55 protein-coding genes (1 of these 55 only partly in view) are annotated in these 50001 nt (G+C 66.5%); 12 read left to right on the top strand and 43 right to left on the bottom strand.

Annotation, left to right across the window (positions count from 1 at the left end; translation table 11 throughout):
* Positions 1-343, top strand: a 343-nt coding sequence (locus METUNV1_RS02860) for an ANTAR domain-containing response regulator (RefSeq protein ID WP_043358857.1), incomplete at its 5' end; no start/stop codon positions are given.
* 63 nt (positions 344-406) lie between these two features.
* On the opposite strand, the gene METUNV1_RS02855 is transcribed toward METUNV1_RS02860, so the two are convergent.
* The 5 genes from METUNV1_RS02855 to METUNV1_RS02835 all read right to left on the bottom strand — a co-directional run bounded on the left by METUNV1_RS02855 (position 407) and on the right by METUNV1_RS02835 (position 8293).
* The gene (locus METUNV1_RS02855) at positions 407-2080 is read right to left on the bottom strand and encodes a formate--tetrahydrofolate ligase (RefSeq protein ID WP_008058645.1); all 1674 of its coding nucleotides are present in this window, start codon (positions 2078-2080) and stop codon (positions 407-409) included.
* Positions 2081-2240: 160 nt separating this feature from the next.
* Positions 2241-3218 carry an HpcH/HpaI aldolase/citrate lyase family protein gene (locus METUNV1_RS02850; RefSeq protein WP_008058643.1) on the bottom strand — a complete coding sequence of 326 codons (978 nt, stop codon included), beginning with the start codon at positions 3216-3218 and terminating at the stop codon, positions 2241-2243.
* A gap of 58 nt (positions 3219-3276) precedes the next feature.
* Entirely contained in the window at positions 3277-6018 is a 2742-nt protein-coding gene (locus METUNV1_RS02845) for a phosphoenolpyruvate carboxylase (protein WP_043358855.1), read from the bottom strand.
* 95 nt (positions 6019-6113) lie between these two features.
* Positions 6114-7001 (bottom strand): succinate--CoA ligase subunit alpha, encoded by an 888-nt coding sequence (sucD, locus tag METUNV1_RS02840; RefSeq protein ID WP_008058639.1) that lies wholly within the window; start codon positions 6999-7001, stop codon positions 6114-6116.
* A 116-nt stretch (positions 7002-7117) separates the two neighbouring features.
* Positions 7118-8293, bottom strand: coding sequence for a malate--CoA ligase subunit beta (locus METUNV1_RS02835; RefSeq protein ID WP_008058634.1), 1176 nt, complete (start codon positions 8291-8293; stop codon positions 7118-7120).
* A 261-nt stretch (positions 8294-8554) separates the two neighbouring features.
* On the opposite strand from METUNV1_RS02835, the gene glyA reads away from it, so the two are divergent.
* The 5 genes from glyA to fchA all read left to right on the top strand — a co-directional run bounded on the left by glyA (position 8555) and on the right by fchA (position 13666).
* Complete coding sequence (gene glyA / locus METUNV1_RS02830; RefSeq protein ID WP_008058633.1) at positions 8555-9808, top strand: serine hydroxymethyltransferase; 1254 nt, start codon at positions 8555-8557, stop codon at positions 9806-9808.
* 54 nt (positions 9809-9862) lie between these two features.
* The gene (locus tag METUNV1_RS02825) at positions 9863-11053 is read left to right on the top strand and encodes an aminotransferase class V-fold PLP-dependent enzyme (RefSeq protein ID WP_008058631.1); all 1191 of its coding nucleotides are present in this window, start codon (positions 9863-9865) and stop codon (positions 11051-11053) included.
* Between the two features lie 90 nt (positions 11054-11143).
* Positions 11144-12094 (top strand): D-2-hydroxyacid dehydrogenase, encoded by a 951-nt coding sequence (locus tag METUNV1_RS02820; RefSeq protein ID WP_008058629.1) that lies wholly within the window; start codon positions 11144-11146, stop codon positions 12092-12094.
* A gap of 78 nt (positions 12095-12172) precedes the next feature.
* Complete coding sequence (locus METUNV1_RS02815; protein ID WP_008058627.1) at positions 12173-13033, top strand: NADP-dependent methylenetetrahydromethanopterin/methylenetetrahydrofolate dehydrogenase; 861 nt, start codon at positions 12173-12175, stop codon at positions 13031-13033.
* A gap of 3 nt (positions 13034-13036) precedes the next feature.
* Positions 13037-13666, top strand: coding sequence for a methenyltetrahydrofolate cyclohydrolase (fchA, locus tag METUNV1_RS02810; protein WP_008058626.1), 630 nt, complete (start codon positions 13037-13039; stop codon positions 13664-13666).
* 67 nt (positions 13667-13733) lie between these two features.
* On the opposite strand, the gene METUNV1_RS02805 is transcribed toward fchA, so the two are convergent.
* Entirely contained in the window at positions 13734-14003 is a 270-nt protein-coding gene (locus METUNV1_RS02805; RefSeq protein ID WP_008058624.1) for a hypothetical protein, read from the bottom strand.
* 132 nt (positions 14004-14135) lie between these two features.
* Here METUNV1_RS02805 and METUNV1_RS02800 point away from each other — a divergent pair, with 132 nt between their 5' ends.
* From METUNV1_RS02800 to METUNV1_RS02785, 4 genes are all read left to right on the top strand, one after another.
* Complete coding sequence (locus METUNV1_RS02800; protein ID WP_008058622.1) at positions 14136-14666, top strand: gamma carbonic anhydrase family protein; 531 nt, start codon at positions 14136-14138, stop codon at positions 14664-14666.
* A gap of 94 nt (positions 14667-14760) precedes the next feature.
* Positions 14761-14970, top strand: coding sequence for a hypothetical protein (locus METUNV1_RS02795; RefSeq protein ID WP_008058620.1), 210 nt, complete (start codon positions 14761-14763; stop codon positions 14968-14970).
* A gap of 99 nt (positions 14971-15069) precedes the next feature.
* Positions 15070-15771, top strand: a complete 702-nt coding sequence (locus METUNV1_RS02790) for an SIMPL domain-containing protein (RefSeq protein ID WP_008058618.1) — start codon at positions 15070-15072, stop codon at positions 15769-15771.
* A complete protein-coding gene (locus tag METUNV1_RS02785; RefSeq protein WP_043358853.1) occupies positions 15758-16336 on the top strand; it encodes a C40 family peptidase in 579 nt (192 codons plus the stop codon). The genes METUNV1_RS02790 and METUNV1_RS02785 overlap by 14 nt, the downstream gene beginning before the upstream one ends.
* A gap of 93 nt (positions 16337-16429) precedes the next feature.
* On the opposite strand, the gene ftsB is transcribed toward METUNV1_RS02785, so the two are convergent.
* From ftsB to METUNV1_RS02710, 15 genes are all read right to left on the bottom strand, one after another.
* Positions 16430-16717, bottom strand: coding sequence for a cell division protein FtsB (gene ftsB / locus METUNV1_RS02780; RefSeq protein WP_008058614.1), 288 nt, complete (start codon positions 16715-16717; stop codon positions 16430-16432).
* 18 nt (positions 16718-16735) lie between these two features.
* Positions 16736-18022 carry a phosphopyruvate hydratase gene (gene eno, locus METUNV1_RS02775; RefSeq protein WP_008058612.1) on the bottom strand — a complete coding sequence of 429 codons (1287 nt, stop codon included), beginning with the start codon at positions 18020-18022 and terminating at the stop codon, positions 16736-16738.
* 59 nt (positions 18023-18081) lie between these two features.
* Positions 18082-18924, bottom strand: coding sequence for a 3-deoxy-8-phosphooctulonate synthase (gene kdsA, locus METUNV1_RS02770; protein ID WP_008058610.1), 843 nt, complete (start codon positions 18922-18924; stop codon positions 18082-18084).
* An 11-nt stretch (positions 18925-18935) separates the two neighbouring features.
* Positions 18936-20615 (bottom strand): CTP synthase, encoded by a 1680-nt coding sequence (locus tag METUNV1_RS02765; protein ID WP_008058608.1) that lies wholly within the window; start codon positions 20613-20615, stop codon positions 18936-18938.
* A gap of 76 nt (positions 20616-20691) precedes the next feature.
* The gene (iscX, locus tag METUNV1_RS02760) at positions 20692-20886 is read right to left on the bottom strand and encodes a Fe-S cluster assembly protein IscX (RefSeq protein ID WP_008058606.1); all 195 of its coding nucleotides are present in this window, start codon (positions 20884-20886) and stop codon (positions 20692-20694) included.
* Between the two features lie 11 nt (positions 20887-20897).
* Complete coding sequence (gene fdx / locus METUNV1_RS02755) at positions 20898-21245, bottom strand: ISC system 2Fe-2S type ferredoxin (protein WP_008058605.1); 348 nt, start codon at positions 21243-21245, stop codon at positions 20898-20900.
* A 24-nt stretch (positions 21246-21269) separates the two neighbouring features.
* Entirely contained in the window at positions 21270-23132 is a 1863-nt protein-coding gene (gene hscA / locus METUNV1_RS02750; RefSeq protein WP_008058603.1) for a Fe-S protein assembly chaperone HscA, read from the bottom strand.
* A complete protein-coding gene (gene hscB / locus METUNV1_RS02745; protein ID WP_008058602.1) occupies positions 23132-23692 on the bottom strand; it encodes a Fe-S protein assembly co-chaperone HscB in 561 nt (186 codons plus the stop codon). The genes hscA and hscB overlap by 1 nt, the downstream gene beginning before the upstream one ends.
* Positions 23685-24008 carry an iron-sulfur cluster assembly protein IscA gene (iscA, locus tag METUNV1_RS02740; RefSeq protein ID WP_008058600.1) on the bottom strand — a complete coding sequence of 108 codons (324 nt, stop codon included), beginning with the start codon at positions 24006-24008 and terminating at the stop codon, positions 23685-23687. Before iscA ends, hscB begins: the two co-directional genes overlap by 8 nt.
* Before the next feature lie 90 nt (positions 24009-24098).
* Positions 24099-24503: a Fe-S cluster assembly scaffold IscU gene (gene iscU / locus METUNV1_RS02735; RefSeq protein WP_008058599.1), complete on the bottom strand. Its 405-nt coding sequence runs from the start codon at positions 24501-24503 to the stop codon at positions 24099-24101.
* A gap of 72 nt (positions 24504-24575) precedes the next feature.
* Entirely contained in the window at positions 24576-25787 is a 1212-nt protein-coding gene (locus tag METUNV1_RS02730; RefSeq protein ID WP_008058598.1) for an IscS subfamily cysteine desulfurase, read from the bottom strand.
* A 33-nt stretch (positions 25788-25820) separates the two neighbouring features.
* Entirely contained in the window at positions 25821-26960 is a 1140-nt protein-coding gene (locus tag METUNV1_RS02725; protein WP_008058595.1) for a cysteine desulfurase family protein, read from the bottom strand.
* A 5-nt stretch (positions 26961-26965) separates the two neighbouring features.
* Complete coding sequence (gene iscR / locus METUNV1_RS02720; RefSeq protein WP_008058593.1) at positions 26966-27451, bottom strand: Fe-S cluster assembly transcriptional regulator IscR; 486 nt, start codon at positions 27449-27451, stop codon at positions 26966-26968.
* Positions 27452-27551: 100 nt separating this feature from the next.
* Positions 27552-28325, bottom strand: a complete 774-nt coding sequence (gene cysE / locus METUNV1_RS02715; protein WP_008058591.1) for a serine O-acetyltransferase — start codon at positions 28323-28325, stop codon at positions 27552-27554.
* 100 nt (positions 28326-28425) lie between these two features.
* A complete protein-coding gene (locus METUNV1_RS02710; protein WP_008058589.1) occupies positions 28426-29172 on the bottom strand; it encodes an RNA methyltransferase in 747 nt (248 codons plus the stop codon).
* 165 nt (positions 29173-29337) lie between these two features.
* Between METUNV1_RS02710 and METUNV1_RS02705 the strand changes: the two genes are divergently transcribed.
* Entirely contained in the window at positions 29338-30138 is an 801-nt protein-coding gene (locus tag METUNV1_RS02705) for an inositol monophosphatase family protein (RefSeq protein ID WP_008058587.1), read from the top strand.
* Between the two features lie 212 nt (positions 30139-30350).
* Complete coding sequence (locus METUNV1_RS02700; protein WP_008058585.1) at positions 30351-30638, top strand: hypothetical protein; 288 nt, start codon at positions 30351-30353, stop codon at positions 30636-30638.
* A 300-nt stretch (positions 30639-30938) separates the two neighbouring features.
* On the opposite strand, the gene METUNV1_RS02695 is transcribed toward METUNV1_RS02700, so the two are convergent.
* The 22 genes from METUNV1_RS02695 to METUNV1_RS02590 form a co-directional block, all read right to left on the bottom strand.
* Entirely contained in the window at positions 30939-31367 is a 429-nt protein-coding gene (locus METUNV1_RS02695) for a hypothetical protein (protein ID WP_008058583.1), read from the bottom strand.
* A complete protein-coding gene (locus tag METUNV1_RS02690) occupies positions 31364-31840 on the bottom strand; it encodes a D-Ala-D-Ala carboxypeptidase family metallohydrolase (protein WP_008058582.1) in 477 nt (158 codons plus the stop codon). The genes METUNV1_RS02695 and METUNV1_RS02690 overlap by 4 nt, the downstream gene beginning before the upstream one ends.
* Complete coding sequence (locus METUNV1_RS02685; RefSeq protein WP_232416275.1) at positions 31837-32187, bottom strand: phage holin family protein; 351 nt, start codon at positions 32185-32187, stop codon at positions 31837-31839. Before METUNV1_RS02685 ends, METUNV1_RS02690 begins: the two co-directional genes overlap by 4 nt.
* On the bottom strand, positions 32184-32426 hold the full coding sequence (locus METUNV1_RS02680; RefSeq protein WP_008058578.1) for a hypothetical protein: 243 nt from the start codon (positions 32424-32426) through the stop codon (positions 32184-32186). Before METUNV1_RS02680 ends, METUNV1_RS02685 begins: the two co-directional genes overlap by 4 nt.
* Entirely contained in the window at positions 32423-35128 is a 2706-nt protein-coding gene (locus tag METUNV1_RS02675; protein WP_008058577.1) for a phage tail protein, read from the bottom strand. The genes METUNV1_RS02680 and METUNV1_RS02675 overlap by 4 nt, the downstream gene beginning before the upstream one ends.
* Positions 35121-35564, bottom strand: a complete 444-nt coding sequence (locus tag METUNV1_RS02670; RefSeq protein ID WP_008058575.1) for a DUF6950 family protein — start codon at positions 35562-35564, stop codon at positions 35121-35123. Before METUNV1_RS02670 ends, METUNV1_RS02675 begins: the two co-directional genes overlap by 8 nt.
* Positions 35561-36121 (bottom strand): hypothetical protein, encoded by a 561-nt coding sequence (locus METUNV1_RS02665; RefSeq protein WP_008058573.1) that lies wholly within the window; start codon positions 36119-36121, stop codon positions 35561-35563. Before METUNV1_RS02665 ends, METUNV1_RS02670 begins: the two co-directional genes overlap by 4 nt.
* Positions 36118-36735 carry a hypothetical protein gene (locus tag METUNV1_RS02660; protein ID WP_139026267.1) on the bottom strand — a complete coding sequence of 206 codons (618 nt, stop codon included), beginning with the start codon at positions 36733-36735 and terminating at the stop codon, positions 36118-36120. The genes METUNV1_RS02665 and METUNV1_RS02660 overlap by 4 nt, the downstream gene beginning before the upstream one ends.
* 7 nt (positions 36736-36742) lie before the next feature.
* Positions 36743-39307, bottom strand: a complete 2565-nt coding sequence (locus tag METUNV1_RS02655; RefSeq protein WP_008058570.1) for a tape measure protein — start codon at positions 39305-39307, stop codon at positions 36743-36745.
* Between the two features lies 1 nt (position 39308).
* Positions 39309-39953, bottom strand: coding sequence for a DUF6441 family protein (locus METUNV1_RS02650; protein WP_008058569.1), 645 nt, complete (start codon positions 39951-39953; stop codon positions 39309-39311).
* Positions 39950-40213, bottom strand: a complete 264-nt coding sequence (locus METUNV1_RS02645; protein WP_008058568.1) for a DUF1799 domain-containing protein — start codon at positions 40211-40213, stop codon at positions 39950-39952. The genes METUNV1_RS02650 and METUNV1_RS02645 overlap by 4 nt, the downstream gene beginning before the upstream one ends.
* 80 nt (positions 40214-40293) lie before the next feature.
* On the bottom strand, positions 40294-40623 hold the full coding sequence (locus tag METUNV1_RS02640; protein ID WP_081471310.1) for a phage tail assembly chaperone: 330 nt from the start codon (positions 40621-40623) through the stop codon (positions 40294-40296).
* 5 nt (positions 40624-40628) lie between these two features.
* Entirely contained in the window at positions 40629-41270 is a 642-nt protein-coding gene (locus METUNV1_RS02635; RefSeq protein ID WP_008058566.1) for a phage tail tube protein, read from the bottom strand.
* A gap of 11 nt (positions 41271-41281) precedes the next feature.
* The gene (locus METUNV1_RS02630; protein ID WP_008058565.1) at positions 41282-41695 is read right to left on the bottom strand and encodes a hypothetical protein; all 414 of its coding nucleotides are present in this window, start codon (positions 41693-41695) and stop codon (positions 41282-41284) included.
* The gene (locus METUNV1_RS02625) at positions 41692-41961 is read right to left on the bottom strand and encodes a head-tail joining protein (protein WP_008058564.1); all 270 of its coding nucleotides are present in this window, start codon (positions 41959-41961) and stop codon (positions 41692-41694) included. Before METUNV1_RS02625 ends, METUNV1_RS02630 begins: the two co-directional genes overlap by 4 nt.
* Before the next feature lie 4 nt (positions 41962-41965).
* Positions 41966-42226 carry a hypothetical protein gene (locus tag METUNV1_RS02620; protein ID WP_008058563.1) on the bottom strand — a complete coding sequence of 87 codons (261 nt, stop codon included), beginning with the start codon at positions 42224-42226 and terminating at the stop codon, positions 41966-41968.
* 59 nt (positions 42227-42285) lie between these two features.
* Positions 42286-44454, bottom strand: a complete 2169-nt coding sequence (locus tag METUNV1_RS02615) for a phage major capsid protein (protein ID WP_008058562.1) — start codon at positions 44452-44454, stop codon at positions 42286-42288.
* A 116-nt stretch (positions 44455-44570) separates the two neighbouring features.
* Positions 44571-46112 (bottom strand): SGNH/GDSL hydrolase family protein, encoded by a 1542-nt coding sequence (locus METUNV1_RS02610; RefSeq protein ID WP_043358849.1) that lies wholly within the window; start codon positions 46110-46112, stop codon positions 44571-44573.
* A gap of 2 nt (positions 46113-46114) precedes the next feature.
* Positions 46115-47692: a phage portal protein gene (locus METUNV1_RS02605; RefSeq protein ID WP_157257865.1), complete on the bottom strand. Its 1578-nt coding sequence runs from the start codon at positions 47690-47692 to the stop codon at positions 46115-46117.
* A gap of 79 nt (positions 47693-47771) precedes the next feature.
* A complete protein-coding gene (locus METUNV1_RS02600; protein ID WP_008058556.1) occupies positions 47772-48332 on the bottom strand; it encodes a hypothetical protein in 561 nt (186 codons plus the stop codon).
* Between the two features lie 362 nt (positions 48333-48694).
* Positions 48695-48946, bottom strand: a complete 252-nt coding sequence (locus METUNV1_RS02595; RefSeq protein ID WP_008058554.1) for a hypothetical protein — start codon at positions 48944-48946, stop codon at positions 48695-48697.
* Positions 48943-50001, bottom strand: partial view of a phage terminase large subunit family protein gene (locus tag METUNV1_RS02590; RefSeq protein WP_139026266.1) — the end only. It continues 1179 nt past the right edge of the window; 1059 of the gene's 2238 nt are visible here — the last part of the coding sequence; its start codon lies off the right edge, out of view; the stop codon is at positions 48943-48945. The genes METUNV1_RS02595 and METUNV1_RS02590 overlap by 4 nt, the downstream gene beginning before the upstream one ends.

Raw genomic sequence — 50001 nt, 5'->3', positions numbered from 1 at the left:
CGGCTACGAGAACCCGACCATTTTCGAAGTCATGCTGCGCATGGGCGCGACCGGTGTGCTGAGCGCGCCGCTGCGCTCGACCGGCGTACTCGCCTCACTGGTGCTCACCGTCGGCCTGACGCAGGAAATGCGCGGCTACAAGAAAAGGGTGCAGCGGCTGGAGCAGAAGCTGCTCAGCGTGAACCAGATCAACGACGCCAAGGCCATCCTGATGCGCACCCGTGGGGTCAGCGACGCCGAGGCCTACAAGATCATCCGCGAACAGGCGATGAGCAAGCGCATCCCGACCGAGGAGATCGCGCGGGCCATCATCCATGCGGACGAAATCCTGTCCGGACGATGACTGAAGCATTGCAATGACAAAGGCCGCCCGGAGGCGGCCTTTGTCATTGCAGCGAAAGAACGGTCAGAACAGACCCGACACCTTGCCGTGCTCGTCGATGTCGATCTTTTCCGACGCCGGCACCTTGGGCAGGCCCGGCATGGTCATCATGTCGCCGCAGATGGCGACCACGAAACCGGCGCCGTTGGCCAGGCGCACTTCACGGACGTTGAGCTTGTGGCCGCTCGGTGCGCCCTTGGCGTTCGGGTCGGCCGAGAAGGACATCTGGGTCTTCGCCATGCAGACCGGGAAGCGGCCGTAGTCGGCGTTCCAGCTTTCGAGCTGCTTGCGGGCGGCGTCGGAGAAGGTGACCTCACCGGCGCCGTAGATTTTGGTGGCGATGGCGGTGATCTTGTCCTGCAGCGGGGCGTTCTCGTCGTACACGAACTTGTGCTGACCCGGCGCGTTGTCGCAGATGTCGGCCACCATGCGCGCCAGTTCCTCGGCACCGGCGCCGCCGTTCGCCCAGTGGCGGGCGATCACGAACTTGCCGCCCAGCGCTTCGATGCGGCCCTTCAGCAGCGCGATTTCAGCGTCCGTGTCGAAGGTGAAGTGGTTCACCGACACGACGCAGGGCAGACCGTAATGCTCGGTGATGTTCTTCAGGTGACGCTCGATGTTGACGATGCCCTTGGACAGCGCGTCGAGGTTCTCCTGGTTCAGGTCTTCCTTCTTCACGCCGCCGTGGAACTTCAGCGCGCGGATGGTGGCGACCAGCACCACGGCGGAGGGCTTCAGCCCCGCCATGCGGCACTTGATGTCGATGAACTTCTCGGCACCGAGGTCGGCGCCGAAGCCGGCTTCGGTCACCACGTAGTCGGCCATCTTCAGGCCGGCCCTGGTGGCCGATACCGAGTTGCAGCCGTGCGCGATGTTGGCGAACGGACCGCCGTGGATGATGGCCGGGTTGTTTTCCAGCGTCTGCACGATGTTCGGCTTGATCGCGTCCTTCAGCAGCGTCGCCATGGCGCCCTGCGCCTTCAGGTCGCTCGCGTACACCGGCTTCTTGTCGCCCAGCGTGTAGCCGATGATGATGCGGCCGAGGCGTTCCTTCAGGTCGGTCATCGAATTGGCCAGACACAGGATGGCCATCACTTCGGACGCGACCACGATGTCGTAGCCGTCCTCACGCACGAAGCCGTTGGCGGTGCCGCCGAGACCGATGGTGATCTTGCGCAGCGCGCGGTCATTCATGTCGACCACGCGCTTCCACTGGATCAGCCGCGGATCGATGCGCAGTTCGTTGCCGTGGTTGATGTGGTTGTCGATCAGCGCCGACAGCAGGTTGTGCGCGGCACCGATGGCGTGAAAATCGCCGGTGAAGTGCAGGTTGATGTCTTCCATCGGCACGATCTGGGCGTAGCCGCCGCCGGCCGCGCCGCCCTTCACGCCGAACACCGGTCCGAGCGAGGGCTCGCGCAGACAGATCATGGTCTTCTTGCCGATACGGTTCAGCGCATCGCCCAGACCCACCGTGGTCGTGGTCTTGCCCTCGCCGGCCGGGGTAGGGCTGATCGCGGTGACCAGGATGAGCTTGCCGTCCGGACGGTCCTTCAGGCTGTTCAGGTATTCGAGGGACACCTTGGCCTTGTAGTGGCCATAGGGTTCGATCGCGTCTTCCGGGATGCCCAGCTTGGACACCACCTGGCTGATGCGCTGCATTTTCGCCTGCTGGGCGATTTCGATATCGGATGCCATATTGGTTTTTTCCGTTTAGTCGTAAATCGGTTGTGGAGCGGCGGGCCTCACTACCCGCCGTTGCTGCGTGTGTTGTGCTGTCGGGTTCCTCTTCGTTCTGTACCTGTAGCTCCCATGGCCGGGCACCTCCCCGGCCATGCCTTCATGCCGACCCCGGAGGTCAGCGTGCTGCAGCGATCGTGTCGGCCTTCGCGATCAGTGCTTCGGCCATGCGGATGCTGGCGATGTCGATCAGGCGACCGTCGAGCGAAACGGCACCGCGGCCTTCCTTCGCGGCCTGGGCCATCGCTTCGAGAATGCGGCGTGCCTTGGTCACTTCAGCGTCCGACGGCGTGTAGACCTTGTTGGCCAGTTCGATCTGCGACGGATGGATCGCCCACTTGCCTTCGTAACCCAGCACGGCGGCGCGATTCGCCGCTGCAATATAGCCCTCGGGATCATTGAAGTCACCAAACGGGCCGTCGATCGGACGCAGGCCGTAGGCGCGGCAGGCCACCATCATGCGGGTCTGCGCGGCGTGCCACGGATCGGTCCAGAAGGACTGGCGGTTGCCCTGCTCGTCCTTGTCGGTCAGCACCACGCTGTCCTTGTTCACGCCACCGATCACGGTGGTGCGGGCACGGGTCGAGGCGGCGTAGTCGGCGACGCCGAAGCTCATCGCTTCCAGGCGCTTCGACGACTGCGCGATCGCTTCGACGTTGGCCATGCCGAGCGCGGTCTCGATCAGCACTTCGAAGCCGATGCGCTTGGTGCGCTTCTTGGCCGCCTCGATCTGGGTGACCATCATGTCGACCGCATACACGTCTGCGGCGGTACCGGCCTTCGGAATCAGGATCATGTCGAGGCGCGGGCAGGCTTCGACGATGTCGACCACGTCGCGGTACATGTAGTGGGTGTCCAGACCGTTGATGCGCACCATCATGGTCTTGTTGCCCCAGTCGATGTCGTTCAGGCCTTCGATGATGTTCTTGCGGGCCTGCTCCTTGTCATCCGGCGCGACCGCGTCCTCGCAGTCCAGGAAGATGATGTCGGCAGCGGACTTGGCCGCCTTTTCGAACATGGCCGGGTTGGAACCCGGAACGGCCAGTTCGGAACGGTGCAGGCGGGGCGTGGCTTGTTCGATGATCGTGAAGCTCATGTGAAACTCCTCGGTTGGAATGGCTTGAAAGCGGTTTGAAAGCGGTTCTACGACGGGATCAGCCGGTCGCGCCGAAGCCGGCGGACACGCAGTTGATCGACAGCAGCAGGGTCTTGCGGAATTCCTCCTTGCGCACCGCGTCCTCGGTCATCCGGAAGGCGCGCAGCAGCGACACCTGCTGGCGGCTCACCTGATTGACCACCGGCAGCCGGTGATCCAGCTTCTGGCGGTATTCCGGGAAGCGCTCGGCCAGGCCGCGGGTGCCCGACAGGCGCAGGATCTGCGCGCGGGTGATGTCGTATTCGCGCGCGATCATGCCGAACACCTGTTCGCGCACGCCGGCGTCGGCCACCAGCTGGCTGTATTCGCGGGCGATGTCCAGATCGACCACCGCCAGCGTCTTTTCCACCTCGTCGACGATGAGGCGGAACAGCGGCGATTCGTCGAACATGCGGGCCAGCAGCGCTTCGCCGCGACTGCCGCGCACCTCGATGAAATTCGCGAGACTGGACCCCACGCCGTACCAGCCGGTGACGATGTGGCGGTTCTGCGACCAGGCGAACACCCAGGGAATCGCGCGCAGTTCGGCCAGCGACTTTGCGCCGAAACGGCGGGCCGGACGCGAGCCGATGTTGAGCAGCGATATTTCCTCGAGCGGGCTGGCTTCCTGGAAATAGGCGACCAGCGCCGGATTCGAAATCAGGTTCTGATAGGCCGCGTGGGCGGCACCCGACAGCGCTTCCAGCGCGTCATCGAACTCCGGACTGGAGGACGAGCCCGCAGCGGCCTGCGACTTCAGCGCGTGATCGAACACGCTGGCGGCCAGCAGTTCGAGATTGAAGGCGGCGGTGCCCTTGTTCGCGTACTTGCTGGAAATGACCTCGCCCTGTTCGGTCAGCCGGAACAGCCCCTGGATGGAGCCGCGCGGCTGGGCGCCGATGGCGCGGCCGGCGGGCACGCCGCCGCGGCTCACCGAACCGCCGCGGCCGTGGAAGAAGGCGATCTTCACGCCCGCTTCGGTACCGACCGCGGTCAGCTTCTGCTGCGCCTTGAACAGTTCCCAGTTCGACGACAGGAAGCCTCCGTCCTTGTTCGAATCGGAGTAGCCGATCATCACTTCCTGCACGCCGCCGAGCGCGCGCACCGAGCGCTTGACCAGCGGCAGCGCCAGCAGTTCGCGCATGATGGCCGGGGCGCGGCGCAGGTCGTCGATGGTTTCGAACAGCGGCATGATGGGCAGCGAACAGCGCTCCACCCCGGCCGGATCGGCGAACAGGCCGGCTTCCTTGGCCAGCAGATACACGCCCAGCACGTCGGACGCGTTGCGGGTCATGCTCAGGATGAAGCTGCCGAAGGCTTCACGACCCACCTTGGGCCGCATGTCGGCGATCAGCCGGAACAGACCCAGCGTTTCGTTGGCCACCGCCGGCAGGCCGGAGAGGTCGCGCATGCCGGTGCGCGGCGCGGCCAGTTCGGCCATCAGCCAGGCCTGCCATTCCTTGCCGTCCTGCGCCGGCGCGGCTACATCGTCCGGCTCGCCGCGGCTGACGCGCCACAGCGCTTCCAGCGTCTGGGTGACCCGGGTGGAGTTCTCGCGCACGTCGAGCCGTACGGTGCTGAAGCGGAACAGATCGACCTGGCGGCGCAGCGGCACCACTTCGGTGTCGGCCAGACGCCCCAGTTTCGAATCGCGCAACCCGGCTTCCAGCGTGCGCAGATCGGTCACCAGCCGGTCGGCGGATTCGTAGCCGCGGCGGCAGGCCGCGCCCTCTTCCGCTTCGGTACAGGCGATGGTGTCGTCCAGCTTGTTCAGCACGCACACCAGGAACTGGCGGAAGGGCTCGCCCGGATTGCGGGCGGCGATCACATTGCCTTCGCCGCTCTCTTCCAGCGCCAGCGTGAGCGCATCGCGGAAGTCGCCGGACAGGGTGAGCGAAGCTTCGGTCACCGACAGCCCGCGCAGCAGTTCAAGCACCGACTGGCGGTGACGGCGCAGTGCGGCCAGCCGGCACTCGATCAGTGCGCCGCGCGTGATCGCGTTGGTGACGAAAGGATTGCCGTCGCGGTCGCCGCCTATCCAGGAACCGAATTCCAGGAAGCCGGGCAGGTTGGCCTCGCCGAAATGCTGCGCCATCGCCTCGTCGGCGCGCGCCAGCACGTCCGGGCCGACCTCGAACAGCGTTTCATTGAAGAAATGCAGGCCCCAGGCGATTTCCTGCGACACATTCGGCTTTTCCAACCGCAGTTCGCCGGTCAGCCACAGCAGTTCGATCTCGTTGCGCAACGTGTCTTCGAGATCGTGGCGCTCGCGCGGCGTCCAGCGCGGCGATTCCAGCTCGATCAGCATGCGGTAGATGCGGCGGTGACGCTCCAGCACGGTCACGCGCTTGGCTTCGGTCGGGTGCGCGGTCAGCACCGGGCGCACTTTCAGACCGGCAAAGGCTTCGCGCACGCGCTCGGCCGACAGGCCGGCCTTCTTCGCGGAGGCCAGCACATTGGCGAAGGAGCCGGGCAGCGCCTCACGGCCCTGCAGTCGCTCGACTTCGCGGCGCTTGCGCATGCCGCCGTTCTGTTCGGCGATGGACAGCAGCTGGAACAGGATGCCCTGCGCCTGGATGGCACGGCCCAGCATCTGGGGGGACAGCGTGTTGCCGGATTCGCCGGCCAGTACGGGCAGCAGTTCCGGATGGTGACGTTCGACCACTTCGCGCAGCAGCGAAAACAGCAGGTCGATCGCCTTTTCCGAGAAGGCCGCCCCGGAGGCGTCGGCCGACGCGGGGACGGAAATGGGATCACTCACCACGGTGGGAGTCTCGCAGGCTGGTGACGGGCGTCCGCCCCACCGGGGCGGACGGAAAGCAGGGCGCGCTCCGCACGCCCCGTGCTGCTCTGCGCTTACAGCCTGGCCAGAACCGAGGCCACGGTGCTGCCCAGCTCGCCGGCGCTCGGTGCGACGGTCAGGCCGAAGGAACGCATGATTTCCGACTTCTCGGCGGCCGAATCACCGGCGGCCGAGATGATGGCGCCCGCGTGGCCCATGCGGCGGCCCTTCGGTGCGGTCAGGCCGGCGACGTAGCCGATCACCGGCTTCTTCATGTTTTCCTTCACCCAGGCAGAGGCCTCGGCTTCCTGCGGACCACCGATTTCGCCGATCATCACCACGGCGTGGGTGTCCGGGTCGTCCTGGAACTTCATCAGGTGGTCGAGGAAGGACGAGCCGTTGATCGGGTCACCGCCGATGCCGACCGAGGTCGACACGCCGATGCCCAGCGCCTTCATCTGTGCGGCCGCTTCGTAGCCCAGCGTGCCCGAACGCGACACGATGCCCACGTTGCCCTGCTTGTAGATGTGGCCCGGCATGATGCCCAGCATGGCCTTGCCCGGGCTGATGATGCCGGCGCAGTTCGGGCCGACCATCAGCGTGCGGCGTTCTTTCGGGTAGCGCATGAAGTAGCGCTTCACCCGCATCATGTCCTGCGCCGGGATGCCGTCGGTGATCGAGCACACCAGCTGGATGCCGGCGTCCGCCGCTTCCATGATGGCGTCGGCGCAGAAGGCCGGCGCAACGAAGGTGATGGACGCTTCGGCACCGGTCGCGGCGACCGCATCGGCCACGGTATCGAACACCGGCTTGCCGAGATGGGTGGTACCGCCCTTGCCCGGGGTCACGCCGCCGACGACGTTGGTGCCGTACTCGATCATTTCCTTGGCGTGGAAGGTCCCTTTGTCGCCGGTGAAGCCCTGGACGATGATCTTGGTCTTTTCGTTGATCAGAATGCTCATAACTAAATCCTCGTGTGCATCGGTTATCCGCCGCGCGCCGCCCGCCGGGCCGCCCCAGGGGCGGATGCAGCCCCCTCGCGGGGCAGCGAGCGGAGTGAGCGTGGGGGTCTATTCACTCAGCTGGCGGCGTGGGCGCGGGCGGCATCGACCGCCTTCTGGGCCGCTTCGGTCAGCGAATCGGCGCTGATGATGGGCAGACCGCTCTCACGGATGATGCGGCGCCCCTCTTCCTCGTTCGTACCGGCGAGACGGACGATGAGCGGCACCGTGATATCGATGTCGTTGCAGGCCTGAACCACGCCCTGGGCAACCCAGTCGCAGCGGTTGATACCGGCGAAGATGTTGACCAGGATGGCCTTCACGTTCTTGTCCGACAGCACCAGACGGAAGGAATTGGCCACGCGCTCGGGCGAAGCACCGCCACCGACGTCGAGGAAGTTGGCCGGGGCGCCACCGGCGTACTTGATGGTGTCCATGGTGGCCATGGCCAGACCGGCGCCATTGATGATGCAGCCGATGTCACCATCGAGACCGACGTAGTTCAGGTTGTGCTCGGCGGCCTGCACTTCGCGCGGATCCTCCTGCGACGGATCGCGCATGTCGGCCACGGCACGCTGGCGGAACATCGCGTTGTCGTCGAAGGACATCTTGGCGTCCAGCGCCAGCACGCGGTCGTCCTTGGTGACGACCAGCGGGTTGATTTCGACCATGGTGGCGTCAAGATCGCGGAAGGCGCGGTAGGCGCCCATGATCGCGGTCACCGCACGCGATACCTGCTTGATGTTCAGGCCCAGACCGAAGGCGATCTGGCGGGCCTGGAAGGCCTGCAGGCCCACAGCCGGCTCGACCACGACCTGCATGATCTTTTCCGGAGCACTGTGTGCCAATTCTTCAATTTCCATCCCACCTTCGGCAGAGGCGATGACGCGAACGCGCTCGGCTTTGCGGTCCAGCACGATGCCCAGATAGAGTTCGCGTTCAAAGGGCTCGGCGACCTCGACATAGACGCGCTGCACCGGCTTGCCTTCGGGACCGGTCTGGATGGTCACGAGACGCTTGCCCAGCAGTTCGCGGGCGGCGGCATCGACCTCATGGTAGGTCTTGCACAGCTTGATGCCGCCGGCCTTGCCGCGGGCTCCGGAGTGCACCTGGGCCTTCACCGCCCAGTGCCAGCCGCCCAGTTCGGTCGCCGTATACACGGCCTGATCCGGGCTGTAGGCCACGCTGCCGCGCGGCACCGGCACTCCGAAGCCCGCCAGGAGCTCTTTCGCTTGGTACTCGTGAATGTCCATGCTTCACCTTCTGTCGTAAGGAAGATAAGGGGTGGCCCATCGCTGGACCGCGAGGCATCCGGGCCGGGCCGAATGCCGGTATTCGTTGGAAAGAATTATGGATGACCTGTTTTCAATTAAGCTTCACTTATACTTATCACGGCGATAAGAAAGTCCGATACGAGGCCGTGGATGCATCAGATATAGTCCGATCGCCTTGCATTACTTCATAAGGTCTCGCGGAAACGCAGGCCGAAAGCTCACATCAGAAAGGTAATCCGAATGTTCGACCCGAAAATGACCATTGCCCAGTCCGACCCCGAACTGTGGGCGGCCATGGAGGCGGAATACGCTCGCCAGGAGCACCACATCGAGCTGATCGCGTCGGAAAACTACGCCAGCCCGGCGGTCATGGAAGCGCAGGGTTCGGTACTGACGAACAAGTATGCCGAGGGTTACCCGGGCAAGCGCTACTACGGTGGCTGTGAGCATGTCGACGTCGCCGAACAGCTGGCGATCGACCGTCTGAAGTCGCTGTTCGGCGCCGAGTATGCCAACGTGCAGCCGCATTCGGGTTCGCAGGCGAACGCCGGCGTCTACATGGCGATGCTGCAGCCGGGCGATACGATCCTGGGCATGTCGCTGGCCCACGGCGGTCACCTGACCCACGGCTCGTCGGTGAACTTTTCCGGCAAGATCTACAAGGGCGTGGCCTACGGCCTGGATCCGGAAACCGAAGCGATCGACTATGCACAGGTCGAAGCGCTGGCCAAGGAACACAAGCCGAAGATGATCGTGGCCGGCGCCTCGGCCTACGCACTGCACATCGATTTCAAGCGTTTCCGTGAAATCGCCGATTCGGTCGGTGCGTATCTGCTGGTCGACATGGCCCACTACTCCGGCCTGGTCGCCGCCGGCCTGTACCCGAGCCCGATCGGCATCGCCGACTTCGTCACCTCGACCACGCACAAGACCCTGCGCGGCCCGCGCGGTGGCGTGATCATGGCCAAGGCAGAGTTCGAGAAGCCGCTGAACTCGATGATTTTCCCGGGTATCCAGGGCGGTCCGCTGATGCACGTCATCGCCGCCAAGGCCGTCGCCTTCAAGGAAGCCGCGACACCGGAATTCAAGGTCTACCAGCAGCAGGTGCTGAAGAATGCCCAGGTGATGGCCGAAACGCTCGTCGAGCGTGGCGTGCGCATCGTTTCGGGCCGTACCCAGTCGCACCTGTTCCTCGTCGATCTGCGTGCCAAGAACATCACTGGCAAGGACGCAGAAGCAGCGCTGGGCCGTGCACACATCACGGTCAACAAGAATTCCATCCCGAACGACCCGCAAAAGCCGTTCGTGACGAGTGGCATTCGTATCGGCAGCCCTGCTATGACGACCCGCGGCTTTAAGGAAGCCGAGGCGAAGATGGTTGCAAACCTGATCGTGGACGTGCTCGACGCCCCGAACGACGAGGCGGTGATCGCCCGCGTCGCGGCCGACGTCACCCGCCTGTGCGCCGATTTCCCGGTGTACGGCCGCAAGTAAGCGCGCCCGTCAGCCACCCCGAATCCATCCAAGCAATTAATAAGGAGTTTCGCCATGTCTAGAATCGCTGGCCGCAATCACCTCTACGTGCCGGGTCCCACCAACACGCCGGAGCGCATCCTTCGCGCCATGGTCGTGCCGCAGGAAGATCACCGCTCGCCCAAGTTCCCGGAACTGGCGCTGTCGGTGCTGACCGATCTGAAGAAGGTGTTCAAGACCACCGAAGGCACCATCTTCACCTTCCCGGCATCGGGCACCGGCATGTGGGAAGCCGCGCTGACCAACACCCTGTCGCCGGGCGACAAGATCCTGTGTTCGCGCTTCGGCCAGTTCAGCCACCTGTGGGCCGACATGGCGCAGCGCATGGGCTTCGAAGTCCAGGTGCTGGACTGCGAATGGGGCACCGGCGTGCCGTACGACCAGTACGAAGAGATCCTGCGCGCTGACAAGGAGCACAAGATCAAGGCCGTGCTGGCCTGCCAGAACGAAACCGCCACCGGCGTGACCAGCGACATCGGCCGTGTCCGCAAGGCGATCAACAACGCCAACCACCCGGCGCTGCTGATGGTCGATACCGTGTCCTCGCTGGTGTCGATCGACTTCCGCATGGACGAGTGGGGTGTTGACTGCGCAGTGTCCGGTTCGCAGAAGGGCTTCATGCTGCCGGCCGGCATGGGCATTCTGGGTGTCAGCCCGAAGGCGCTGAAGGCGATGGAAACCGCGACCTCGCGTCGCTGCTACTTCGACCTGGGCGACATGCTGAAGAATAACGCCACCGGCTACTTCCCCTACACGCCGTCGATCCCGATGCTGTACGGCATGCGTGAGTCGCTGAACACCATCTTCGAAGAAGGCCTGGAAAACATCTTCGCCCGCCACAACTACCTGGCCTCCGGCGTCCGCGCCGCTGTCCAGGAAGGCTGGAAGCTGAACCTGTGCGCCAAGGCACCCGAGTGGTACTCGGACACGGTCAGCGCCATCCTGGTGCCGGAAGGCTTCGATGCGACCAAGGTGATCAGCAACGCCTACGCCAAGTACAACCTGTCGCTGGGCGCCGGCCTGTCCAAGGTTGCCGGCAAGGTGTTCCGCATCGGCCACCTGGGCGACCTGAACGCCCTGTCGCTGATGAGCGCGATCGCCGGCGCCGAAATGTCCATGCTGGACAACGGCATCAACGTCACCCCGGGTTCGGGCGTGGCCGCGGCGTCGACCTACTGGCGCACCCACGCACCGCAGGCCAAGTAATATGCGGCGGCCCGCCTCGTGCGGGCTCGCGTGTCTGCTCGGCCGGGTTCGCCCGGCCTTTTACATCCAATAAGTACAAGGGAAGAGAACATGTCGCATCACGTCGTGTTTCTGGACCGCTCCACGCTCAAGGCCAACGTCCGCCGCCCGTCCTTCGACCACACCTGGGAGGAGTACGACACGACTTCGCCGGAACAGGTGGTTGAACGTCTGAAGAACGCCACCGTCGCCTTCACCAACAAGGTGCCGCTGCGCGGCGACGTGCTGGCCCAGCTGCCGAACCTGAAGTACATCGGCGTCGCCGCCACCGGCTACGACGTGATCGACGTGCCGGCCTGCCGCGAACGCGGCATCGTGGTCGCCAACATCCGCAACTACGCGGTGCACACCGTGCCGGAACATGCGTTCGCGCTCATCCTGGCCCTGCGTCGCAGCATCATCGCCTACCGTCAGGACGTCGAACGCGGCCGCTGGCAGGAAGTGGATCAGTTCTGCTTCTTCGATCACGCCATCTACGACCTGTTCGACAGCACCATCGGCATTTTCGGTGAAGGCGTGCTCGGTCAGGGCACCGCCAAGATCGCGCGCGGCTTCGGTATGAAGGTGCTGTTCGCCGACCATCCGGGTCCGAAGGCGCCGGGCGTGGAATTCACGCCGGTCGAAGAGGTGCTGGCCCAGTCCGACATCATTTCGCTGCACTGCCCGCTGACGGCCGACAGCCGCAACATGTTCGGCATGGAACAGTTCCGCAAGATGAAGCGCAGCGCCATCCTGATCAATACCGCCCGCGGCGGCCTGGTCAACGAAGAAGACCTGGTGACCGCGCTGAAGGAAGGCGTGATCGCCGGTGCCGGCTTCGACGTGCTGACCAAGGAACCGCCGAAGGAAGGCAACCCGCTGCTCGACCTGCGCCTGCCCAACTTCATCCTGACGCCGCACGTGGCCTGGGCCTCGGACGGCGCGATGCAGTTCCTGGCCGACCAGCTGGTCGACAACGCGGAAGCCTTCGTCAAGGGCAGCCCGGTCAACACGGTGACCTGATCGCCGCGCGACACGCAGCAAGGTCCGTCGGCTGTGCGGCCAGCGGATTCCACCTTTCCAGACATCCGAGACATCACAATGAAAAAGCTTCTTTACCAGTTCGATACCGATGAACATCCGTCGGTGTTCGACAGCGTCGTGTGCCACGACGGCGGCGCGGACCACGTGATCGGCTACGGCGGCGTGCATCCGCACAACGTCGGCGCGATGGTGGATGGCACCATCTTCACCCGCGCTCCGAAGGACAAGAAGAACACCGCCATCTTCATCGGCGGCAGCAACATGGCCGAGGGCGAAACCCTGTTCAAGGCGGTCAAGAAGCGCTTCTTCGGCAACTTCCGCGTGTCGGTGATGCTGGATTCCAACGGCTCGAACACGACGGCAGCCGCCTGCGTGGCCTGGCTGGCGCACAGCGGTTCGCTGAAGGGCAAGAAGGCGGTCATCCTCGGCGGCACCGGCCCGGTCGGTACGCGCGCTGCGGTGATGCTGGCCAGCGAAGGCGCCTCGGTGACGCTGGTGTCGCGCAAGCTCGCCACCGCGGAAGAAGCGGCCAAGCAGCTCAAGGCCAACTTCAACCTCGACGTGGGCGTTGCAGAAGCCGGCGACAACGAGGCCCGTGCCCGTGCCATCGGAGGCGCGAACGTGGTGATCGCCACCGGCGCCGGCGGCATCCAGCTGCTGGAAGAGCGTCACTGGAAGGACAACCCGACGCTGGAAATGATCGCCGACGCCAACGCCACACCGCCGCTGGGCATCGAAGGCGTGGACATGATGGACAAGGGCGTGGTCAAGCACGGCAAGATCGTGTTCGGCGCCATCGGCTTCGGCGCACTGAAGATCGCGCTGCAGCGTGCCTGCGTGGCCAAGCTGTTCGAAAGCAACGACATTTCGCTCGACGCGTCGGAAATCTACGCGATGGCGAAAACCATGGTGGGCTGAGCGATGAGCCAGATCAAGGACAAGCCGGTCACCGCCTTCCTCGACGAGCTGGCCTCCAGCGCAGCCACGCCGGGCGGCGGCAGCGCCGCGGCCATCATGGGTGGCATGGGTGCCGCGCTGGTGAGCATGGTGTGTAACCTCACCATCGGCAAGAAGGCCTATGTCGAGGTCGAAGGCGACATGAAGGATCTGCTGGCGAAGGCGGAAGCGCTGCGCACCCGGCTGACCGACTTCATCCGCGCCGACGTCGAAGCCTTTGACGGCCTGATGGCGGCCTACGGTCTGCCGAAGGACACGGACGAGCAGAAGGCTGCGCGCTCGGCCGCGATCCAGGAAGGTCTGAAGAAGGCCACTGACGCACCGCTGGCCTGCGCCCGCGCCTGCGCCGACGTGATCGCGCTGTCGCGGGTCGCCGCCGAGAAAGGCAACACCAATGTGGTGTCCGACGCCGGCGTGGCCGCGCTGGCCGCGCTGGCCGCGCTGCGCTCGGCTGCGCTGAACGTCGATATCAACGTCCCGAGCATCAAGGACGCCGATTTCGCCGCATCGCGCCGCGCCGAAACCGATGCACTGCTGGCCAAGTGGGTGGCGGAAGCCGACCGCGTGGTCGAGGTGGTCAAGAGCAAGCTCTGACCTCCGCTGTAACTGATCGGGTTCAGGGCGCCTGCGGGCGCCCTTTTTTATTGCCGGCCCGACCGGCTTACTGCTGCTGCGCCTGGACCTGGGCCTGCACCCGGTTCAGCCATTCGCGCATGGTCGCCAGCAGTTCGCTCTGGCTGAAGGAACAGCTTTCACCCGAAAACAGCCGGGCTGACTCCAGCCGCATCAGCAGGCCGTCGAGCACCTCTCGCCATTTCGCCGGCAGCGCCGTGTCGTCCACACCGTGGCGGCGCCAGATGGCGACCAGGGCATCCATGTCGATGCGTCCTGCCTCGAAATCGGCCAACGAGCGGCCGAGCGCTTCGTTCATGTCATCCGTCCTCTCAAGGGGCCGCCCTGCCCCGCTTGCGCGGCCAGCGCCGCAAGCGCGTACAATCGCGACCCTGGTTGCATTGCACAAAATCTTCGCCGGACCTTCACGGTGCGGCCACCGGGATACCGCATGAGCCTCTACGCCCTCGACGGTCAGGCGCCCGTCGTCCATCCGAGCACCTGGATCGCGCCCAACGCCACCATCATTGGCGACGCCGAACTGAAAGCCGACACCAGCGTGTGGTTCGGAGCGGTCATCCGCGCCGACAACGACCACATCTCGATCGGCGAGCGCTCGAATGTACAGGATGGCGCGGTCCTGCACATCGATGACGGCGTACCGCTCACCATAGGCAGCGACGTGACCATCGGCCACCACGCCATGCTGCATGGCTGCACCGTGGGCGACGGCTCGCTGGTCGGCATTCACGCGGTCATCCTGAACCGGGTGGTGATCGGCCGGCACTGCCTGATCGGCGCCAATGCGCTGATCCCTGAAGGCCGGGTCATCCCGGACCGCTCGCTGGTGCTGGGTTCGCCCGGTCGCGTGGTGCGCCAGCTCAGCGACGAGGAAGTGGCCGGCCTGATGCGCAGCGCCGCCGGCTATGTCGACAAATCAAGGATCTACCGCGACAGCATGATCGAGGTGAAACGCGGCTGACGGCTCCGCACTCTGTTTCGCATCGTCACCAAGGCTCAAGCCCGCCCCCTGCACGGTCGTTAATCCGAAAGATCTCTTCATCCGGATGACCGCCATGAGCCAGCGCACCCAGTTCTTCTTCACCGGCGCCCACGTGCTGCCCGCCGTCATGCTCGCCGCCAATGGCGAAGCGGCCGGCGCCGCCGTACTCAGCTATCTGGCCCTGCTCGGCATGGCCCTGCTGTCGGCGGTCGCGGACGAACCCGCCCGCGTGCCGGTACGCATCAAGGCGGACGAGGAGCGCGACATCCGCCGCCGGCGCTGAGCGCCGACACGCGCGGAAACATCTGCGGCCGCGCCATCCGCGGATACGCCTCATTCCACCCGGCTATACTTCCGCGGTCATCACGACGGCGGGAGCCCCATGAAACATCTTCCCTGGCTGCTGCTCGCAGCCTGCATCAGCACGGCCCAGGCGGCCGACACGCCGGCGCCGCGACGCGAAGGCATCGTGGTCGATCTCAACGCCGACGCCTCACGCTTCGCACCGAACGACCTCGCACGCGCGACCGCCTTCATCGAATTAAGCGACGCCACGCCCGGTGCGCTGGCAAAGAAGGTGAATGCGGTCATCCAGTCCTCGCTGGCCGCTGCAAAACCCTATTCCAGCGTGAAGGTGCGCAGCGGCAACACCTCGACCTATCCGGTCTACGGCAAGAACGGACGCACCATCGAAAGCTGGCGCATGCGCTCCGAACTGCTGCTCGAATCCAAGGACCAGGCCGCACTGTCGGAACTGCTGGGCAAGCTGCAGACGCAGATGGCGGTCGGCCAGCTCACGCTGGAACCGAGCGAGGACGCCGCGCGCGACGCCGAGAACGCCGCCATCACCGATGCCATCGCCGCCTTCAACGCACGCGCGAAAATCGTCGCGGCCTCGCTCGGCGGCAACTGGCGGGTGCTGCACATGAATGTGAACAACACCTCGGGCATGCCGCCGCCGCGGCCGATGATGCGGGCCAAGGTCGCCATGGCCGAGGCGGCGATGGCGGACATGCCAGTCGAAGCCGGCGAGTCGCGGGTGAGCGTGAACATCAGCGGGCGGATCGAGATTGACCGCAGGTAAGTTCAGGTTGCCGCTGCGCGCGCTTGCCCTCGCTGCGGCCACGCTGCTGGCGGGCTGCGGCACGCTGCCGCCGCCCGCCAGCACGCCGGAACCGCCGGTGGCCCGGCCTGAACCGGCGCCAGTCCCGTCGCCGTCCCGGCCACCGCAGAACGCGGCCGCGCTGCAGCTGGCCGACGACAGCCACGCCCAGGACGCGGTCATCTATGCGCTGGGCCTGATCGGCAACCACTACCGCTTCGGCGGCCGCAATCCGGACAGCGGTCTGGACTGCAGCGGCATGGTGAGCTGGATTTTCGAGCAGGTGGCCGGTCTCAGGCTGCCGCACAACGCGGCGCAGATCGCCAGCCTGTCGCGGCCGGTCGAGCGCACCGCGCTGAAGCCGGGCGATCTGGTGTTCTTCAACACCAACGGCAAGCACTATTCCCACATGGGCATCTACGCCGGCGAGGGCCGCTTCATTCACGCCCCGAGCACGCGCGGCAAGTATGTGCGCACCGACGCGCTGGACAGCGGCTGGTTCGCCTCGCGCATCAGCGGACTGCGCACGCTGCGGCGTGACATCTGAAACGGAGCGGGAGAAAGCGGCCTGACTGAATTCAGGCGCTGAGCGCGAGCGATTCCGGGCCCGGGCGGTGAAACGTCGGTACCGGAGACGGCGTCAGGGCTTGTTGCTGCGCGGCACCTGCACGAAGGCTTCGCCCGGCTTGACCAGGCCCAGTTCGATGCGGGCGCGCTCCTCGACCGCGTCAAAGCCGGTCTTGAGGTCTTTTACATCGGCTTCCAGCGCGACGTTGCGCGCCTCCAGCCGGGTATTGAGCGTGCGCTGGGCTTCCAGCGCGCGCTCCGCTTCCCATGCCTGCAGCCACCCGCCCTTGCCGAGCCAGAGCGGGTACTGCAGCGCGGCGATCAGTGCCACCAGCAACAGCGTGGGCCAGTGACGCACCATGATCGCCGTGCCTGCCGCTTACTTGCGCAGGTTGTAGAACGCCGAAGCGCCCGGGTACCACGCGGTGTCACCGAGATCTTCTTCGATACGCAGCAGCTGGTTGTACTTGGCAATGCGGTCGGAGCGGCTGAGCGAACCGGTCTTGATCTGCATCGCGTTCAGGCCGACCGCGATGTCGGCGATCGTGCTGTCCTCGGTTTCGCCCGAGCGGTGCGAAATGACCGCGGTGTAGCTGGCGCGCTTGGCCATTTCGACCGCGGCGAAGGTTTCGGTCAGCGTGCCGATCTGGTTGATCTTGATCAGGATGGAGTTGGCGATGCCGCGGGCAATGCCTTCCTTCAGGATCTTGGTGTTGGTGACGAACAGGTCGTCGCCGACGATCTGCACGCGGCTGCCCAGACGTTCGGTCAGCAGCTTCCAGCCGTCCCAGTCGTTCTCGGCCATGCCGTCCTCGATGCTCACGATCGGGAACTTGTCGGCCAGCGTGGCGAGGTAATCGACCAGCTGGGCCGATTCCATGGTCAGGCCGGCGCCTTCCAGCACGTACTTGCCGTCCTTGTAGAACTCGGACGCGGCGCAGTCCAGCGCCAGCACCAGATCACGGCCCGGCTCGTAGCCGGCGGCCGAGGCGGCATCGAGAATCATGTTCAGCGCTTCCTCTGCGCTGCCGACGTTGGGGGCGAAACCGCCTTCGTCACCGACCGTGGTCGGGTAGCCCTTCTTGTCGGTGAGCTTCTTCAGCGCGTGGAACACTTCGGCGCCCATGCGCAGCGCTTCGCGGAAGCTGGTCACGCCGACCGGCATGATCATGCATTCCTGGAAATCCAGGCTGTTGTTGGCGTGCGCGCCGCCATTGATGACGTTCATCATCGGTACCGGCATGGCCATGCCACCCGAGCCGCCGAAGTAGCGGTACAGCGGCAGACCGGCTTCTTCAGCGGCCGCCTTGGCCACCGCCATCGACACCGCCAGCGTGGCATTGGCGCCGAGGCGCGACTTGTTCTCGGTGCCGTCGAGCTCGATCAGGGTCTTGTCGATGAAGGCCTGCTCTTCGGCGTCCAGGCCGATGATGGCTTCGGAAATTTCGGTATTGACGTTCTCGACCGCAGCCAGAACGCCCTTGCCGAGGTAGCGGCCCTTGTCGCCGTCGCGCAGCTCGATGGCTTCGCGCGAACCGGTCGACGCGCCGGACGGCACGGCCGCGCGGCCCATGATGCCCGATTCGAGCAGCACGTCCGCTTCAACGGTGGGATTGCCGCGCGAATCCAGTATCTCGCGCGCGACGACATCGACGATTGCACTCATGGTCGCTCCAAGGTCCTCAGTAAATTATTGCGTTTGAATTGTTATGCCGCCCTGCACCTTCACGCGAAGGCGGATTCGAGGAATCCGTGCTTCTTGGTGACGGCGTCGAGGTCGCGCAGCTGGGTCAGCAGCGCTTCCATCATCGGCAGCGGCCATGCGTTGGGGCCATCCGACATCGCTTTTTCGGGATTCGGATGGCTTTCCATGAACAGGCCGGCGATGCCCACGGCCACCGCAGCCCGCGCCAGCACCGGCACGAACTCGCGCTGACCACCCGAACAGCTGCCCTGCCCGCCCGGCAGCTGCACCGAATGCGTCGCGTCGAACACCACCGGACAGTCGGTGTTGCGCATGATGGCCAGCGAACGCATGTCGGACACGAGGTTGTTGTAGCCGAAGGAGGCGCCACGCTCGCACACCATGATGGTGTCCGCGCCGCCGTTCGCTTCCTTCGCCTTGTCGACCACGTTCTTCATGTCGCCCGGCGCCATGAACTGGCCCTTCTTGATGTTCACCGGCTTGCCCGTGGCGGCGCAGGCGTGGATGAAGTCGGTCTGGCGGCACAGGAAGGCCGGCGTCTGCAGCACATCGACATACTGCGCGACGATCGGCGCTTCTTCCGCGGTATGCACGTCGGTCAGCACCGGCACGTTCAGCTCGCGCTTCACGTCGGCCAGGATTTCCAGGCCCTTCTCCATGCCGGGGCCACGGTAGCTCTTGCCCGAGCTGCGGTTGGCCTTGTCGAAGGACGACTTGTAGATGAAGGGAATGCCCAGACGGGCGGTGATTTCCTTCAGCTTGCCGGCCGTATCGAAGGCCATGTCGCGCGACTCGATCACGCAGGGGCCGGCGATCAGGAAGAAGGGCTTGTCGAGACCGACATCGAATCCGCACAGCTTCATGGTGTGTCTCCTCAGCTCGCGACCTTGCGCGACGAACGCTTCACCGCACCGCGTGCGTCCTGGCGGGCAATGGCCGCGCGGGCGAAGGCGGAGAACAGCGGGTGGCCGGCGCGCGGCGTCGAGGTGAATTCCGGATGGAACTGGCAGGCGACGAACCACGGATGGTCCGGCAGCTCGATCATTTCGCACAGCGGGTCGGTCGCGTCCTGCGAACGGCCGGACACGCGCAGACCCACCTTTTCCAGCTGGGCGAGGTACTGGTTGTTCACCTCGTAGCGGTGACGGTGCCGCTCGACGATGGTGGCCGCACCGTAGATGTCGCGCGCCAGGCTGCCTTCGGCCAGATTGCAGTTCTGGCCGCCCAGACGCATGGTGCCGCCGATGTCGGACGATTCGTCGCGGCGCTCCACCTTGCCTTCGGCACTCATCCACTCGGTGATCAGGCCGATCACCGGATACGGCGAATTGCGTTCGAATTCGGTGCTGTGCGCGCCGGTCAGGCCGGCCACGTTGCGGGCGTATTCGACCACCGCCAGCTGCATGCCCAGACAGATGCCCAGATAGGGCACGCCGTTCTCGCGTGCAAAACGGATGGCCGCGATCTTGCCCTCGACGCCGCGGCGACCGAAACCGCCGGGCACCAGGATGGCGTCCATCGGGTCGAGCAGCGAACGGCCGCCGTCGGTGGCGCGCTCGATCGCTTCCGAGTCGATGTAGTGGATGTTGATGCGCGAGCGGGTGTGGATGCCGGCATGCACCAGCGCTTCCGACAGCGACTTGTAGGATTCGGTCAAGTCGACGTACTTGCCGACGAAGGCGATATCGACGTCGCGCTCCGGGTGTTCCATCGCGTCGATCAGTCGCGTCCACGCGCTCAGGTCGGCGGCGCGGGCCAGGATGTTGAGCTTGTGGCAGACGATCTCGTCCAGCATCTGGTCGTGCAGCATGCCGGGGATCTTGTAGATGCTGTCGGCGTCGGTGACCGAAATGACCGCTTCCGGCTGCACATTGGTGAACAGCGCGATCTTGCGGCGCTCGTCGTCCGGCACCACGCGGTCGGAGCGGCACAGCAGCACGTCCGGCTGGATGCCGATTTCGCGCAGTTCCTTGACCGAGTGCTGGGTCGGCTTGGTTTTCAGTTCGCCGGCGGTGGCGATGTAGGGCACCAGCGTGAGGTGCATGAAGCAGGTGTTGCCGCGGCCCTCTTCGATGCCCATCTGGCGGATGGCTTCGAGGAAGGGGAGCGACTCGATGTCGCCCACCGTGCCGCCCACTTCGACGATGGCCACGTCGGCGCCTTCGGCCCCGCGTTTCACGTAGGCCTTGATCTCGTCGGTGATGTGCGGAATGACCTGCACCGTCTTGCCCAGATACTCGCCGCGGCGCTCCTTCTTGATCACCGCCTCGTAGATCTGGCCGGTGGTGAAGTTGTTGCGCTTGCCCATCTTGGCGCTGGTGAAGCGCTCGTAGTGGCCGAGGTCGAGATCGGTTTCGGCCCCGTCTTCGGTCACGAAGACCTCACCGTGCTGAAACGGGCTCATCGTGCCCGGATCGACGTTGATGTAGGGGTCGAGCTTGAGGTGGGTGACGCGGATGGAACGCGATTCGAGGATCGCGCCCAGCGAGGCGGCTGCAATGCCCTTGCCGAGTGAGGACACCACACCGCCGGTGACGAATACGTACTTGGTCATGTATTGCGCTGCAGCGGGAAATGCGCAGTTTACCGGAAAAGCGGCGCACCATGAACACCGGCGTAAGTGGCGGGCCTCAGTCCACCTCGTCCATCCAGGCCTGCTGTATGGCTTCCAGGATGCGTTCGCCGCAGCGCTTGGGATCGTCGTCGAAACCGGGCAGCGCCATCACCCATTCCATCAGGTCGGTGAAGCGCACATAGCGCGGATCGACGTCCGGTTTCGCCTCGGTCAGGGCGATCGCGATGTCCAGCGTATCGGTCCATTTCATCGTGTATCCCCTTACTTCCGGCCGCCGCCTTCGCCGACCATGTTGATCGTGTATTTCGGAATCTCGACCACCAGCGGGGTTTCGGCCACCAGCGCCTGACAGGACAGGCGGGAATTCGGCTCCAGCCCCCAGGCCTTGTCGAGCATGTCCTCTTCCAGCTCCTCGGCCGCCTCAAGGCTGGCGAAGCCCTCGCGCACCACCACGTGGCAGGTGGTGCAGGCACAGGACTTCTCGCAGGCGTGCTCGATCTCGATATCGTGGGCCAGCAGCGCGTCGCAGATGGAGGTGCCGGGTTCGGCGTCGATCACCGCGCCGTCCGGGCACAGTTCGACGTGGGGAAGTACAACGATCTGGGTCATGCGTGTCTCGGTATGCGTTTCTTTTTACAGGGATTCGACGCTGCGGCCGGCCAGCGCGCGCTGGATGCTGCGGTTCATGCGGCGGGCGGCGAACTCGTCGGTCGCCCGGCCCAGCGCATCCAGCGCCTTCTTGATCGCGGCGACATCCTGACCGGATGCGGCGCTCGCCAGCTCGGCCAGCACTGCGTCGATGTCTGCGCGCTCGGTGCTGTCCAGCAGGTCGCCGTCGGCGGCCAGCGCGGCGCGGGTGGCTTCGCCCAGGCGTTCGGCCTCGACCCGCTGTTCGGCCAGCGCACGGGCGCCCATGTCCTCGGTCGCGTGCTCGAAGCCGTCCTTCAGCATGCGCGCGACCTCGTCGTCACCGAGACCATAGCTCGGCTTGACCTCGATGCGCGCTTCGATGCCGGTGCCCATTTCGCGGGCGCTGACGCTCAGCAGACCGTCCGCATCGACCTGGAAACTCACGCGGATGCGCGCCGCCCCGGCCACCATGGGCGGGATGCCGCGCAGTTCGAAACGCGCCAGCGAACGGCAGTCGCTCACCCGTTCTCGCTCGCCCTGCACCACGTGGATGGCCATCGCGGTCTGGCCGTCCTTGAAGGTGGTGAATTCCTGCGCGCGTGCGGTCGGAATCGTGGCATTGCGCGGAATGACCTTCTCGACCAGTCCGCCCATGGTTTCCAGGCCCAGCGACAGCGGAATCACGTCCAGCAGCAGCCAGTCGTCGCCGGCTGCGCGGTTGCCCGCCAGCACATTGGCCTGGATGGCGGCGCCGATGGCCACCACCTTGTCCGGGTCCAGATTGGTCAGCGGCTCCTGACCGAAGAATTCGCCCACCGCGTGCTGCACGTGCGGCATGCGGGTCGCGCCGCCCACCATCACCACGCCCTTCACGTCTTCCGGCGCCAGACCGGCATCCCGCAGCGCCTTGCGGGTCGGGACCAGGGTCTTGTCGACCAGCTTCTGGGTCATTTCGGCGAACTGGTCGCGGGTGAGCGTCAGATCGATCTCGTCGCCGGACGACAGCTTCAGGCCGATATGCACGCTGTCCTGCGCGCTCAGCACTTCCTTGGCGCGGCGCGCCTCCATGTGCAGCAGCCGCATGTCCTCCAGCCCGGGCGGACTGACCCGCGACGCCTCGATCAGCCAGCAGTACAGACGGTGGTCGAAATCATCGCCGCCGAGGGCGGCATCACCGTTGGTGGCCAGCACCTCGAACACGCCGCGCGACAGCTTGAGGATGGAAATGTCGAAGGTACCGCCACCCAGGTCGTACACCGCGTAGATGCCTTCGGACGCGTTGTCGAGGCCGTAGGCGATGGCGGCCGCGGTCGGTTCGTTCAGCAGGCGCAGCACGTCCAGCCCCGCCAGCTTCGCGGCGTCCTTGGTCGCCTGACGCTGGGCGTCGTCAAAATAGGCCGGCACCGTGATGACCGCGCCGGTCAGCGGGCCGCCCAGGCTGGCCTCGGCACGCACGCGCAGTGCACGCAGAATGTCGGCCGACACCTCGACCGGGCTCTTCGCGCCCTGGGCGGTGCGCAGGCGCACCATGCCCGGCGCGTCCTCGAACACGTAGGGCATGGATTCGACATGCGCGACGTCGGCCAGCCCGCGTCCCATGAAGCGCTTGACCGAAGTCACGGTATTGCGCGGATCCTGCGACTGCGCGGCCTGCGCCGCGTGACCGACCACGGTCGTGCCATCGGCCATATAGCGCACCACGGACGGCAGCAGCGCCCGGCCCTTTTCGTCGTTCAGCACCACCGGCACGCTGTTGCGCACGGTGGCGACCAGTGAATTCGTGGTGCCCAGGTCTATGCCCACAGCCAGCCGGTGCTGGTGCGGCGCGGTGGATTCGCCCGGTTCGGCGATCTGCAGCAGGGCCATCAGTTTTCCAGTGTTTCGTGTGCTTCGGCGATGTCCTCGCCCAGACGGGCGATGAACATCATGCGGCGCACCGTCGCGGCAGCGGCCGCGGTGTCATGCGCCTCATCGAGTTCATGCGCGAGCAGCGTCTCGGCTTCACGCCGGGCCGCACGCAGGGAGCGGGCAAGGCCATCGAGTGCGGCCGGGTCGCGCGCATCACGCGCCTCGTCCAGCGCCTCGCGCCATTCCATCTGCTGCATCAGGAAGTCGGCCGGCATCGCGGTGTTGTTTTCCGCGCCGACATCGACACCCGACAGTTCGAGCAGATAGCGGGCGCGGGTCAGCGGCGCACGCAGCAGCCGGTAGCCTTCGTTGATACGGGTGGCCCACTGCATGGACAGCCGGCGCTCCTGTTCCGGACGGTGCGCGTGGCGGTCCGGATGGGCTGCGGACTGCAGCTCGTGGTAGCGCGATTCAAGCGCCCGCTCGTCGATCACGAAGCGGCGCGGCAGACCGAACAGCGCGAAATGGTCGCGGCTGAACAGGTCGGCGTCCGGCAGCACGCCGGCCGGCTCAGACATTGAAGCTTTCGCCGCAGCCGCACTCGTCCTTCACATTGGGGTTGTTGAACTTGAACCCCTCGTTCAGGCCTTCGCGCACGAAGTCCAGTTCGGTGCCTTCCAGATAGGGCAGGCTTTTCGGATCGATCAGCACCTTGACGCCATGGCTTTCGAACACGAGATCATCGGTCGCCATTTCGTCGGCGAATTCGAGCTTGTAAGCCATGCCCGAACAGCCGCTGGTGCGCACGCCCAGGCGCAGACCGACACCGCGGCCGCGCTTGGCGATGTAGTTGGCCACATGCTTGGCCGCCTTTTCGCTCAGAGTGACACCCATTCGCGCTCTCCTCAGTTATCCATCGCGCCACGCCCGAGCCGGCGCGCCATCAGTGAGACGGCGCACGCGGCAGGCGTGGAGGCTTTCATGTCAGGCTGCGTCGGCCGACGAGGTCGTGCCGTGCTTCTTGCGGTAATCCTCGACCGCCGCCTTGATCGCGTCTTCGGCCAGGATGGAGCAGTGGATCTTCACCGGCGGCAGCGCCAGTTCTTCGGCGATCGCGGTGTTCTTGATCTCGAGCGCCTGGTCCAGGGTCTTGCCCTTGACCCACTCGGTGACCAGCGAGCTCGACGCGATGGCCGAACCGCAGCCGTAGGTCTTGAACTTGGCGTCCTCGATGATGCCGTCCGCACCCACCTTGATCTGCAGCTTCATCACGTCGCCGCAGGCCGGCGCGCCGACCATGCCGGTGCCAACGTCATCGTCTTCCTTGCCGAAAGAGCCGACGTTGCGCGGGTTTTCGTAGTGGTCGAGCAGTTTGTCGCTGTAGGCCATGTCTTTCTCCTTGTCTTCCTGTCTGTCCCGGATGCGCTCACCTGTTGGCGCATCCGCAGAGTGCCCTTGCTCTCAGTGGTGAGCCCACTGCACGGTGTTCAGATCGATGCCTTCCTTCACCATTTCCCACAGCGGCGACAGTTCGCGCAGCTTGCCGATCTTGCGATGGAGCAGATCGATGGTGAAGTCGATTTCCTCTTCGGTGGTGAAGCGGCCGATCGAGAAGCGGATCGAGCTGTGCGCCAGCTCGTCCTCGCGGCCGAGCGCGCGCAGCACGTAGGACGGTTCCAGACTGGCCGAGGTACAGGCCGAGCCGGAGGACACCGCCACTTCCTTGATCGCCATGATCAGCGACTCGCCTTCGACATAGGCGAAGCTGATGTTCAGGTTGTGCGGCACGCGGGCTTCCAGGTCGCCGTTCACATAGGTCGCCTCGATGTCCTGCAGGCCCTTGAGCAGACGGTCGCGCAGCATGCGGATGCGTTCGTTCTCGGCGCCCATTTCCTCGCGTGCGATGCGGAAGGCTTCGCCCATGCCGACGATCTGGTGGGTCGCCAGCGTGCCGGATCGCAGGCCGCGCTCGTGACCGCCGCCGTGCATCTGCGCCTCCAGGCGGATGCGCGGCTTGCGGCGGACGTACAGCGCGCCGATGCCCTTGGGGCCGTAGGTCTTGTGCGCCGAGAAGCTCATCAGATCGACCTTCAGCTTGTCCAGGTCGATCACCACCTTGCCGGTCGCCTGCGCCGCATCGACGTGGAAAATGATGCCCTTCTCGCGGCAGATCTCGCCGATCTCGGCGATCGGCTGGATGACGCCGATCTCGTTGTTCACGAACATGATGGACACCAGCACTGTGTCCGGCCGCAGCGCGGCGCGGAAGGCGTCGAGGTCGATCAGGCCGTCCTCCTTCGGATCGAGGTAGGTGGCTTCGAAGCCTTCGCGTTCCAGCTCGCGGAAGGTGTCGAGCACCGCCTTGTGCTCGGTGCGCAGCGTGATGATGTGCTTGCCCTTGCCCGAGTAGAAATGGGCCGCGCCCTTGATCGCCAGATTGTTCGACTCGGTCGCGCCCGAGGTCCAGACGATTTCCTTCGGGTCGGCATTGACCAGCTTGGCCACCTGCTCACGCGCTTCCTCGACCGCGGCTTCCGCGTCCCAGCCGTAGGCGTGGCTGCGCGAAGCCGGGTTGCCGAAGTGCTCGGTCAGCCAGGGAATCATCTTGGCCGCCACACGCGGATCGACCGGCGTGGTGGCCGAGTAGTCGAGATAGATCGGGAATTTCAGCATGTCATCGGCTCCATCAGGTCCTTGTTCGTTCTGTCACGCCGCGGCCATCGCACGCAGGCCGCGGAGTTCGTCCGCCACCCGCGCCAGTGCGCCGCAAAAATCATTCACGTCCTGCATCGTGGTCGACGCGCCCACGCTCACCCGCACCGCACCGCGTGCCAGATCGGCCGCCACGCCCATTGCGGTGAGCGTGCGCGACGGCTCGGGCGAGGCGCTGGAACACGCCGCGCCGCTGGCCACCGCGAAACCGGCGCGGTCCAGCTTGCCGACCAGGGTTTCGCCATCGATCCCGGGCAGCGCGAAATAGCAGGTATTCGGCAGGCGCTCCGCACCGGCGCCGAACACGCTGCCGCCCTGCTCCGCCACGCAGCGTTCGATCAGCGCGCGCTGCGCCTGCATCGCCTCGCGACGCGCGCCGAGCGCAGCCACCGCCTCTTCGCAGGCCACGCCGAAACCGACGATGGCCGCGATGTTCTCGGTGCCGGAACGCAGGCCGCGCTCATGTCCGCCACCGGCGATCAGCGGTTCCAGATCGACCCGCTTGTCCAGCACCAGCGCACCCGCACCCTGCGGGCCGCCGATCTTGTGCGCAGACAGCGTCATCGCCGCCACGCCGAGCGCCCGGAAATCGACCGGAATCTTGCCCAGCGCCTGCACCGCATCGGTATGCAGCCAGGCGCCCTGCCTCTTCGCCGCAGTGGCGAAGGCGGAAATGTCCTGCAGCACACCGGTTTCGTTGTTCGCGGCCATCACCGACACGAGCTGGGCACGCACATCCAGCGCGTCAAGCTCAACTCTGCCGTCGGCGTCGGCCGGCATTTCGGCCAGCGTCCAGCCGGCACGCACCAGCTGGCGGGCCGGCTCGCGCACGCAGGGGTGCTCGATCGCCGACACCTGCACCAGACCGGGCTTCATGCGGGCCGCTGCTCCCTTGATGAACAGGTTGTTCGCCTCCGAACCGCCACTGGTAAAGACGACCTCGGTCGGGTGCGCACCGACCGCAGCCGCCACCCGGGCGCGGGCGTCATCGATTGCCCGGCGCGCGGCACGGCCGTACTCGTGCCGGCTCGACGCATTGCCGAAGCGTGCGCCCAGCCAGGGCAGCATCGCCTCGCGCACTGCATCGAGCAGCGGCGCGCTGGCGTTGTGGTCGAGATAAACCGGGGCAAACATGGGAATCAGACCTGAACCGACACCTGCTCGCTCGAACAGGTGCGCGCCACCACGCTGTCGTGCAGCACCACCTTGTGGTTGTTGCGCGCGCGCTGCTGCACCACCAGGTCGTGCAGGTGGATGGAATCCAGATAGTCGTGCATGTGACGGCTGAGGTTGGACCACAGGTCGTGCGTCATGCAGCGGTGCTCGTCGTGGCAGTTTTCCTTGCCGCCGCACTGGGTGGCGTCCAGCGGCTCGTCCACCGCCAGGATGATCTGCGCCACCGAAATGTCGCGCGCGTCGCGCGCCAGGCAGTAACCGCCACCCGGGCCGCGCACGCTGGCCACCAGTTCCTGACGGCGCAGCTTGCCGAACAGCTGTTCAAGGTAGGACAGGCTGATGCGCTGGCGCTCGGCCACGCCCGACAGCGTCACCGGGCCGTTTTCCTGGCGCAGGGCGAGGTCGAGCATCGCGGTCACTGCGAAGCGGCCCTTGGTGGTCAGTCTCATGGCGTGAACTCCCGGAAGGCGGTCGGGAACCGGCGCGCAGACGCAGGCCGATTCAATTCCCGATCATTTTTGTCGACTTTATAATTCCCGACAAGTTCAGTCAACAATTCGACCGGATGCGCCCGAGGTCCACGTGGGCGTGATCGGCGATCTCTTCCTTCGCCTCGTCGTCCAGCCGGATGCCGGCGCGCTCCAGCTTCTGCAGCAGGCACTCCAGCCGGCGATCGCTTTCCAGCGCGTGATCGACCAGCGCGGTCAGCGCCTTGGACACCGGATCTTCCATGTCGCGGGTGATGCCGTAGGCGGTGAAGCCGGCCTGTTCGGCCCGCCGACGCCGCTCTTCCTCGGCACCGCCTCCGCCTGCCTCGATGATGCGCGCCGGGTTGCCGACCGCGGTCGCGCCCGCCGGCACCGGTTTCACCACCACTGCACAGGAGCCCACCTTGGCGCCATCGCCCACCTCGAAACCGCCGAGAATCTGGGCACCTGCGCCCACCACCACGCCGCGCCCCAGCGTCGGGTGACGCTTGGCGCCGCGGTAGAGCGAGGTGCCGCCCAGCGTGACCGCCTGATAGATGGTGCATTCGTCGCCCACCACAGCAGTTTCGCCGATCACCACACCCATACCGTGGTCGATGAACACGCGCCGGCCTATGGTGGCGCCAGGGTGGATTTCGATGCCGGTCAGTACCCGGCCGATGTGCGACAGGAAGCGCCCCAGCCAGAGAAAGCCGCGCCGCCAGCAGGCGTTGGCCATGCGGTGGATGAACAGCGCATGGATGCCGGGATAGCAGGTGAGCACCTCGAAGGCCGAGCGCGCGGCCGGATCGCGGTCGAGCACGCTGGCGACGTCTTCGCGCAGGCGTTGGAACATCGTTTTCTTTCCTTGTGGGAAGCCGGCAGCGTGGCCGGATCGTTTAAACCCGAGAATTTTAGTCGGTTTTTGTGCACCTGCGAAGGCGCCGCCCCGCCCCTCAGCTGCCGCCGCGCGGCTTGCGTCCGCCGATGGCCTTGAGTGCTCCCATCAGCAGATGCAGCTCTTCCGCCTCGACGCCTGCGCGGCCGAACAGCCGGCGCAGCCGCGGCATCGCCCGGCCCGGGTTCACGCGGTCGAGGAAACCGGATTCGGCCATCAGGTCCTCGAACAGCACGTACAGGCTTTCCAGCCCCTCGTGCGGCGCCAGTTCGGCCGGCGGCTCGGCGGGGATCACCGCGCCGCCGACCGCCACCCGCAGTTCGTGACACATGATCTGGGCCGCGGCCGCCACATTGAGCGAGCGGTAGGTGTCGCTGGTCGAAATGGTGACCGGCAGCGAGCACATCGCCACTTCCTCGTTGGTCAGCCCCGAACTTTCGGTGCCGAACACCAGCGCGACCTCGGCGTCGTGGCCGGCCAGCACGCCCGCCAGTTCGACCGCCGCCGAGCGCACGTCGCGTACCGGCAACGCCATTTCGCGCCGGCGGGCGGTCAGCGCAGCCTGCGCCACGGTACCGGCGAGGGCCGCCTCGATGCTGTCGACCACCACCGCGTTGTCCAGCACGTCGGTGGCACCCGAACTCATGGCCACCGCCTCTTCGTGCGGGAAGTGCTTCGGATTGACCAGATAGAGCCGCGACAGCCCCATGACTTTCATCGCGCGCGCGCAGGCGCCGATATTGCCCGGGTGGGTGGTGTGCGACATGACCACGCGCACGCGGTCAAGGGAAGCGAACGGGTTCAAGCGGGACACCTCGGTGGATCGGCGAATGAGGGGAAACGTGGGGGCCGGCGCGACGTCAGCGCCGCCAGGCTCGAGCGAGGCTCAACTGAGGCCATCCGGTTCATATTAGAATGCAGGGTTTTCCTGCCGAGATGCGGGCCATGAGGCCCGCGTACAGAGACATCCATGCATCCGACGCTCACCACCGCCGTCAAGGCCGCCCGCCGCGCGGGCCAGATCATCACCCGTGCCAGCGAGGATGTGGATCTGCTGAAAGTCAGCAGCAAGCGCCAGAACGATTTCGTGACCGAGGTCGACCGTGCCGCAGAGGACGCCATCATCGGCATCCTGCGCGAGGCCTACCCGGACCACGCCATTCTAGCCGAGGAGAGCGGCGAGTCCGGTGCGACCTCGGACTACCGCTGGATCATCGACCCGCTGGACGGCACCACCAACTTCATCCACGGCACGCCGCAGTACGCGGTGTCGATCGCGCTGGAACACCGCGGCCAGATGCAGTCGGCAGTGGTGTTCGATCCGCTGCGCAATGAAATGTTTACCGCCAGCCGCGGCCGCGGCGCCTTCCTGAACGACCGCCGCATCCGCGTGTCGCGTCGCGCCAAGCTGGGCGAAGCGCTGATCGGTACCGGCTTCCCCTACCGCGTGTGGGACCATGTCGATGCCTACCTCGGTATGTTCAAGGACATGATGCAGAAGACTGCCGGCCTGCGCCGCCCGGGCGCCGCCGCGCTGGATCTGGCCTGGGTGGCCTGCGGCCGCTTCGACGGTTTCTTCGAGATCGGCCTGTCGCCGTGGGACATCGCCGCCGGCAGCCTGCTGGTGAGCGAAGCTGGCGGCCTGGTCGGCAATCTGCTGGGCGAAACCGGCTACATGGAAAGCGGCAATCTGGTCGCCGCCACGCCGCGCATCTATCCGGCACTGCTGCAGACCATCGAACCCCACCTGACCGAAGCGCTGCGCGCCTGATCCGGCCCGGAGCTTCACGACGAGGATGACGAGCGCCGACCTGTCGCAGCACACCCCCATGATGCAGCAGGGACAGTTCTAACTGCAGAGCGCCTTTCAGAGGGGCGCTTTCAGAAGCTACGCCAAAAACCACACCGAAACTTGCGCCGATAACTGTACATTTGTACAGTTATCGGATGCGCTGCATGATCCGCCGAATGCTCGATAAGGGCATGACCCTCCCCCGCACCTGGTTCAACCGCCTGCCCTGGCTGACCGGCAATTTCATCCTGACCGAACAGTTCGACGAGCACCGTCGACGTCACCTGAGGGTGGCAATGCTGATGCGCGAACGGTCAGAGGCTGAGGTGCTTCCGCTCTTCGACGCCCAGATCATCCAGGTGACGTCGGAATTCCTGATCGTGAACGGCATCGAGCGGCATGAGGACATCGTCTCTCCGACGATCGAGTACCCGCAGTCCTGGTGGGTCGAGTTCAGCAACGGTCCGCCGGAGGGGTGAGTGCCCTCTGCCTATCCGGCGCGGCCGGCAGATCCGCGAGACTGATCCGGCCGCATCACCACCCGGTCAGAATGTCGCGCAGGGTGCGCACCAGGCCAAACAGGTCGATGGCTATCTGGCGCCAGACGTTGCGATCGGCACGCAGCCCAGCGACCTGATCGCGCAGCCGCTCGCACTCAGGGCACGACGGCGGTCTGCTCACGGACCCAGGCCTGCAGCGCACGCAGGCGCTCGGCCACCAGGTGATAGCTGCGGTAGTTGCGCGTGACGCTGGTCAGAGTCTCGATCAACCCGACCGGCTCATTGTTGTCCGGCAGGCGCTCCAGCTGCGCCGGTGGTTCCATGAGCATCGCCGGCGGAGTCGGCAGGACAACGACCGGCACAGGCTGCGGCGTTGAGCACCCAGCGCACACCAGCAGGCAGGCGGCCATCAGGCTCGCAGCGGTCTTGGACATAGACAGGTACCTCTCTGATGACTGCATCGGCCTCGCGCTCGATGACGCGGACCCGGTCGACGTACTGGGTGACGACGCGCTCGGTCACCTCGGCCTGCCGCTGGCGCACGAAGGCAACTGCCGAGGATTGCTCGGCAGTTGCCAAGTCCCAACGGTCCTGCACACTCGAAGCTCCGCGCGTGTAGCCCCAGCCAGCGGAGGCCGCCACCAGCGCCCCCAGCGCCAGCCACAGCACCCAGGACGGCAGCGCGCGGACGAACGTGCCCGCGATCACGGCCGCACCAACCCGGTTTCGTAGCGCACTCGACCGCCGCGATTGATGGCGGTGAGGATCTGGCGGCGCGGTTTGCCGAGCTGCGGCAGGCCGATGTGCACCCAGCGGCCATCGGGATCTGCGGCACTCGGGCGCTCCAGGATGAGCTGGTCCCACACCAGGCCGGCGGCGATCAGCTCCTGGCAGATCGCTCGCGGTGAGCCGAAGGCCGGTGCGGTGAAGTCCGCCGCGAGGCCCAGCAGGTGGGCGCTGGTGGCGCTGCCACCGACCGCCGCGTTCAGGGCGGCACTGCGGTAGCCGCTGCTGATGAGCACGGGCACGCCGCCGAGCACGTCGCGCACCTGCTCCATCAACTCCGCCAGACGCTGCAGCGCGTGCAGCGCGGTGGTGCCCGGCGTGTTGTCGATGCGCAGGCGGCGGGCGGCGTCGCTGGCGGTGAACTCCAGCAGGGTGAAATGCTTGGTCAGATTCACGGCGCCACCTTTCCGCGCGCCCGCACCCGGTCTTCGATGATCTTGATGAGCTCCGCCCCCATATGCCCCGCAATGGCACACGCCACACCCGTGAGGGGCATCGACACGTGGTTATCCTGGCAGAGCAGCGCCACGCAGAAGCCGGCCAGACCGGCCGAGGAGATGTGAGACACGCAGAACCAGAAGCTGAACCGAGCTCCCTTGGCCAGATAGCGCAGGTAGCTCACCACCCCGCCCCAGAGCGCGATGGCCACCATAAGCAGCAGGGTGAGCCAGTCGATTCCGTGGGCCACGGGAACTACGGGGGCGTCAGGCGGACGACTGGGCATGAGGGTCTGCGGGTTCATGGTTGGCTCCCTTGTTGATCAATTCTGTGGATCAGGCCACGTTCAACCAGGCAGCCGTCGCGCACCCTCTCAGCGACGTCGCGAGCGGTGCCGCTGACGCGCCAGGCGGCGCCGCGCTCGGTGGTGACGATGGCGCCGGCGGCGGCGTCTTCGACGGCGGCGATCTGGTGGGCGGGGATGGCCACCTCTCCGCCGGCGACGCGGGCGAGCAGGATGAGGGCGGTGCAGAGGGTGTTCATCGCCAGTCCTCGACGCGAAGTGAGCGGTCCTGTATCTGGCCGGTGGTCGAGGCCTGGATCGCTTCGAAGTAGTAGGTGTGGGCGCCGTTGGGCGGGTTGTCTTCCCACCGGTGCGTGACCCAGTTGCTGCCGATGAGGTTGCCCACCGGCCAGGTGGTGAGCACCGTGAGGTCACGGCGGATACGGAAGCGCAGCGTGCCGTTGCTCTCGTACGCCGAAACGTCGATGACCGCCTTGGTGCCGGCGGTGGTGATGGCCACTGACTGCAGCACCGTCCAGCTGGTGGTGATCGTCAGGTTCGACGTTGCGCTGCTCTTCTGGGTCTGGATGAGCTGCCCCTGCAGCCGGCCGGTGACGGTGAGCGTACCGTCCGAGCCGTCCCACGCGAGGTAGGCGCCGCCCGGGTTGCCGATGCTGAACTTGTAGTGCCCACCCTCGTAGCCGAGGAACCAGCCGGTACCAACGTTGAACGCGGTCTGCCCACCCTTGATCGCTCCGCCGGCGTTGAACGTGATGCCGCCGCTGGTGACGGTCTGGCCGAGCTCGAGCGCGCCGCCGGTGTTGTCGGCATCGACCGGCGGTTTGGTGCCGCCGATGTCCTCGTAGTCGATGGTGGCGCCCACACCCGCGGCGGTGGCATATACGCCGGCCGTGGCGCTGGCCGGGTGCCAGCCGCTCAGGTTGCCGGTGCGATCGACCGAGCGGATCCAGTAGTAGCGCGTAACGCCCTCGGTGAGGCCGAGCCGGTCATAGGCACGGCCGGCGACGGTATTCACCAGGGCGGCGGTGGCGCGGTCGTTGGTGTCGGCCTCCCACACCTCGATGCCGGCCAGATCGCGGTCGACGGCATTGGTCCAGACGAGGCGTATGCCGCCCACCACACCGGTGGCCATGAGCGACGAGGGGTCACCCGGCGGGGTGTCTTTGCCGGTGGCGGCGATGGTGCCGGCCACCCAGTCCGACGGCACACCGGCGACGTTGATGGCGCGGATGCGCACGTCGTAGGTGGTGTCATCCTGCACCGGCTCGATGTAGGCGCTCTGCGTGCTGAAGGCCAGGAAGCCGTTCAGGTACTCGGTGGCGCCGATCGGCTTGTACTGCACCTCGGTGTTGGCCACGAACGCGTCAGGGCTGGCTGTCCATTGCACGTAGATGCGCGGAATGACGGTGCCGTCGGCGCCGATGATGGCCTGGTCGCTGCCGCTGTCGAGAATGAGCCCGGAGGGCGGCGGCACCTGAATCAGACTGGGCAGCAGCGTGTCGGGCGCTGGGTCGACCACCGTCGCTTCGCCGGACGCCCAGGCGTAGGCGCTGGCGGCCTCTTCCTTCAGTTCGAGATCGACGCCGCCATCCGGCGACAGGCGCCAGGTGGTGACGCTGAACACCTTGCCCGCCCAGCCGAGCTGCGCGATGTTGAGCGCGATGAAATCGCCGGCGCGCACACCGAAGGCCGTGAGCTTGCACGGCATGCTGACGGTGATGCCCTGCCGCGCGCGCTCGAGCGTGATCTTGGCCAGGCGCTGCGCGGCGTAGGCGCTGGTGGTGTACGGCAGCTCGATGTCGGTGGTGATCTGCTCGCCGCCGTCCTGCAGCTCGTACATGCCGTTGGTGATCGGCATGAAATCCGACGGCTGCCAGTATTTCTCGGGGTCTACGTAGGTGCCGCGCACCCGGTTGAACAGCTGCTGGCGCGGCACGCGCGGGCGCACCACGATCGGGCCGCGCAGGTCGTCTTCATCGAGCGTGACGGTGGGCGTGAGGTACTGGCCACCGTAGAGCACGTACTTGCCCTGCGAATAGATCAGCTTGCCCGCGCCGGCTGTCAGCAGCCCGCGCAGCGCGTCAATGGGGGCAACACCGAGATCGACCGTGCCGTTGCAGGTGTAGCGCCGCTCGGTGCCGCCGTCGGGCGTGGCGACCAGCTCATCGCTGAGGTTGGCCGCAGCGATGAGGGCGTCGGCGTCGATCTCGTCGGCGGTGGCGCGCAGGCCGTGCTGGCCGGCCACGTAGTCACGCACGCACAGCGCCCAGTTGTCAGACCAGGCGGTCAGGCCGGTGCGCGGGTCATAGACCCGTTTGCCTTTCACCAGCGCCTTGATGTTCTCCAGCCCGTAGGGGTAGGCCTTCTGTTCCTTGTCCCACTTGAGCCGCAGGTAGAGGTACGCGATGCCGCGCAGGCGGTGGTCTGCTGTCCAGTCGGTGACCTCGCTGTCGAGCACCGAATCGGCCAGCTGGTCGGGCGCACCCAGGTTCTTCCTCACGCGCATCCAGCCGCTGAAGCGGCCCGAGGTAACGTTGCCGTCGGCGTCCAGATCGCCGACCTTCTCGTCGCCAAACCAGACGTCGCCGATCTCCTCGACCTGATGCCCCGCCAGAGGGATGACCACGTGCAGGAACTTGTTTTCGGTGCCGGTGCTGGTGGCGTAGATGATCGGGCCGCTGGTGACGCACTGGCCATAAACGACCTGCCGCGTGGCCACCGCGCTGCGGATCATCTGCTGCCGGTCCTGCGCCTCGACGGTGAACTTCGGCAGCTTGGGCTTTTTGTTCAGGCCCAGGGCCGAGGACAGGCCAGCAGAAATGGCCGCCGCGCCGATGGCTGACACGAAGCTGTAGGCAAGCGTACCGGGCAATAGGCTGAGCGCACCCGCAAGCGCTCCGCCCCCCGCCGATGCCAGCACCGCAATACCGACCTCAGGCATCGCCCACCCTCCAGCACGCCAGCCAGGCACTGCGCGGCAGAAACACCACGCCGCGACGGCCAGGTGCCGCAGCATGGGTACCGATGCACACGGCGAGGCTCTCACCACGCTCGTGCTGCACCAGCAGCACGTCACCCCTGCGGGCGAGGGCCGGGGCCACCTCGCCATCGAGGCAGAGGCTGGCCATGTCGCGCAACGCGCCGCTCACGTCGCCGGTGGCCAGGTGCGCGCTGGCACCCCGCAGGCCCATCTGCAACGCGGTGACCTCGTCGCTGTAGCGGCCGCGCCAGCGCTCGGCCAGATCCACGCCCGTGACCGCGGCCACCGCGTCGGCGGCGAACAGCGCGCAGTCGTTCTGCCCCCAGCGGAAGGGCATGGCCCGCCGTGCTTCGACGAACGCCGCCAGCCGCTCCGGCCAGTCTTCAAGCCGCTTCATGCCGTACGCCCCCACACCAGCGTCTTCTCAACCATCTGCGCTACGAATTCGAGGCCACGGTCGCCCGGGTACTCCGCGAGCTGGTCTTCGTTGGTGTAGCGACGGATGCGCGGGCGCTCCCAGTCGGTGATACGCGACTCAGCGGTCAGCGACACCGATGCAGTCTCGCCGAGCTGAATGTCCGGCGTGTCCATGCGACCACTGAACACCAGCACCGGGTCCGCGAGCGGCCGATAGTCGGCATCCAGCGGCGCGAACCACAGCTTGCAGCTGCGGCCCTGGTAGTGCTCGCCCAGCACCCGGCTCATCATTTCGGACGGTATGCCGTTCAGCACCAGCGACACACCGGTCATCTGCAGGTCGCTGTGCTCAGGAATGACATCGACGCTGCCCACCTGCCCGAGGCCCAGCCAGTTATGGCCGCCCCAGTCGATGGACACCGCACTGTTGTTCGCCCGCAGCGCATCGGACGGGAAGTCCAGCTCGACCAGCAGCAGGGCAGGTACGTATCCGTCCTGCACAGCGGCCGAAACATCGGGCGTCAGGTCGCGACTCATGACCAGGTCTCCACGCAGTTCAGGGTGAATGACTCCAGCGCGCCGATCACCGAGCGCTGGAACGAGGACTCGACGTCGTCCGCGGTGAGCCGCATGACGCAGACCGGGCGGACGAAATTGAGCGCCAGATCGTCGGCCGGGCTGCTGCGCACCGGCTCATCGAGCGTGAGGGTCATGACCCCGGCACCGTTCTCGACCGCGTCAGCCACCACCATGCGCAGCTCGTCGCCGAGGCCTACGAAGTCACCCGCGCGCACCGAGCCACCGGCGCCCCAACCGTCGGTCAGCAGCGCGCTGCCGGTCTGGCCCGCGCCGGCCACGCGCGGCGTGCCGGCCAGCGTGCCGGCCGGTGTGGGCCGCGCGAAGTTGTGCAGGTAGAAGCGCCCTGCCCGGCCGCGCAGGCTGTACAGGAAGGCCCGCATGCGGGCCGCTTCGTCGGGCGTCAGGTTCTGCCAGGTGCCGGTGAAGGCCCAGCGGGCGCCGGGCAGGGCGAGGGTCTGCACGCTGCGGGTGAGCGGGCTTTCGAACACTTGGGTGTTGCTCAACTTGCGCCAGGTGCAGCCACCGGCCGGGCCCAGCCCGCCGCGCACTGTGGGGAAGGTCAGTATCGTCATGTGCGCCTCACCGCCCCACTGCGCGAGCCAGCGCACCACCGCGCTGAATCTCCATACGCACGGCACCAACCGCCTCTTCGCGTGCGCGAAGCATGGCCGCCTGTATTGCCGCCTGATCGGAGCGAGCGTCGACGTTGATGTGCTGGATGATGGTCACGTTGCCGCCAGACCCGCCCAGCGCAGACCCGCCACCGGCAGCGGTCTGCGTGGGGGTGACGTAGCCGTCCTGATTGGCCATCAGGAAGGTGCGGCCGCCGGCGGTGAGCAGTTCGCCCGGGCCACCGGTTTCATTCACCTCGTACAGCTTGCCGCTACGCACGGGGCCGCCTTTGGCGCGACGACCACCGAAGCTAAAGATCTGAGACCAGTCGATACCCTTGGCGAAATCACTTACGGCGCTTCCAAGGGGCTCGGTGACGGTCTTACGAATGATGACCTGAGCGATATCACGACTCAGGCCTTGGAGGAGATCGCTGAAGCCCTTGCCGGCAAGGATCGCGTTCTCGAATGCGCTCGACATCGTGAGACCGAACTCCTCCGCAAAGGACTTCGACTTCCTCAACTCATTGTTTCGCTCTTCGAGGGACTGCTCCTCCTCCTCGATGAGCTTCTTTCGTACCTTGTAAGCCTCTTCCGCAGTGAGCTTCCCCTGCGCCTCCAACGCAGTGACAACCTGAAGCTCCTTTCTGTACTTCTCAGCCGGGTCGGCCAGATCGCGGTACTTGGCGATGAGGTCATCGAGCCGGTCGTTCGCGGCCTCCTGCCACTTGGCGAGGTCGGCATTGGCGCCGCCGTCGAAGTCGCTGGCGTCGAGCTCCCACCGCAGCTTGAGCGGTGACCAGTTATCGACCAGCTCCTGCGCCTCGCGCTGCATGCGCTCGCTGTCGCCCTTCGGGGCCTTCTTGTCCTTGACGGTGAACTTGGCGCGGATGCGCTGCTCCACCTCGGGGGTGAAGGCGCTGCCCAGCTCCTGCCGCGCCTTGGCCAGCTCGGCGTTCAGCCGCTCGGCGTCGGTGGCGTACTTCTCCAGCCAGCGGTCGCGCGCGCTCTGCTGGCCGATCTCCTGCAGCTTCTTCTGCTCGACGGCCAGGTCGCGCGTACGCTGCAGCAGCGCGGCCAGCTCCAGGCCGGTCTGCTGCAGCAGCGCCATCTGGGCGGCGTCGTTAATGCCGGCGAACTGCCCCTCGCGCCGCTGGATCTGCTGCATGCGGGCCTGCAGCGCCGCAACCCGCTCGGCGGCGTCGCCGCCCTGCTGAGCAAGGCCGGGCATGCCACTGGCCGCCAGCTTGTTGCGGTCACGCAGCTTGGCGATCTGCATATCGAGCGACGCCACGATATCGCCGGTGCTCTGCTCGGTGGCGCGGGTGGCGGTGTCTGCCGCGTCGCGGGACGAGTTGCCCCACATCATCCAGGCGGTGGCGCCGAGCGACAGCGCGGTCGTGACCAGCCCGATCGGGCCACCGAGCGCACCGAGCACCATGCCCAGCCGCCCGGTGGCCGCCACCGCCGCCTGTGCGGTGGCCAGGCGCTGCGTGGCCTGCGTGAGGCCACCCATGGTGAGCGTGGCCGCTGCACGTGCCGTGGCCGCCTGCTGAGCGGCCTGGGCGGCGGCCAGCTCAGCCAGCGCCAGGTTGCGCGTTTCGCGTACCGCCGCGATCTTCGCCGCCGTGGCCGCCGCGAGGCCCGCGATGACGCGGCCCGCCATGACGCCCGCCAGCACCCCGGCCGCACCGGCCAGCGTGTCGAAATTCGTGGCCAGGCCGTTGATGACTTCGGCCACGGTGCGGAAGGCGCCGGTGCCCTGTTCGAAGCTGCCGACGGTGTTGGTGAAGGCGTTGTCAAGGTTGGTGAGCGCGCGACCCACGGTCAGCGGCAGTTCGCTGAACTCACGCTCAACGGTCTCGCGCTGGCTGCGCAACGCGGCCACGATGGCCTGCGAGGTGATGGCGCCGCTCTCGGCCAGCTCTTTCAGCTTGCCCACGGGCACGCCCAGGCCATCGGCCAGCACGCGGGCAAGGCGCGGCGCCTGTTCGAGCACGCTGTTCAGCTCTTCGCCCCGCAGCGTGCCACTGGCCAGCGCCTGGCCGAACTGCGTCAGCGCGGCTTCAGCGGAGGCCGCACTGCCGCCGGAAATCGAGATCGACTGCGCAACGATCTGCGTGGCCTCGGCCACCTCGCGCTGGCTGATGCCGATATCGGCCGCCGAGTCGCTGAAGCGCCGATACACGGTGGCCACCTGTTCAAGCGACTGGCCCGACGCCTGGGCGATGCGGAACACCTCGCCGTAAGCTGCGGTGGCCGCCGAGGCGCTGCCGGTGCTGATGCGCAGCTGCGCGTTCAGCGTGCTGAAGGCGTCAGCGGTGCGCGCAATCTCGTTGAGGCCGAAGCCGGCGCCCAGGCCGACGGCGATGTTCTTGAAACTGTTGGCGACGTTGGTGCCGAGCTCGCGCAGGCTTTCCGACGTGCGGCCGGCGCGCTGCTCCAGGCGCGCGAAGTTGGCCTCGGCCGAGGCCACACCGCCGCGGGTGTCGTCCCTGGCGGTGATGAGGATCTGAGCGAAATTTCCGGCCACGTCAGCCCCTGGTGAGTGCAGCGGTGATTTCGGCCGCGAGCGCCGGCACGGCGGCGCGCACGGTGTCGGCAAAGCGCAGGCGGCGGCGCAGGGTGACGCGCGGCACCAGCGTGGCGATCGGTATGTCTTGCCCGCGCTTGAGCCGGCCCGTGCCGCCGGCGGCGCGCTGCGCCTTGCGCTCGGCCGACCTGAAGCGCGACAGCACGCGGTACTGCTCAGGCAGGTTTTCCGCCATGAGCACCGGCAGGCCGCTGCGGCCCTTCACCCAGTACGCATTGCCCGCGCGGTTCAGTTCGCTGAGGATGCGGCGGAAGCGCTTCGGCCCCACGCGGATGAGCGGGATGAGCAGGCGGCCGCTGATGGTGGCGCCGGTCTCGTGCGTGCCCAGCCAGGGAATGCGGCTGCCGACCTTCAGCGCGGGCATGCGGCCCGGCTTGTCGGCATAGACACGGGCGCGGAACGAGCGCCACGCCTTGTTGCCCTTGAGCGCTGAGCGGGCGTTCTGCTGCGCGGCGCGGGCGATGGCCGGGCCGCGCCGGCGCATGACGGCGGCCACCTTCTCGCGTGCGCCGCCGGTCACCTCACGCGACCAGGCGGCGCGGCTGGCGGCGCTGAGCACGCCGGCCGTGGTGAGACCGACCTTCACCGGCCACCCCGCTTTGCCTGCTCGTTGATCATCGCCCGCACTGCGCTCTCCATCGTCCGCATGTCGTCGAACATCTGGCGCCGCCGCTCGGTGCCGTGGATCGCGTGCAGATCCATCACCACCGGCAGCGCCTCATACCTCAGCCCGATGAGCTGGCCCGAGGGGGCCACCTGCCACTGCGAGCCCAGCGCGTCGAACAGCTCGACCGCCGCCCAGTTTTCAGGCCACACATCGATCGCATCGGGTGCGTCATCGAGCACCCAGTCCAGCCCGACCGCGGCGAGGCCCTTGCGCCGCGCGGCTGAGTCGAGGCCGCCGTGCAGGGCACGGGCGGCCTCGCTCAGTTTTTTCGCCGGCCCTCGATGTGGCCGCGCAGGTAGGCTTCGAGAATCTCTTTGCCCGCCTGGTCGTAGCCATTGACCAGCTGCTTGAAGGCCTCGACCGAGAACGGCACCGGCTGGCCGGCTTCATCCACCGGGCCGCCCCAGTCGGTGACGACTTCGGCCAGTGCATCGGCGTCGGTGCGGCCCTGGGCGCTTTCGATCCACTTCACGCGCTCTTCGCGCGACTTCCAGCGCACGGTGAGCTCCAGCTTCCCCGGCTGCTCCTCACCGGGCACGGTGAGGAGCACATCGACTTTGAATGTCGGAGCAGGACAGAGACGGATCATGGCGATCAGCTGAAGTAGGTGATCGGGGTGGCCTGCAGCGCGATGGACACGCCGAAGGTGGTGACCTCACGACCGGAGATCGACGGGATTTCGGACACCGAGAAGATGCCGGCGCCGGCGGTCACGTTGCTGCCCTTCGAGATGCGGAAGGCGGTCGAGGTCGCACCCGCCGAGCGGGCCGAGGTCAGGCCGGCGGAGGTGTCCATCACATCGAAGCCGATGTTGTAGGCGGTGCGCGTGGTCGGGATCTGGCGATCCGTGTAGCTCGACAGCGGCGAGGCGTCGGTGAATTGCTGTTCGCCGCCGGTGGTCTGGAAGCTGTCCGCCTTCACGTGCTGGATTTCCGTCCAGGTCGTGATCTTCTGCGCGCTGCCGAGGCCCGAGCCCGCCGGATAGAGCGTGGTGTCGGCGGTATTCACGCCTTCCAGGGTCACATCGTTGGTCGAAACCGCCTTCACGCGCACGACGCGGCCGTCAAGGCTGCCCCAGCCGCTGGAGACCTTGATCCAGTCGCCCGGCGTGAGGCCGTGCGACGCCTCGAAGGTGGCCACCGCTTCGGCGGCGTTGCTGATGGCGGTGATGTTTTTCGCGGTGGCCAGTGCGGTCGCGATCTGAACAACCGAGCCGGCGCCAGTGCTGTAGGACATGGTCGTCTCCCTTAGACGATGGTTGAGATGGACACGACCAGGCGCAGCACGCCGGCCGGTAGGTTGGTTTCGTCGTCGAAGTCGGGCTCGTCGCTGATCTCGGCCACGGAGCCGCCGAGCCAGGTGTCAGGCGAGGCGCCCAACAGCTCGGCCTCGACCCGCTCGGCGATGTCGTCGAGCAGGTCATCCACGCCGTCAGCGGCCTTGACGTGAATGTCGATGCCGACGGTGATCTGGCGCTCCTGCGGGCCGCTGCCGGTCAGCGTAATCGGTGACGACTGGCCACCGCGATTGACGACGTTGAGCGCCGGCAGCTCGCTGTCAGCGAACGGCGTGACGCGCGAGGCCTCGACCGTTGTGACGCCGGTCAGGCCCGTGAGCAGCGCGACGACGCTGGCGCGGATCTGTTTGCGCGGGTGGCTCATGCCTGGTGCAACCTCACCACCGCCATGCCCGTGCCGTCAGGCTCGGGCACTGCGGCGGTCTTGAAGGATCGGGCGCCGACGGTCACGGCCTGGCCGCGGGCGACCGACGGGAAGTCGGCGACGCGGTAGGTCAGGCGCGGGGCGCTGCCGGCGACGTCGAAGGCTTCGGCGTAGGCCTCGTCGAAAATGGCCCGACCGGCCACGCCGTCGATGACGACGTCGGTGCCGAAAGGGCCATTCACGAGCAGGGCCGGCGCGAAGTTCATGGCGTCAGACCGGGGCTTCTTCGGCGGCCTTGGCGCGTGCCTTGGCGGCGGCTTCCACGGCCTTCACCATGTCGGGCGTGGCGCTGTAGAGCTTGGTCTTGGTGGGGTCGTCCGCCTTGTTCAGGTAGAGCGAGCGGCCGTACTTGGCGAGCTCGATGGCGGTGTCCTTGTTCACGTCGATGGTTTCGCCCGCTTCGTGGGCGATGCCGCCGGCGTCGTCGCCGTGATTGACCAGGCAGGTTTCGATGATGAGGATCTTGGGCATTGGGGTCTCCAGAGCCCGGCGTGCATGCGTCTGCACGCCGGGTGTCAGGTGAGTGGGAATCAGCTGGTGAGGGCGTCTTTCATCACCGCGAAGGAGGTGGCGTGACGCACGTTCACGTCCATGTCCTGCAGTGCGACCAGGCGCTTGGCGCCGGTGGTGCTCAGGCTGTACGGATCGAACATCAGGTCGAGGCCGCCCCACATGAAGATGAGCAGCTCGGCCCAGTTGCCGTAGGCGATGCCCGAGCACACGCCGGAGCTGGTGCCCTTGGTCAGGTTGGAGGGCACGGCGTTGGAGGTGTAGGCGTTGTAGCCCAGCAGCTCGCCCACGCGGCCGGCACCACCGGGGGCGCTGGTCCATACCGGCTTGCCGTTGGTGCTGGCGAACTCCTGCGTCTTGCGCAGCTTGCCCCGCACCTTGGTGTTGGTGAGGTAGGCCAGGCGGCCGCCGTCGGCGTTGGCATTGGCCACGGCCGATTCCAGATCGACGATGTGGTCATAGGTGGGCGCGGCGCCGTTGGTGCCGCCCACCACCGCGCCGGTGCCGCTGATGTTCATCAGGCCGGTCGGCTCGTTGCTGCTGCCGCTGCCGTTGATGGCGGCGCGGAAGGCTTCCTGCGCCATCTGCAGCGCGAGGTCGGAGCGGACGAACAGCTCGACGTCGATGCTCGACTGCAGAAGCAGGCGGCGGCTGTAGTCGGTGAAGCAGCCCACCGTCTTGGGCGTGCCGCTCACCTGGTCGACCGACTGCTGGCTTTCGGTGGGTGCACCGTTTTCCGCCACCCAGTAGGCGGTGGCGCCGCCGGTCTGGCGCGGAATGGCGATGTTGCCGCTGAGGTTGGTCAGCATGGTCACGCCCAGCTCGTCGAACAGCACCGCATTGCGGAACAGCTCGATGAAGCTGGAGCCCAGCAGATCGGTGGCGACCAGGTTGCCGCCGGCGGTGGGCGTGCCGACCACCAGGTCGCGCATCTGGATGCCGGTGTGCATGCTCTGGCCGCGCAGGCCGTGCAGGGCGAACAGACTGCGCACGGCGGCGCCGGCCTTCTGCGCATCGACGCGCAGGCTGCGCAGCAGTACGTCGGCCGGCAGCGTGATGGAGCCTTCGCGGCCGGTTCGCTCACCGCGCTTTTGCTGCGCTGCACGCGAGGCCTCGTTCTCAAGCGGGGCGATCTTGTGGGCGTTCAGCGGGTCATGCGCAGCCAGCAGCGCGCGGCAGAACGAGAAGGACTCGATCTCGCGGTCGCTCATGCCGATCTCGGGCGACTCGGCCACGCGCACGCGGCCGGTGTCCTGCAGCTCGGCCATGACCTTGGCGCGAAAGGCATCGACCGACATGCCGGCGTCGATGGCCTGCTCGGCCTGCTCGCCCATGCCCCACTGCTTGCCGACGGCGCGGATGTCGCGCATGCGGGCGCGCTCGGCGGTGATGGCGTCGCCGACGGTTTGCACCGACGTGGCCGGTGCGGCCGGCGCCTGCTGTTGCTGCTGCGTACGGGTTGCGACGGCCGCGCCGCCGTCGTCGAGGTTGTCCTCGGGCATGATGCTCTCCTGGGTGGCGCGGCTCGGGGCCGCAGAGTTGGCCGGCTTGAAGCCGGAAACGAAAATCTTGGAGCGGCCGACACCGACCGTGGGGTCGGCGGGCACGGCCACGTGCGACACCTCATAGGGCGTCCAGCGCGTGGCGCGGTAGGTGTCGATGCCGGTTTTCTGGTCGCTCTTGACCAGCACCAGCTCGTCGATCATGTAGCCGACGGAAATGAGGGTGCGGATGCCGTCCTGCACGTCGGTGAAGATCTCTTCGCTGCGCGCGCTCTTGCCGTAGCGGGCCACACAGCGGCCGGTGCGGTCGGCGTCGATGGCGGCACTGCCCTGCACCACCACGCCCACGTGGTCGCGGGTGCTGTGCTCGACCAGCACGGCGCCGCCGTTGTTCATGCGGCTGAGATCGACGGCGCCCGGGTCGTGGCTGAGGATTTCGACGCCCCACCAGCGCTCGTACGGCTCTTCAGAGGAGAACGCGATCGGCACCGTGCGCGCCTCGGCATCGATGGCGGCACGGTTCAGCGGCAGGGCATTGACCACGTGCGGGATGGCGCGCAGGAAGGCCGCGCGCTCATCGCGCTCGGCGCGCACGTAGGCATCCGTCACCGCCGACCAGATATCGGCCTGCGGCTGGAAGTAATCGCGGGTGGTGACGCTCGGCGAAAGATCGATGAGCCTCGACATGACTGCGCCTCAGTGAGTGACTGAGGCGCAGTGTGGAGAGGAGGCGCGGAAATTTTTAGGGGGAAAAATTTCCGGGGTAACAGATGAAGAAGCCGCCCGGAGGCGGCTGTGTGGCGTCAGTTCGACTTCGACCAATTCACAACAGCGAATTTTGTATTGAAAAACCGTCCGGTCGCTGCCGCAGCGTTCTGACTTGCATACGCGTAAAAGAACGGACGCACCGCCGTAGTTCCTGGCGTCACCACCGAAAGCGGAGTTGCAAAAACCATCGGCCGACCTGTGGGGATCGTGATCGTGTCGAACGTGTCTGCGTTTGCTTTTTTGAACATCTGGTACGGCGTGACGGCTCCGCCCGTATGCGCCAGCTCCAGCGTCAGATCACGCAATCCGGTCAGCGCGGTAGCACTGTCGATCTCAAATTCGACGAGAAGCTGCACGATGTCGCCAACCGCAAACGACGAGGGGCCAGAATTGATCGCGGAGGTGAACTCGCTGAACATGTTCTGAAAACCTGTCGAGGTGCCCGCGGTTACGGAAATCTGCTGCGCCTGTCGACCGTTTCTATTAACAACGGCAGCTGCAATGGTTGCTGACGTCATGTTGTTCGCGATCGTCAGGTTATTCGCAACACTACCCGTAACCGGCGCGCTGGCCGTTCCACCAGTACCAGAGGTGAAAGCGTTCCCGCCGATATATCGAGCATCCCCGGGGCCGGGTATGAGGCCGAAACCTAGAATCCCATGCAATCCGAGGATATCTGCGATTCGCGCACCGATCAGCGGGGCTGCAACTTTCGGATGGACGGACGTATCGGTGTAGTTGGCGTAGATGCCAGACGAAAGCGGCTGAGGAGTGGTCAGTGCGCTGTCCATGTACAAATCGGAGACCGGCACATAGATCATGCCGGGATACAGGGATTGAAGGCTTTCAACGTAATTCGTCAGCGCCCAGTATTCCGTGGCGTGCGCAGCCGTGCTGTAGCTCTTTGACGGAAGGCAGCCGATGAAAATGGGAGTAGTGCCTTGCGCAAGGCAGCCGGAAATCGTGTTCCGATATGCGGTCTGCGCCTGAACTCTCGTGATGGTTCCGGCGACGATTTGCGTGACGTCGTTCTCGATCATCTGGATCAGAGCGTAATTCGGTCGGTACGCGCCAAGCGTCACGGCAAACGCCGTGTTGTAGATATCGACTGACGTAGCCCCGCTGTAGCCGTAGATGCCCTGCGTCAGCAGCGACGAGGCAGACGCGCCGACTTGCACGGTTGCGCCGGTCTGCAGCCATTCGAATGCATGGCCGCTGAACGCCTGCGCCCACCACAGATGCGCATCGAAGGAGACTGAGCCATTAACCGTATTGGCGCCGATACGGTTCTGCGCGCAGATCGAATTTCCGAAAGCCATTGCAGTCGGAATGCCGGAGATGGCACGGCGCAGCGGGACTATCGCACCAGCAGCCTCAACCACCGCAGCGGCCTCCGCGCGCTGCACATCATCGGTCATCGTCGCGTCTACGCGTGCGCCACGGTAGCCGCTCGAATCCACCGCCTTCCCTACCCCCACCAGCTGATCTGCCAGTTCGGTACTGACGATCGGTGAGGCGCCCTTGGCGAGCAGCGTGGGGCCGTCCCACACGTCTTCCAGCATGGTGATCTGCGGCATGTTCAAGCTCCTGCGATGTGCAGGCGGCTGGCCCGCCCGCTGGTGGATTGATCGTTGTCCTGCTCGCCTTCGTCGTCAGCCTGGTCGTTCGGGCGCGGCATGTTTTCGGCGTCGAGGTCGCCATAGAGCGCCTGCTCTTCGGCGATTTCGCGCTCGATTTCGTCGGGGTCTTCGGCGCGCTCACGGATGATGCGGCGGCGGCTGGTGAGGCGCAGGCGCAGGTTGATTTCGTTGGCCTGGGCTTCCTTGACCGGGTCGATGCCGACCCAGCGGCGCGGCTGCCACGACATGGCGTCGATGTACTGCTCCAGCCGGTCGTAGGCGAGCCGGCGGAAGGGGGCATAAGCGAGCATGGCGCGCGAGAGCCAGGCGGCTGCGACGCGCTCGTGCAGCTCTTCGACAAGTTCTACCTGGCGGAACTTGTAGACCTCGCGCTCATCGACGATGCCGACGCGGGCGGATGAGTAGTTCACCGCCTCGAGGTCGTTGCCGTGGGTGGCGTAGCTCATGCCCAGGCCGGCGCTGAAGCCGCGCACGCAGGCCTTGGTGTACTCGTTGTAATTGACGTTCGGGTAGTCGCTGTCGAACTTCTGGAACTGCACGCCGTGCGGCAGGGTGTCGAACTGGCCGGGCACCAGCGTGTTGAACTTGGAGGAGGCATCTTTCAGCGCCTGCAGCTCGTCCACGCTGAGTTCGCGGCCCTCGGCCCGCGCCTGATCGAGCACGGCGCTGATGAGATGGTCGGCGAAACCGTCCGGCGCCTCGCCGGTGGGCGTGTAGAAGAAACCGCCGCGCTTGGCGCTGTGGGCGCTGGCCACCGCGGCCGAGCGCTCGAAGTCTTTCAGCAGGTACAGGCGCTCGGCGCCCACGGTGAGCGCGGGGTAGCCGCGCAGCTGGTCGGGCTCTTCCTTGTCGAAGCCGTGGATGATTTCGGCGGCCGGCACGCGCACGTGGCGCCGGCCGACGGCGGGCACGCCGCTGAAGAGGTCTTCGCCGGGCTGCACGGTGAGCAGCCAGTAGGCGACCGGGCCGCCGGCGTCGTCGATCTCGATGCCCATGCGGATGCGCCGGCCCTGGTACTCGCCGCGCAGATTGACGTCGAGCACGGCGGGGTTGAGCACGTGCAGCAGCAGGCCGTGCGGCCCACCATTGACCAGGCGAATGAGGAACTCGCCTTCGCGCTCGCGGCACAGCAGGCAGAGCTTTTCGACCTGCCGCCAAGTCAGCGTACCGGTGAGGTCGCAGTTTCCGCGCCGGCCGAAGTGGCGCCAGCCGCCTTCGATCAGATCATTGACGCGGTCGTTGGGGTCGCCGTTGCGCTTGTCGAGCGTCATGCGGAGCTGGATGCCGACCGGGCCAAGCACGTTGCTCTTGCTGAGCCAGAGGTAGCGGCGCGCCCACTCGTTGTTGCGCGCCAGCGTCTTGGAGCGGCCACGCAGCACGCCGAGGCGGCTGGCCAGGGCGTCGTTCAGGTTGATGTCGGCGGTGTCCCACGCTTCAGACCACGGGTGCGTTTCAGCGGCGTCGAAGGCGCCGCTGCGCGCGTACCGGGCGGCGGCGGCTTCGACGACGTTGTGCACGGTGCGCTCGAGCCACTGTGCACGCGCCTGCACAGATTCCCGACGGCCGAAGAGTTTCTGCAGGAAGCCCATGCTTACCTCACTGGCTACGGGTGACGACGCGGCCGGGCGCGCCGCCGGCCAGCACGGCGCCGGCGATGCGCTCGCGGGCAACGTCGCGCTCGAGCCTGGCGATCAGGGTGATCAGATCGGCCGCGCTGCGGAACTTCATGCTGCGGCCGGCGATGGTGTAGCTCTCGACGGTGGCGCCGCCGTCGGCGGTGTAGGCGGCGAGCGCGGCGCGGGCGTCTTCGAGTGCCTTCTGCGCCTGGGTGCGGCTGTCGTAGGTGGTGGCCGTCGCGAGGTTGGGCAGCACCGGCAGCACCGAGTCATGCACCGTGAGGCGATCGGCCGAACGCCAGGCCCAGCCGAAAAGCCGGGCCTTGCCCGCGGGCACGCCGGCGGTCTGCGACGCGCTCAGGCTGACGATGTACTCATCGCCCTCGACATCAACCACGCAGTCGGCGTAACCGCCGGACCAGAGCAGCCGGTACGCGAGCGACCAGCCGTCAGCCGGCCGGTGCTCGGGCAGCGCGGTGCGCCAGGTGACGGAGTCACCCGCACGCAGGGTGACGGGCTCGGTGTAGGCAGGATCGCTCATGCGCGGCAGCGTGCATGAGCGGCGCGGAAATTTTCAGGGGGAAAAATTTCCGGGGGTGGTGGGCCTGGTCAGGTTTGCGCTGCCCGAGGCATTGGAACTCACTCACCCGCGGTGCTCATCTAGTTCGGCTTGCTCAGCGATGTGCTAGGCCGCAGTAGCCACGCCCGGTGGCTTCAAACTGAGGCGGCAGCGGCAGGCGAGACTTGCGTATTTCGACTGACTGCTTCACTTCAGTGCGCCACGCCATGCACGCGGGGCCTTCGCAATTCTTGTCCATCGCGCAGCACTTGTAGTCCTTGGCTTCTTCAGGCTTGCAAATCATTCTCGTCCTCTCGCTCCGGCACCATGCCCATACGTGTCCGTTACTTCCCCGTCAGCTGCCTGATCTGCCGCAGCCGTCGCTCCGACACCCCGAGCCGCCGCGCCATCTCTGACAGATCCGCCTGCGGCTCACGCTCCAGCGCCTCGACGAGGCGCCCTTTCTTCTTCCGGCCGACATAGACCTCGTCTCCGCCGTACTTGGCGCGTAGCTCGGCTTCGCACAGCGCCGCCACGTCGTCGGAGACACCGAGGCGGCGCAGGATGTCGCGCATGTCGGTGACGAGGTCGCTCAACGCGCCCTCCGCGCCGCAAGCATGGTTTCGAGCGGCGTGCGCTGCTTGGCGGGTTTGCCGCGACCGTGCCGGTGCGCGTCGATGAGCGCCATGATGTCCATGGGCTCAGCCGGGGCCGGCTCGGCAGCCTGGGCGGTGGGCTGGGCGGTGGGCTCTGCGCCCTGCTCGCCCGCCGGCTGCTCGACCACCGCAGGGGCGGCGGCCTGCGCGGGCTTGCGCTCGGTGAGCACCACCACGGCCTGCTGAAGCGCGGGCGGTGCGGCCGGCGGGGTGTCGTCGATGAGGGATGACTGCCGCAGCATCAGCTCGGCGACGTCCCACTGCACGGGCTTGCGCAGGTGCAGGCGCAGGTAGCGGCTGAGGTAGACGGCATAGACGCAGGTGTCGAGCGCCTCGTTGTGGCGGTCGGTGCGCTTCTTCCAGGCGCGGCGGCCGGAGCGGTTCGGCACCTTGATCTCCGACAGCATCTGCGCGTACCAGTCGGGGCGGACGCCCTTGTACCAGTGCATGCGGCCGGCGCCGGTACCGGTGAGGCGGATGCGGCCGGCGTTCGCGGCGTAGCCGAGGATGAGGTCTTTGGCCTTGGCGGTGCCGACGATGTTGATGGCGACGCCGGCCTTGCTGGCCTTGGTGGCGCGCTTGTTCGGATCGACCAGGCGCGGCGGCGTCCAGATCTCGACGCGGCCTTCGTCGTCGCTGGCGCCCTTGAGCGCGAGCACCGGCCGCACGCCCGCCTGGTGGTGGCGCCGCACGAAGGCGTAGCCGGCGTCAGAGGTCTGGCCGTCGGAGCAGTCGATACCGACCGCGCGCACGGTCATCCACACGCCGAGCGCGTGCTGGTAGCGGCGCTGCATGAGCTGCTCGAGCTCCAGCCAGGCGCCGGCGAGCGGGATGATGGTGGTGCCGTAGTACTCGCCCCAATGCACCAGCCACATTTCTTCGCCGCGGCCGACCGCCCACAGGCTGACGGCCAGGCGGTCGTGCTGCACGTCGACCAGCAGCAGCAGTTCGATGCCGCCGACCGGCACCTGCCACTCGGGGTAGTCCTCGGCGCG

Origin of the sequence: Methyloversatilis universalis FAM5, assembly GCF_000214035.2 — a bacterium.
Taxonomy (GTDB): domain Bacteria; phylum Pseudomonadota; class Gammaproteobacteria; order Burkholderiales; family Rhodocyclaceae; genus Methyloversatilis; species Methyloversatilis universalis.
This window is presented reverse-complemented; position numbering and strand designations above follow the sequence as displayed.

Coding starts and splice junctions, on each gene's coding strand:
- METUNV1_RS02800 (WP_008058622.1), top strand. CDS start 14,136: ATGAGCCTCTACGCCCTCGACGGTCAGGCGCCCGTCGTCCATCCGAGC.
- METUNV1_RS02730 (WP_008058598.1), bottom strand. CDS start 25,787: ATGCTGAAATTCCCGATCTATCTCGACTACTCGGCCACCACGCCGGTC.
- METUNV1_RS02850 (WP_008058643.1), bottom strand. CDS start 3,218: ATGAGCTTCACGATCATCGAACAAGCCACGCCCCGCCTGCACCGTTCC.
- METUNV1_RS02820 (WP_008058629.1), top strand. CDS start 11,144: ATGTCGCATCACGTCGTGTTTCTGGACCGCTCCACGCTCAAGGCCAAC.
- cysE (WP_008058591.1), bottom strand. CDS start 28,325: ATGTTCCAACGCCTGCGCGAAGACGTCGCCAGCGTGCTCGACCGCGAT.
- fdx (WP_008058605.1), bottom strand. CDS start 21,245: ATGACCCAGATCGTTGTACTTCCCCACGTCGAACTGTGCCCGGACGGC.
- METUNV1_RS02675 (WP_008058577.1), bottom strand. CDS start 35,128: ATGCCTGAGGTCGGTATTGCGGTGCTGGCATCGGCGGGGGGCGGAGCG.
- hscB (WP_008058602.1), bottom strand. CDS start 23,692: ATGTCTGAGCCGGCCGGCGTGCTGCCGGACGCCGACCTGTTCAGCCGC.
- METUNV1_RS02815 (WP_008058627.1), top strand. CDS start 12,173: ATGAAAAAGCTTCTTTACCAGTTCGATACCGATGAACATCCGTCGGTG.
- eno (WP_008058612.1), bottom strand. CDS start 18,022: ATGAGTGCAATCGTCGATGTCGTCGCGCGCGAGATACTGGATTCGCGC.
- METUNV1_RS02725 (WP_008058595.1), bottom strand. CDS start 26,960: ATGTTTGCCCCGGTTTATCTCGACCACAACGCCAGCGCGCCGCTGCTC.
- METUNV1_RS02685 (WP_232416275.1), bottom strand. CDS start 32,187: ATGAACCCGCAGACCCTCATGCCCAGTCGTCCGCCTGACGCCCCCGTA.
- METUNV1_RS02615 (WP_008058562.1), bottom strand. CDS start 44,454: ATGTCGAGGCTCATCGATCTTTCGCCGAGCGTCACCACCCGCGATTAC.
- ftsB (WP_008058614.1), bottom strand. CDS start 16,717: ATGGTGCGTCACTGGCCCACGCTGTTGCTGGTGGCACTGATCGCCGCG.
- METUNV1_RS02765 (WP_008058608.1), bottom strand. CDS start 20,615: ATGACCAAGTACGTATTCGTCACCGGCGGTGTGGTGTCCTCACTCGGC.
- METUNV1_RS02665 (WP_008058573.1), bottom strand. CDS start 36,121: ATGAGTCGCGACCTGACGCCCGATGTTTCGGCCGCTGTGCAGGACGGA.
- iscU (WP_008058599.1), bottom strand. CDS start 24,503: ATGGCCTACAGCGACAAACTGCTCGACCACTACGAAAACCCGCGCAAC.
- iscX (WP_008058606.1), bottom strand. CDS start 20,886: ATGAAATGGACCGATACGCTGGACATCGCGATCGCCCTGACCGAGGCG.
- iscA (WP_008058600.1), bottom strand. CDS start 24,008: ATGGGTGTCACTCTGAGCGAAAAGGCGGCCAAGCATGTGGCCAACTAC.
- METUNV1_RS02705 (WP_008058587.1), top strand. CDS start 29,338: ATGCATCCGACGCTCACCACCGCCGTCAAGGCCGCCCGCCGCGCGGGC.
- METUNV1_RS02660 (WP_139026267.1), bottom strand. CDS start 36,735: ATGACGATACTGACCTTCCCCACAGTGCGCGGCGGGCTGGGCCCGGCC.
- METUNV1_RS02625 (WP_008058564.1), bottom strand. CDS start 41,961: ATGAACTTCGCGCCGGCCCTGCTCGTGAATGGCCCTTTCGGCACCGAC.
- METUNV1_RS02640 (WP_081471310.1), bottom strand. CDS start 40,623: ATGATCCGTCTCTGTCCTGCTCCGACATTCAAAGTCGATGTGCTCCTC.
- kdsA (WP_008058610.1), bottom strand. CDS start 18,924: ATGAAGCTGTGCGGATTCGATGTCGGTCTCGACAAGCCCTTCTTCCTG.
- METUNV1_RS02670 (WP_008058575.1), bottom strand. CDS start 35,564: ATGAAGCGGCTTGAAGACTGGCCGGAGCGGCTGGCGGCGTTCGTCGAA.
- METUNV1_RS02680 (WP_008058578.1), bottom strand. CDS start 32,426: ATGAACACCCTCTGCACCGCCCTCATCCTGCTCGCCCGCGTCGCCGGC.
- sucD (WP_008058639.1), bottom strand. CDS start 7,001: ATGAGCATTCTGATCAACGAAAAGACCAAGATCATCGTCCAGGGCTTC.
- iscR (WP_008058593.1), bottom strand. CDS start 27,451: ATGAGACTGACCACCAAGGGCCGCTTCGCAGTGACCGCGATGCTCGAC.
- METUNV1_RS02805 (WP_008058624.1), bottom strand. CDS start 14,003: ATGAACGAAGCGCTCGGCCGCTCGTTGGCCGATTTCGAGGCAGGACGC.
- METUNV1_RS02610 (WP_043358849.1), bottom strand. CDS start 46,112: ATGCCGCAGATCACCATGCTGGAAGACGTGTGGGACGGCCCCACGCTG.
- glyA (WP_008058633.1), top strand. CDS start 8,555: ATGTTCGACCCGAAAATGACCATTGCCCAGTCCGACCCCGAACTGTGG.
- METUNV1_RS02835 (WP_008058634.1), bottom strand. CDS start 8,293: ATGGACATTCACGAGTACCAAGCGAAAGAGCTCCTGGCGGGCTTCGGA.
- METUNV1_RS02600 (WP_008058556.1), bottom strand. CDS start 48,332: ATGAGCGATCCTGCCTACACCGAGCCCGTCACCCTGCGTGCGGGTGAC.
- METUNV1_RS02825 (WP_008058631.1), top strand. CDS start 9,863: ATGTCTAGAATCGCTGGCCGCAATCACCTCTACGTGCCGGGTCCCACC.
- METUNV1_RS02855 (WP_008058645.1), bottom strand. CDS start 2,080: ATGGCATCCGATATCGAAATCGCCCAGCAGGCGAAAATGCAGCGCATC.
- METUNV1_RS02795 (WP_008058620.1), top strand. CDS start 14,761: ATGAGCCAGCGCACCCAGTTCTTCTTCACCGGCGCCCACGTGCTGCCC.
- METUNV1_RS02700 (WP_008058585.1), top strand. CDS start 30,351: ATGACCCTCCCCCGCACCTGGTTCAACCGCCTGCCCTGGCTGACCGGC.
- fchA (WP_008058626.1), top strand. CDS start 13,037: ATGAGCCAGATCAAGGACAAGCCGGTCACCGCCTTCCTCGACGAGCTG.
- METUNV1_RS02635 (WP_008058566.1), bottom strand. CDS start 41,270: ATGTCCTACAGCACTGGCGCCGGCTCGGTTGTTCAGATCGCGACCGCA.
- METUNV1_RS02630 (WP_008058565.1), bottom strand. CDS start 41,695: ATGAGCCACCCGCGCAAACAGATCCGCGCCAGCGTCGTCGCGCTGCTC.
- METUNV1_RS02790 (WP_008058618.1), top strand. CDS start 15,070: ATGAAACATCTTCCCTGGCTGCTGCTCGCAGCCTGCATCAGCACGGCC.
- METUNV1_RS02620 (WP_008058563.1), bottom strand. CDS start 42,226: ATGCCCAAGATCCTCATCATCGAAACCTGCCTGGTCAATCACGGCGAC.
- hscA (WP_008058603.1), bottom strand. CDS start 23,132: ATGGCCCTGCTGCAGATCGCCGAACCGGGCGAATCCACCGCGCCGCAC.